Genomic DNA, 43,986 nt, shown 5'->3' on the forward strand with positions numbered 1-43,986 from the left:
TCTTTCGTTTTGTAATGAAGCCGTTTGAGAGGTATCATCATCAAAATACTGTACTAGTCCAACAGCCACTAATCCTCCGAGTAATGCTGCCAGTATTATCCCTATAAAAAACTGTGTCTTGTTCATGGTGGGGCTTATCAATAGTAAAAATAATTCATCATAACGATTTGTAAATTATAACGCGATCTCACAAGATGTGTTATCAGCAAAACGAAAATAATACATTCGTTATGAATACACCGTTAATATGTCAATATAAAAAAGCCATGCTACAATTGCTGAAAACTGAAAATAATTTTCACACCTTTCGTAAGAATTTATTAAGGAATAAAATAAAAAAATCTTCCATAGAGTTGCATAATAATTTAGCCCATGCTAATATTGCAATCCCATTGAGGAACACACTCCTCCTTAGCTCAGTTGGTTAGAGCGGCTGACTGTTAATCAGTAGGTCCTTGGTTCGAGCCCAAGAGGAGGAGCCTGAATATCAGCCACTTAGAAGATAAACTTCTAAGTGGCTTTTTTTTGATACATATCACCTCGTATATATCTCTTGATGCTCAATTCGGATCAAACAATAAATCTGGGGACAGTAGTACTAAGCATAAATATTGGGAGGGCTATATGGAAAAAGTTGACCTTTCATGTACCCCTTACATTGCCCGCCGGATGGAAGCATAATAACCAAAATACCATTTTCTTAGTCACACTTTTTGCTTCTGACCATCGCATGCTATACGGTCGGTTGTGAAATACAAGAGGATAATTGATTAATATTCATTGGACTTAAATGGAAATTATATACAAATTTTATCTTAGATTAATTAATTTACAGTATACCAGTTAATCATGGATAACCTCACAAAACCTCAATCTTTTGAAGATCCGGCACCTCATATACCTTTTCAGCCTTTTAAAAAAGGAGAAACATCACGTAGTTTACAGACCTTACTTAGAAATGAAAATCGTGCTTTTATTCGCCTGATATCCATGGTAGACAACAAGGCAAATATCATGATTCATCTGAACTCACTGCTGCTTAGCGGATTAGCCATTTTTGCTAAGTTTTTTTCTCCTTTTACCTTATTTGAGAAAATAGCATTATTAATTCTTTTAGTATGCTGTATTATCTCCTTAGTACTCGCTGCCCTTGCAGCCAGGCCAGTTCGTACGTTGACTATTCATACATCCGATAAATCCGAAGAGTACCTTTTCGGAAATGCTTTAGTACAATTACCTTCTAAAAATGAATTCCTTGAGAATTTTGATAAAGTAATTAGAGATCAAGGATTGATTTATAAGAACATGGCCCTTGAATTTTACACCCTAAGCAAGATACTTGCATTTAAAAATAAACGGCTAAGGGGCTCTTACAATGTCCTTCTTATTGGTATCTTGATAACAGGTGTTTTGATTATTTTTTATAACCTGTTAGTACTTTACTAAGCATTAAAAGCTCCTGCAATTATTGGTAAAATACTTTACCGCATTATCTCTTTTGATCTGCTCATAAAATTCATTTAAAAAATCAATAATATCCCTTTTGTCTCTTTCTTCCAGATAGTCAAAATTTTCAACTAACTGAAGCACTGCTTCTTCCTTTTCCAGAAATAGCTGTATTGCCTTCTCAAAGTCTGATGGCTCATGGCAGAACCCCAGAAACATACGTTCCCTTACACCATTCAATCCCAACTTCTCATAAGGTACTGCATAGGAGGCATTGACCAAACCTGAGTAATCAAAATCATAAGGAATAGTATAAGGATAGATATCCTGAATATCTTTTTTCTTGATCAACTTCACATTATGTCTGCCTGGAACAGACCAGTCAGTATTACCAATCATGTAGTGGAACATTGCTACCAGTAGCATCTGCTGAGGATTAGTAGAGGTCTGACCCAATTTGTCCTGTTTAATTTCCAAAGCATTATTTCGCTGGGCAACATCTTCTATTTCTTCAATTAAAAAAGCATATGCTGTTCTATCATTATGTCTTTCTCTACCGGTATCCAGATAGCGTACATGGATCAGCCTGACCTGAAAACTTAGCTCGGTAAACAGACTGAAGAGTTTATAGGTCAAATACTCACGCAAAAGGTAGTTTTGATATAGATCACTTTGCCGGCAGTCTACCACCATTTTCATCTTTTCCAGTTGTTGTAAATGTTCTACTTCAAACTCAACTTTCTTTAAATTCAGTTTGATGGGAGGAAAACTACAGTAAGAACGGCGAAATTCACCCCGGGGCTTGATACGAATTTCTCTCCTGACCACCACACTGTCATTGAGATTGACATGCAGCATGGCAGGCTGATTTTTGGGTTTGTATTTTTTCTTATTGAAATTTTTGAAGTCACTTTCCAGGGTAATTTCCAGAGGTGTATCATCGGAAAAAAGATCAAACTGCAAAGGTAAAATAAATTCTTTTTCAGCAGCAGTAAGTGCTTCTCCACTCTCTGTAAAGAATACTCCTTCTTCCGATTCCTGCGCCAGACTAAACCCGGACAGAAGAATAAAAACCATGAATAATCCAAAGAATTTAGATTGATAAGTTGTCATTCATTTAATAGTATTTTCATTTTATCTGTAATGAACAGTTCAATGATTACTGAAGCGAGTAACCCGTCCAAATAAGAAGCTATTTATCCTTTAAAGCTGATGACTTTTTAAGAATGTAATAGGCGATGGCCAATGCAAGCGTAACTGCCGATAAACTAAAAAGCAGCATAGGGTCAGCATGCTTATAATCAACTGTAATGAACTTCCTTCCCAATGCAATTAAGCTTATCAGCAAAATCAACATTACCCTATCAATTTCTTTATCATTCCGCGGCAACAATGTGTCTACTAATTCAATACCTATAAGAATGCTGAAGAATATGACCAGCATATTAGAGCTTTCTTCCCTTGAAAAAAGTAGCCTTTCTCCCTCCTCTAATGTGCTTATCATAGCATATAGACTTAAGCATAGTTCAAATATCTCCACTGCGATATAGAGAAAGATTACTCCTATAAGAAAAAATTGTATATAGGTTGTTACTTTATGAATCATTATCAATCTGGGTATTCAAATAATAGAATTTGCTACTTCATGTAACTAGATAAGTAGTTGATAAGGTAATATGACGAGCATACCTAGCTTCTCTCCAGTTCTTTCAGAAATGGAATGTTATTCTGGATTTCAAAGCGCATGGCGCTGTCCAGATATTTTTCCAGTTGCATAAACTCTGAAGCCCTTAAGGGAGTCACTACTTTACTTAGCTTTTTGTAGTATTTCTTTTGTAGCTTCTCCAGTTGCATATTGTTCTTGAAAACCATATTGGTAAGCTGGCTGGCTTTATCATTCGTCATATTACTATAGTTTGCAGCATACTCCATGATGATATCTATTCTTTCCTTACCCAGGGTTTTTCTCTCTTCTGCGTAGGCTTCGTACACCGGCCAGAAAACAGCCCCCTCTTCTTCACTTAATTCTAAATATTCTTTGATAATTTCCTGCTTTTCCATCCCCCAGATATCCTGATAAAGCTCCGTTTCATTTTCATAAGACTGGGCAAAAGCATGTTGGAATATTCCTGCTGTTATGACAAAAGTTAAAATCCATGTGAGTTTATTGAAACAAGTATTCATAGTGTTTAAGGTTTAAAGGTTAAGTTTTGGTTTATTTTATGTAAGATTATATTCATTTTGAAAAGCATTAAGAAAGGAAGGATAACAACATCACTATTGCTCCCCTCCTTTCGCTCGCTCTACTACATTGCTAATTGCCAAGCATTTCAAGCCCTTTGGTAATCATATCTTTATTACTGGCCAGTGCCCCCGTGAGCATGGAAGGATCAATACCTTTGACCAGGGAACTAAGCAGACTACCTACATCAGAAAGACTGCCTACACTGGCAAGCTTACCTAAAAGATCTTTTTTGAGACCTTTACTCAATGCGCTTCCTTTTAGTCCCTTCAAAAGCCCCCCTACCTGCTCTGTTACAGCCGACATATTAGAAGGATCCAGCGAAGCTGCTTTTTCCTTCCAGTCATCCTTATTCTTGTTAAATTTACCTGAAAAAGCTTCAGGCTTAATGCCCTCGCTAATCTGAGTAAGCATACTACCCAAATCCTGGGCCTGTACTTCAGATACTGAAGTGGCCAGAAAAAGCACGATAACGAAACCCATTAATTTTCTCATAATTGATACTATTTAGGTTAGAAAAAATGAAGCATTTGTTTTACTGAATTAGCCCTTCGCTCTTGAGTCTGGCAACGGTGATGTCGGCAAACTCCTGAGCAAACTGATCCAGATTGTTGGGATTGTAGGTTTTTGACTGAGCCGACCATAGCAACTCTTCAGTCTCTGCGTCGTACAGATTGCTTTCCAGAAAGTAGGTCTTGTCCTGCGTGTAATAGCCCGGATCGTAAACCATCGGATAGTGATAGTTGTAATAGCTGTAAAAGCCTCCATAAAAGCCATAACTCATCGCCGGTGCATAAGTAGTTGTGCCCGGCACGTAGCGGGTTTCGGTCTGCTGATCTAACAGCGTAATGGTAAGAATAGCATCGTTACCATTATCACGGATTATGCTTAGCATGGCTTCTTTGTTTTTACTGATATCGTCAGTAAAATTTGGTGCGAACAGATCGCCGCTGGTGGTTACATCCAGACCTTCATTTCTAAGTTCTGCGGTAAGCTCTCTTTCCACAGTGGTTTTTGCGGCCATATTCCGGGTAAGCGCAGCTACCAGTATATCAGATTTGGTGGCATCCGTATCCTGGCCCTTCCAGTCCGGGTTCTTCCAGGAAGCAAGTATCTGGGTGGAAGGGGTGCAGGCCTGACCGAATGCAAGCGCCAGGATTACTATTAAACTTATGTTCGTTAGTAGGGATATTTTTTTCATAGATTTTTAGAATATTAGTTTTGAATAAATGGTAAGCTGAAACCGGAATTTGAAAGGACCCCGGCCAGGCATAATCCCAGTATGATGAGTCCTATGACCAGCAGTGTTCTGATACGTTTTCACCTCCTCTTCCACCTTTGATGAAGTATCAGCCAGGAGCCCAGCCATCCGGTAGAGCTTACACTTGCCTGGTTGATGGGTAGATTTTCAGTGTTGATGTTAAAATTTGCCAGTAAATCCTGCACTGGCTTAAGAGCACCTATGATATCCGGAGAGAAGATCAGGGCACAGATTCCGATACCCACGGATACCAGCGCAGCTGCTTTACTGCCTGATGTATCTCTTCGTCCGAGTAAGCCGCCTGTTTTCATGAGGTTGTACTTTTAGTTGTTTTTCATGTATTAGAACTTCCTGAAATTGAAGGTATAGCCCAGCAGAAAACCGATGCTACTGTAGTTTGCCTTAGTAATGGTCGTGATGCCCTGTATCAGATTAACTTCCGCAGGAGTTCCGATAGCTCCTCTTTCTTCATGCGCATTGTTGTTCCCCGTACTCAGGAGTAGCCCGATGCTCATACTGCTTCTTTCTCTTTTGATGGTGGTCCCTCCTACCAGATGATAAATATCCCAGCTGCTGATGGTTGTCTTATAGCCTCTTTGATCTGAGAGCGTATTATCCAGATAAGACATATCGTTTCTGAAACTCATGCTGAAGCTCAGCTGCTCGTTCCACTGGTATTCGTAGGCAAGTACCGCGTTGAGCACCGGCCGGGCTCCGCCTAATACCACCAGCAGATCCTCGCTGCCCAGACTGCTGCCAAAAGTACCATACCTCACAAAGTCTGCCGGTGTTGATCTGATGATGTCGTATGTATCCACAGCACCGAAGTATTGAACAGAAAAGGCCAGCATAGCCCGCTGAAAATTATACTCAGCCCCTGCTGCTACTGAAAAAGGCGACCTAAAACTCGTTTTTAATTCCTCCTGCCTATCGCTGGCAAAGCCATTGACTCTGGTATCTCCTCCCAGTTTCATGTTTTGGGCAGTAATGTCTGCTGCCAGAGTACCTGAGCCAAATAGCCCGAGAGAAGGTGTAGTAAGCGTAAGTCCCAGTTTCCAGGCTGTATTCTGGTAAGCAATGCCCAGCTTAGCAGCATAGCGCACGTCAAAATATTTGAGGTACTGGAAGATGGTGGTATTGACCAATGTTTGTGCCGGATCATTGAGAATCATGTGGGCCAGTAACTGACGGTTATAGGTCTGGTTACGAAGGGTAAACATATGGGTCAGGCCCACCGACCAGTTTTCATTCAGCTTTCTGCCTACACCTAAATTCAGGCTCACTTCAGAGAGTCTGCTGCTTTTCTCAGATTCTCCTACAAAAGCTTCCGCTCCCGGGCTTTCTTCATCATCAACAATGGCATAATCATCATCCAGCCGGGCATTTCCTTTGAACTGAAAATCTACCGGAGCCACTACGCCATACCCTACTTTCCACTTTTCACTCTTTATTTTAAACATTCCACCTATAAGAATAGGAACTGAACCAAACTGACTGCTGCGGAAATCGGCCTGCTGACCGAGGGCGTTTTCAATGGTGATGTTTTCTATACGATACAGATTGGCATTGACCGAAATACTGGGGTTCTCAATAAATCCTAAAGCTCCGGGATTGTAAAAAACCGTAGAATTGTCAGGAGCGCCTGCTACTACTGCCCCACCTAGCAATGCGGAACGCGTACCATACTGCTGTGTCCCGTAATGCGTATCCTGCGCCATTGTTGCATTGAGCGTGATGAGCAAAAAGAATAGTATAGTGTAGCAGTATTTCATACCTTTTATTCGTGATGAATTTTCGTACCTTTTTCTTTATCATTTAAGAAGTTCTTCAAAGGAAGTCCACGCCCGAAGCGGTTGAGCGCGTACATAGCCTCCTGCATAGGAATGGGATAATATTCACACTCTTCTTGCCGGACGTAGCGGATTTCTCCGGCATCCATTTTAGGAGCATCCGGCAAAAACAGACTCAGGAAACCCGGTACATTCTTGTCGGTGATAAAAGCAAGGCGGTAGAACTGATTATCTTTCAATAACACAGCTTCCCATTGCTGCTCTAATTTCTTAGGCTGATCACCGATGATGCGATACTTAAGCATCTGAAAAGAAGGAAAAAACAAAAAGAGCTTTTCTTCAACTGTGATACTCCACTGTTTGATAAAGCCTTTTTCAATCAAAAAACCACTGAGATAGCAGAGCAACAGCAAGATGAATATGCAGAAAATACTGACCGTAGCCGCGCCAAATACCGAGTGCAGTCCCAGACTGTCTACCATTTTGCTACCCAAAGGAAGCAGGAGATGGATGGCTTTGGTAGCTAATACTATAAAAACCAGGAGAGGCAGGATGAAAAATACCCCTCCTAGTATAAAGGCTCTCGGTGGTTGTTTGATCAGTGACATAGGCAGTAATGTTTATGATTCAAGCCGGTTCTTTATCCTTCATTGCAGATAGCTTGGATTCTATCCAGGTGCCACCTCTGCGAAGTTTGAAACTCACAATGAGTAATGACAAACCTGCCACTAGTGCAAAAAATCCTATCAGCCAGATGAGAGAGCCATAGCCCAATGCCGGATGGGCAAAAATGATAAGACCAAAAGCCACCGATAAAATACCACCTAAAATCAGCCAGCCTTCACCTTCTATCTCTTTGCGGAGTTGTATGGCCATCGCGATGCGACTGATCCCACTGAGGATAAACCAGAAGGCAATGGTAAATGAGATGATCATCAGCGTAATACCGGGAGTGATGAAAAGAAGTAAGCCAAGTATCAGACTGATAGCACCTTCTGCAAGAATAAGCCATTTATCTTCTCTCTCCTGCCAACTCCTGATCGCGGCAATGATGGTAAAAATGCCATCGGCAATGATGAGGGCAGCAAACCAGATCGCCAGACTGGCCGCGGTAAGTGTAGGATTGATAAAAGCAAATATGCCAAAAAGCAAAAGAAGGACTCCTTTGATCGCTAGCATCCACCAGTTTTTTGTTAAGGTCTCTAACATGGTTTTAATCGTTTAAGGTTTACATTTTCTATGCTACACATACTTTTTATGAAGCTCTATACATTATAATTCCCACCCGAAGGAAGTCTGTATTACATAATCCGTAGTACTGGCATTATCTGCCGGCTGATTATCATAATTGAGTGTAAAGCCCAGCTTAATATAAAAGTCTAGCGGCAGATCGTATTTCAAGTCAAAAGTATAGTCTACACGCCAGCGCTTGGACTCAGTCAGGCTTGGATAGACCACTACATTAGTAAGCAGATTGAGATCTCCAACATCATACATATTCAATTCTGTACCTACGAACCCCTCACCGCTCCGCCTTGAGGATGTTTCATTGGAAAAGTTTTCATTGTTGAAAGAAACCCCTGCCTGCACACCCCAATACGTCTGGTTAGTATGAATCAAGTATCTTCCAAGACCTAACTTGCTCGTGGTACGTAAGGCAAGACTCTGCTCTGTATTTGACAACCAAGATATTTGTGCTAACAAGAAATAATCATTAGGAAGGAAAAAACGGTAAGTTAGGCCGGCATCTATACGATGAATATCTTCTACATCATCCTGTGAAGAGTAAACATTATTATAGTTAGCATCTGCCGACCATCTTTCTGCCAGATATCCGATATTACTTCTCACATTAAACTGCCTGAGGCTATTGGCCCTGGTAAGGCTGTAACCAAGATCAACAGAAGCATACAAGCGGCTCCAAAAGCCCGAATCTACCGATTTAAGGTAGACAATATTTTCTCTGGTAGTACTGTCAAAAATATCTCCTACAATGATATTAACGTTGACACTATCTGTACTGGAAAGACTGCCGTTGAACCGTTTTCCATCACTCAGTGTGATTAAAAAATAGGATTCGGTATATATCCTTTTTATTTTCTCCCACTCTATCTTAAAATCACTATCACTGTAGTCAGTTTCAATGGTAAGGACACCACGATCCATAGCTTTAACTTCCCCGATGATAACATCACCATTGTTGAGCAAAAGCGAATCCCGCTGTGCATAGGCAGCAAATACTATGAAGCAAAACATGATTGAAAAGAGTATTTTCCTGATCAAAACGTAGGGTATTAGTGTCTAATGAATTATGATTCTTCTTCCTCCGCATCCACCACTTCATACATATTCTTACCATCTACCTGTACAGGCTGGTAGTAAGTTTCTCCATATTTGACATAAGTAACATCACCGATTTTCACTTCTTCCCCTCCTTCTGGCAAATGCTCAACCAGGGTACCGGAAGTTGGAGGAACAACGGTATAACCTCCATCTGACTTCTCATAATAGGTTCCACCATAGTAGTAGTTGTTGGTTGTTTCATTGACTACTACCTTTTCCGAATCATCGGGCAAAACTTTGATAGTAGCCCCTACCGGAGCCTGCACCACAGTATAGCCTCCATCGCTTTCTATATAGTACACTCCCTGATCATAATGATACTGTTGATTCTCCACGCTGATTACAATGGCAGTAGCTGCCAAAGTAGCTACAAAAAAACCCCAGGGATGCCATACAGGTCCCCAGTAAAAAGGACGGTAAGGATGGTAATAATAGGGACGATAGGCATAAAACCTGAACCCTCCCCATACATAGGGAGGCCGCACATAGGGCCTGGGGTTACGTATTACTACGGTATTCCTGTTATTATGAACATGAACATTCCGGTTGACATTTACATTTACATTCGTCCGGCTATTGTCAATATTGACCCGGTTACCGCTGATATTGGTATTTCTGTCTCTGGAAACATTGGTATTCCTGATATTGGTATTTCCCGAATTTCTGTTAGAAACACTGCGGTTTGGCATTTGCCTGCTTCCACCATTGATAGACTGCCGATTGACATTTCCCTGCCTTGAACTTGAAGGAGAAGGTCTGCTGGCTGCTGGTTTTCGGGTGGCCGGTCTTGCTGCTGCTGCTCTGTTGCCACGGGAAGCGGAGCGGTTCAGCCTCTGTGCTTCGGCATCAATTGGATTGAGCAAAAAGAGAGATACTAAAGTGAGCATATATACTGCCAGGGTTATAGGAGATAGCTTTTTCATGTCCATTTAGTTTGAGTTGAGGAAAGCTTTTGCATTTTTGGGAACCAGCGTAATCTCTGAGGCATCAGGAGGTGGCATGAATTCAAAGAGCGCATCTGGCAAATCCGGGTTGAGCTGCCAGTCGGAGAAAGTCACTTCGTACTGCGGATTATCTTCCTGAGCCAGATAGACGATCACCATTTTCTGAGGAAGGGTAAGCGCGTCATTAGAAATCCACAGTTGAACATTCATCTCATCGCCTGCTGCTACGATACGGAAGCAGTCTTTACCATTCAACTTACTACTACCCATAAAGAGCAACTTATCACTCTGAAAAAGCAGGTCGTCGGTAAAGTAGGGGTTGAAAAAATCAGCAGCAGGAAATTCAATTCCATAATCCTCATGGATGGTGTAAATGGTTTCCAGAATACTGCTATCCGGTGCATCAATCTGGGCGAAATTGTTTTCACTATAGGAATAATAAGTCAGAGAATCGCCGTTGTACCAGTAGCCTCTGTGTCCTCTGTCACCATTGGAATTGACCAGCATTTTGTCGGGGCCTTGCATGTATACTTCTTCTTCGGTAAAGTGCTTCACCAGTCCTAAACCCTTGGTAGGGATAAAAAAGGTGCTGTCCTGCATATCGTACGAAGTCTGCAAGGTGTAACTACAGGAACTCAGTTCTCCGATTACTTCACTCATACGATCCAGGATAAGCACGGCTATAGGATCATACATTTCATCATCCTGCCCTAAAGTAGTGCAGGGTAGTATCAAAAAGATGAGGTAAATGATATAATTTTTCATAGTTAGGTGTATTTTCTTTTCCAAAAAGATATCCCTATTCCAATCTGGGATTTCCAATCTGGGATTTCTAATCTGGGACATCATTGCATATGCTTAGAATCCCTGAAACCTGTAGTTGAGATTGAGCAGAAACTGACTGCGTTTACCAAAAACGCCCAGTTCTGATCTTAGCATCCATTTTTTGTTGAACTGATATTGTGCTCCCAGTATGATATTAAAAGGAGCAGCCACTCTTTTATCCAGTTTATAATCAATGACCGCCTCCCCGGGGTCGCGGCTTTCAGCCATATCTTCCAGCCTATTGATGATCTGATTCACCACTACACGTTGTGCCGGAGGTAAAGTCTCAGCCCATTCGTTGAGACGATCTATCGTATTACCGCTACCGATATTGGGAAAAATACTTTGTAATGGTATACTGCCTTCCGTATCGTTCTGAATGACCTGATAAAAAACGCCCACCCAAACAGCCAGCATCTTATCCGGATGAGTGGGATCTCTCAGGTTATGTCCTATCCGGAAGCTACTGTTGAAGGCAGGGACAGGCTCTACGACGACCTCTACATCGGCAAAGTTGTAGTTGTTATCCCATACCAAAAAGAAAGGGCCTAAAGCTCCCGCCAGCGTGGCACCCAGCCCGAAAGAACTCACCGAAAAGTGCTGATCGGTTTCCAGGCTGAAAGGTTCCAGCAAGGTTACATCCGTTTCCGTAGTTCCTCCTCCCAGTATACCGTAGATATTCAGGAAAGGAAATATCCATACATCAGGCCTTATGGTATATGCATTCGTAGTGGCAATGGTAGGCCCAAATTCAATCACACTGCTCACATCTACCATCTCACTGCCATTGAAGCCTATCAGGGTGCGGTCTATCAGAATCTGCTGCTGTTGGGTAAAATAGATACCACTAATGCCCCAGGCATAAGGCAGATCGTAGCCCCGCTTATAAGCCTGTTTGCCCAGTAGCGGAAATGTATAAGGGTAATCCATCTGCTTCAGACTGTCGTAATAATCCTTATAGGCCGGATTGTCGGATGCTCCCATTCCCTGAGCACTGGCGGTTTGTGCAATAGCCAAGGCTAAAAGACACAGCAGAAGCCGGGGGAGAACTAAGTTGATGTTGCTAAAATATTTCATTTGCCGTCATTGATGCTTTTACTTAACTGTCTGATCATTCCTCTGAATTACTTTTCACCCCACCGATAGGGATGTTGGCAAAAATGTACACTGCCCTATTCCGTATGCCAGTTCCTCCTTCTTTTTGTATGTCTACCAAACCTCCGTAGTACCTAAGCCCGATATTGATCCCATCTCCCTGCATAAGCTTATATCCCGCACCAACTGACAGCCCAAAATCCAGCCTTTTGTACTGATCCCGAATTTCGTTGGTGTACGACAGGTCGTCATCATCAAGGGTACTAGCCGTAAATACGTCTTCTGCTTTGCGCAACAATCCTAGCTGCATGCCGCCTTCTAGAAAGATGAAGTTCTGGAAGCTGTGTCTTATCAGGATAGGCACATTAAAATAACTCAGCTTTCGTTCCACGGATGACTCTGCCAAAAGCTGATCCAACAGATCGTCTCCGGTAGCATAAGGAACTAGTCCCTCAGCACCCATAGAAGACTTTACCATGACACCTGTATATAGAGACCATGGTTTATGGAATATGATATCAAAGTAGAAACCCAGAAAAAAACTATTCCTCATATCTGCTCCAGGAATATTGCTGAGGCTGGAAAATGATGCTCCGCCATCCAGTCCAAACTTTAGTTTTTCTGAATTGAGCTTATCACCCAACAGCAATGAAATCAACACCTGCCCGTGTGAAAAGCTGATGCATGAAAAGCATACGATCATTGTGAATATGAACTTTCTCATAGGTTCATTAAATAGTAGATAGTCTTGATTTAGTTTTAGACTTCATTTCTGTAATTTTTATCATGGTATCTTTAATTGAATGTATTTATGCTGTTGGATTGATCCACGCCAACTGCCAATCCTGAGTAGTCTCAACCTCTCTGTTTTTGTATTTTTTCCTGGCCTTTTTCCACTCCTTGATATCCAGTACCGACCAGGCTTTGCCCTCTTTGTATTGACTTTCCAGTAGTATTACCTCTTGCTGCAATGCCGGAGAACCATATTTCTCAGCAAAGGCTTGAGCACTGGGTTCATCAAGTTCTAACTCATCTATCCAGCGGTACAGACTTTGTATGATCAGCCTAGACTTTTTCTGTCTTACTGCCCTTTTGAACTGATGAAAGTAATAGGCTTCCGATTTTAGGTATTGTCCTCTTCTTACTTTCGCCCAGTGAAACAATTTGCGTGTGATCAGAAAAAGCAGATAAAGTGCCAGTAGGCTTAATACTGCCAGCAGCAAAAACTTCCTGGGCGACATGCCCAGAATCGTTAGGGGTTCTTCTTCTGCCTCAGCCTCTTCTTGCAGAACCATTTCCTGCTCCAGCGAATCACGAATACTGGCCAGCACACCCAGATCAGGATTGGGCTGTACCTCAAGCCTAACTTCTTCCAATGTCCGTTTATACAATTTCTGGCGGTAGGGATTGTACCAGGTAAAGACCATTTCCGGTAAGATGACTTCGCCTTCTTTTTCAAAAAGATAGCGCATGGTTTCAGTACGAGTAGCACTGATGGCTGTCTTAGTCCTCTGGTTTTCAACCGTACTTCGTGTCGGATATTCACTTACTCCTGAGAGACTGTCCCAGGCAATGGGAGGAATCAACTCGGCCACTGTGCCATAGGCGGTACGGGAAATTCTTCTTTCCAGCACATCCCCCACTTTTACTTCTTGTCGGTTACCTCTCCATTGGTCAGTCACGCTTAAACCGGTAGCGACCAGCCACTGCGATTCGCTAAAGTTTGGCGGTACAGGCTTCACCTTGATCTGCTTCTCAGCAGTTTTCAAAGTTCTTCTCACCCCTTTAAAGTCTCCTTCGGGAGGTGTTTCTACTGCTATCTCCAGGGAAGGAAAAATCACACCCTCATCTTCAAAAGGGAATACATGGTAGATAAGCTCTACTCCGGCATAATTCTGTCCATCCTGCTGAAACGAACGGCTGACCGGACGGAAGTATACCGTGAAAGCTCCATTCACTTTGATATTGCCAGGGTCAATACCCGCGGTAAACCAGGTGGAAGTATAAACCGTAATACGGACTTCTACTGGCTGCCCTACATACGTGCTGCTGCGATCCAGACTCACCTGACTCCATACTCGCTGAGCTAGTAGCGCTTCACTGCTGATAAGCCACAATAGTAAAGTAACCAATAAAACCATGAACTTCTTTCTCCAGGGTCTGTGACCAACAGTCCTTTTGAGATACTGCTGGGTTCCGGTCTGTGAGACACAGACCGGGGGGGTTGGTAGAAAGTTACCACTTCTTTGCATCAGCCTTGGGTTTTATGTTTTCCTTTTTCACCTGATATTCAAATTTCCTTTTCAGAAATAGCGAAGGGTCATCATCTACTTTGCGCATGAGCACCTTGCTATTGTCCTGCTGGATTTGACCTCCAACATCTTCGGGCACTTCGTCCATCTCTTTAGCTTTGCGGATATCGGTGGCAACGGTTTCTTCCAGACGTTGCTTTTCCATGTCTTCTTGAGTAGCTTCCTGTCCGCCTCCGCCCAGGTCTTCCGGACTGTCGTTTTGTTGATTATTGGCTGCCCCCTCTTCTTCTGAATTTTGCGCTTCCTGGGCTTCTTCAGGACTGAGTTCTTCAGTACCACCCGTCAATTGCGCTAGTTGCTGCTGGCTTTGTTTGGCTTGTGCGTTGTCAGGGTCCAATTCTAAGGCTTCGCCAAAAGCCAGCATTGCCGCCGCAGTATCTCCATTTTGGAAGTAGGCCAGGCCCAGATTGTAAGCTCCGTTGGCAGTAGTATCTTCGCTAAATGCACGAACGGCATCCTCATATTCACCGGCTTTGTAATAGGCCACCCCTCTGCGCATAGGATCATCATAGCGCATAGCTGCTTCCTCATATTCTCCTTTCTCACTTAGCCTCTGCCCCTGATAATCGGCAGTATACCACAGGTCTTCAAAGCTGCTAACCTCAGCACAGGAAGAAAAAAGTAACGCACTCAATGTATACAGCACCCAACCTTTGCGGAACCACAACAGAATAAAGACCGCCATCGGAATGACCAGTAGTAACCCGGCATCCCGCCAGTCATCATCCTTTTCTTCCGGCTGTTCGGTAAACATCAGATTATCGCTGATGCTTTTGCTGATCATTTCCACATCGCTATCATCCAGGGTGAGACGATGGACTTTGATCGCTTCCAGGGAAGAAAATTGAGAAAGTACCGGAGTGTTAAGAGCTGAATACACAACATTGCCATCAGTATCACGGGCTCCCGGTACTTCACTACCCATCTCGGTATTCATAGCCAGGATTTGTACATTGTTCCCTGAGCTTTGTGTGTAGTTTTGAAGGAGTGAAAACTGTGCTTCCTTAAAATCATCTGAGAGTATCAGCACAGAACCCGGCGCATCGGTCACCGACATGATCGTATCGGCCAGCAGCAGGGCAGCCTCCAGATCAGAGCCGGGGAAGGGCATCACTGAAGGCGATAGTCCGTCAATATGGCTCAGGATAATGTCATAGTCATCGGTCAGGGGCACAATGGTGTGGGCAGTACCAGCAAATCCAATCAAAGCTACCCTAGCCTGTGGGTTGTGATTGAGCAGATCGTGGATTTTGAACTTAGCGCGTTCCAGGCGGCTAGGCTGTAAATCTTCTGCCAGCATACTTTGTGACAAATCCAGCAGGATCACCATCGGGGTTTCTAGCTCCTGTCCAGGCAGCTCTATTTTTTTCCAGGTAGGTCCAGCCAGGGCCAATACCCCCAGACTTAAAGCCACAAAGCCGCTGAGGTACATCCATAGCTTAATTTTTTCGCTACCCTTCTGTATGACATAGGGCCGCAGGTGTGGTGCGATAATCGCTTTCCACCGAATCTCCTGCCTGATGCTGAGCAAGCCGATAAATAGCACCACTGCCACTGGCAACATCAGCCAGAGAAATTTGGGCCTCAGAAAATGGAAAGCAACCCAGTCTATGGGAAATAAATCATCAAACATAGGCTTCCTCCTTTCTGGTACTTTTCTTAAAGGCATTGATGAGGCTGGCAAAAAAAGAGGTAAACAGCAATAGGGCTACTGCTGCTGCCAGTGGATACTGATACAGCAAAGTCACTGGACGGTTTTCCTCTTCTTCGTACTCTATGGGTTCCAGCTTATCTACTTCAGTATAAATTTCCTGTAGCCGGGCTTCGTCTATGGCACGGAAGTATTGTCCTCCGGTCATGTCGGCGATTTCTTCCAGCGTCTTTTCATCCAGATCAGAATTACCGCTATTGGGATCGCCAATGCCTATGGTATAGATGATGACCGTATCTTCTCTGGCCAGATCTGCGGCATCCAGCGGAAGAATGTCGGTACCCGCGTCTACGCCATCGGTAAGCAGGAGCATCACTTTGGTTTCTATGGTGTCTTTTTCAAACATGCCTACTCCTTTGGTAATGGCTTTGCCAATGTGGGTCATCTGCCCGGCCATGCCTACGTCCGCCTCTTCCAGCATCTGGCTTACGGTTTGCAGATCGGGTGTAAAGGGAGCCTGTATGTAAGCACTGGAACCAAAGAAGATCAGCCCCATCCGGTCACCTTCTCTTTTCCGGATAAATTCATGCATCACATCTTTGACAGCATCCCAGCGTCTCACTTTTTGATTGTCAATCTCCCAGTCTTTGGTGGCCATGCTGAATGAAATATCGGCAGCAATGAGGAAGTTACGTGAGGTTTTAACCTTTAGCTCCGGCTCACCTACCAGTTGGGGAGATGAAAGGGCAGCCAGTACCAACACCCAGCACAGTGTCATAGCCAGCCAGTTAAGCAAGCCTCTCCGCTTCACCAGGGCTGACTTGCGGGGCTTTTGTCCGGTATAGTCTAAGGCCTTCTCATAGGTGGGCAGCCGGACGGAGGCACTTTTCATGCGCAGAGGCGGCAGCAGGAAGTACAACAGCAGCGGCAGGGGCAGCAGAAAAAATACCCAGGGGTAGGCGAGTTCAAAATTAGCGGGTATTTCCATGTGTTTTGATCCATTTTCTGGCGTTGAACAATAGCTCGTTTTGCTGACTCTCTGAAAGTCTTTTTCCTTTGTAAAGCACATCCTCAAACTGCTTTTCGTAGGCCAGCATCTTCACATCTTTGCCGGTCTTTTCTAAAAACTGCAACCATTCTTTGCCATAGAGTCTGCCTACCTTTTCTCTGCCAAAAGTTTTCAGGGCTACCTGCTTGAGCAGTACAAAAATTTGGGTAAAAGCTGTGCCGTTGTTTTGCATATCTTCAAGTGCGTGCAGGGCTTCACGGCGATAGTGGTTTTTGATATAGTTTCTGATCAGGAAAAAAGCCATTAGCAGTATTGCCAGTACAATGATACCGGCCAGTATGCTCCATCCTATAGGCTCAAAGCTGAAGGCTACCGGAGGTGGCTCATAGAGTGCTCCCAGTTCTACCGATGTACGTTCAGTGATGAGCGTATCCTGCGAGATGTTGCTAGAAAGACTATCCTGGTACGCTTTCATCTTTTATTGCCTTTAAAGATTTCTTTCAACTGCTCATCTACCGGTTGTAGAGTATCTACCATAAACAGGGGTATCCGGTACTTTTTCATCTGGCTTTTAAACGCCTGATAGTCCTCATCAAAGCCGCTGGCAAACTGCTCTCTTAAGTTTTGCCGCTTGCCATTAATGCTCACCTGGGTCTGCTCATCACCCGCTACGAATTGGGTAGCAGGAATATCACGTTCTAACGGATCACTCACTTTGGCCAGAATCACGTCATTATGCTGAGCGATCTGACTGATAAACTTACTCACTTTGGGGGAGTAGCGATGGAAGTCGCTGATGATTACTACTAAAAAATCATGGGTGACGATGTTTCTGGCTTTAAGGCCAACTTCCCTGAGGGCATCTTCAAACTTCACCGGACTGGAGTGGGCCAGTTCATGATTGCGAGTGACTACTTTTTCCAGAAAACGCAAAATGTTTCTGCGGTCACGCTTGGGAAAAACGATATCAATACCATGGTCGGCAAACACAATTCCCCCTACTCTATCTCCCTGCTTAAGTACCCGGAAAGCAGCAAGCGCTGCCAACTCAGCAGCGACAACTGACTTGGTACGCTTCTGTGAACCAAAAAACATGGACTTCGTCTGGTCTACGATGATCAGCGCTGGTTTTTCCTTTTCCTCGCTGAAAACCCGAGTATGGGTTTCTTTGGTACGGGCGGTGACTTTCCAGTCAATATTGCGGATATCATCTCCTTTTACATAATGCCGCACTTCTTCAAAGTCCAGTCCACGGCCACGGAGTTTGGAGGCATGCCTGCCACTCAGCACACTTTTTACCTTCTGCTTACGCGCCAGAAAGCTGAAGTTTCGGGCAAAGTGCTCCATGGCCATCAACGCTTTGAGTGAGGTAAAAACTTCGGGTGGATAATGTTCCGCTTTTTTCATGACTTTGCTTTTGGCTTAACCTACTACAGCTACCTGTTTGAGAATTTCATCCAGCACATGATCAGGAGTAATGCCATCGGCATTGGCCTCATAGCTCAATATCATCCGGTGACGCAGACAGTCATGCACTACCGCTCTCACATTATCCGGTGACACAAAATCGTTACTGTGCATCCAGGCGTGGGTACGGCTGGCCCGGTCCAGGGCGATACTGCCCCGGGGACTGGCTCCGTAGTCTATCCAGCTATCCAGTTGTTCAGTGTAGCGCTCAGGATAACGAGTTGCCGCAATGATGTCCACGATGTATTTCTCCATGCTTTCTGAAATTTTGACTCTGGCGATTTCCTTGCGGGCTTCAAAGACTAATTCGGGTGACATGCGTTGCTCTTCTTTCTTCTGCCCATGCTGAACCTGTTCTTCCCTATTCAATCTCAGGATGGCCAATTCAGAAGCATCATCAGGATAGCTGATGACCACGTGCATCAGAAAACGATCCATCTGGGCTTCAGGCAATGGGTAGGTTCCTTCCTGCTCTACCGGGTTCTGAGTAGCCATCACCATAAAGAGCGGGTCCATTTTGTAGGTTTTACCTGCAACGGATACCTGTCTTTCTTCCATCGCTTCCAGCAATGCAGATTGCACCTTGGCCGGAGCACGGTTGATTTCATCGGCCAGAATCAGGTTGCTGAAAATAGGTCCCTGCTGGAATATAAATTTCTCTTTCAGCTCAGGCTGGTAGATTTCCGTACCCGTAATATCAGAAGGCAGCAGATCTGGTGTGAACTGTATACGACTCAGGCCACAGTCCAGCTCCTTAGCCAGGGTTTTGATGGCCCTTGTTTTGGCAAGGCCTGGTAAACCCTCCAGTAGCATATTTCCATCCGACAGGAGTACCAGGATGATGCGCTCTATCAATTGATCCTGCCCGATGATGGAGGCAGACATCCGGCTTTTGAGTTCCTGTATGGCCTGCTGCGACGTTAAGATATCTTGTGGCATGACTTTAAGTTTAGGTATATGTAGTTATCTGTTTTATTGGGGGCTTTTACCTCCGCACCAGTTTGCTCTATAATCCACTCCTGAATTGTATCCAACACAAAGCCCATATTCTGTTTCACATCCAAGTCATCAAATCTCAAAAAGTGTACACCAAAGGATTCCAGTCTTTCTTGTCTCATTTTATCTTTTGCTGGCGCTTCATCATGAAAATGACTATCTCCATCTATTTCAATCGCCAGCATCAAATCCTTGCAGTAAAAGTCCACAATAAAATGATCAATGGGTCTTTGCCTGTCAAAATCATACCCCAACATCTGTTTGCCTTTGAGTTCCTGCCAGAGAAATACTTCTAAAAGCGTCATATTCTTTCTAAGTTTTCTGGACAGCTCTTTCAGCTTTGGGTTATAGGGTATTATTTTTCTTCTCATTTCTTTAATATAGCATTTTTTACCCACCCCCTAACCATCAATTCCATTGCGGCTCCAAGGAGGAGAGTTTTTGCCTCGCGTTATTCCCCTCCTTGGAGGGGTTAGGGGTGGGTCTTCTTTCAGATCTACCCCCACCTCACAAAGAGGCATATCATTAATTAATGAAACCTCATCATACAAACTGTTTCTATCAATTATCCTCGTTTTCAGTTCCATCGCTTTTTGTTTAAGGTAAACACCATAATTTCCTTGTGCTTTCCTGAAGAGGTGGGGACCACTGCCGAGGCCCCACCTTTAAAAATTGATTGCTCAATTCGTAGTGTAAAAGATCAATTCCCCGGTCGGGAGGTCATGGTTTCCACTACTTCATCAATGGATAAAGAAGACCCTCTTACAGCCGGATAATCTTTAAAAGAAGCCAGGAAATTGGCCGCCACCTGCTGAGCTGGCACGAACATCCACATATTATCGGCATACCATCTGGTATATAGCGCGGAATTCCAAGATACCTCGTAAGGATCAGCTCTCAGGTTGATCACTATAGGCCAACTGGGAGATTTACGGTAAGCTTCTGCTATTGAGCCTTCCATGATGGTAAAGTGTAGTTTAAAATCCTGATACCTTATGGCATTCATATTTCCACCCGCATCAAAGTAGAAAATCTCTTTTCTGGGTGATTCATCTACTTCTCCTTTAAAGAAAGGCATCAAATTATAACCATCCAAATGCTGATTAAAGGTTTTTCCATTAGCCTGGTAGCCATTCAGCAGCTTTTCTTTGATGTTAGGCTCTCCGGCAGCCGCTACCAGCGTTGGCATCATATCTTCATGAGAAAAGATTTCATTATAAACAGTACCTGGCTCTATCACACCCGGCCAACGAATAGCGCAGGGTACACGGAAACCACCTTCCCAGGTTGTACCTTTTTCCCCGGCAAAAGGAGTAGTACCGCCATCAGGCCAGGTGAATTTCTCCGCGCCATTATCGGTAGAGTACATCACGATGGTATTATCAGTGATGCCCAGTTCATCCAGTTTATCCAGCACACGTCCTACCGCCTTGTCATGCTCTGCCATACCATCGGCATAAAGGCCAATCCCTGTTACACCCTGGCTTTCTTCTTTCAGGTGGGTCCATACGTGCATACGGGTAGCATTTAGCCATACAAAGAAAGGCTTACCGTCGGCATGCGCCTTTTCAATGAAATCTAGGGCCGCAGCTTCAAACTCCTCATCCACGGTCTCCATACGCTTTTTGGTTAATGGTCCGGTATCCTGAATGGGGCCGTCAGCAGTAGTTCTCAATACTCCCCTGGGACCAAATTTTTCTCTGAAATCAGGGTCTTGAGGATAATAATAACTTTCCGGTTCTTCTTCCGCATTTAGGTGATATAAATTACCGAAGAATTCATCAAAGCCATGAGCAGTAGGCAGGTGTTCATCCCTATCTCCCAGGTGATTCTTACCAAACTGGCCTGATACATAACCCTGTGGTTTAAGTAGATCGGCTATGGTAGGCATTTTATCCTGTATACCCTGCTCAGAACCTGGCATACCAATAGTTAATAGACCTGTACGGAAAGGATGCTGTCCTAAAATGAAAGCCGCCCTTCCGGCAGTACAGGACTGCTGGGCATACCAGTCGGTAAATTTCGCTCCTTCTTTAGCAATGCGGTCAATGTTAGGCGTTTCATAGCCCATTAATCCATCATTATTAAAGCCAACATTGCTCCAGCCGACGTCATCTCCCCAGATGACCAGGATATTGGGTTTGTCTTGCGCTCGGATTCCCGAGATCATCAGGAAGCACCCTAATAGGGTAAACATTACTTTTTTCATAATACTGTTCATTTAAGTTGAAAAACGCTTGATCAGAGACCTCCTCCCTGCTGTCTCAGTTTTTCTTCTATACTGCTCAGGTTAAATGATCCTGGTTTCTGGCTGGGCGGATATTCCTGCATCGTTTGTAAAAACTGAGCTGCCAGTCCCTGTATGGGCACCAATACAAAGGCATGATCCAGAAACCAATCATCATATGTATTTGCGTTATGCTGTGCTTTCTCAAAAGGGTCGCGACGCAGATTGAACAGGAGCGGTGTACGTAACTCAACAAATGGCTCTCTCCAAACCCCAAATGCTTCACCCCGGTTTTCCAGAAATACTACCTTCCAATCGTTATATCGGGCCGCCACGACCTGCCCATCATCATTTACATACCAGAACTCCTTACGAGGAGACTCATCAGTCTTACCTTCCAGGTAATCAAGCATATTATAACCATCAATATGGTTACGGTATTCACGGCCATTGAGCGTAACACCATTGGCTAGTTTCTCTTTAATATCTGTTGCTCCGGCCATAGCAGCAAAAGTGGGCAACCAGTCTTCATGTGCTACAATTCCATTCAAGGTCACATCTTCAGGGAAATGGCCGGGCCAACGTACAAAAGCAGGTACCCGGTATGCGCCTTCCCAGTTTGAATTTTTCTCACTACGGAAGGGAGTGGTACCGGCATCCGGCCAGGTATTATAGTGGGGACCATTATCGGTAGAGTACATAACCATGGTGTTATCGGCAATGCCCAATTCATCAAGCAAATCAAGAAGCTCACCTACGTGCATGTCATGTTCCACCATGCCATCGTGGTACTCATCGCCGCTTGGCCCGGAGAGGCCTTTATGTTCTTCTTTTACATGGGTACGAAAGTGCATACGTGTACCATTCCACCAAACAAAAAAGGGTGTGCCAGCATCATTTTGCTTTTTTATAAAAGCTTTGGCAGCAGCTACAGTCTCATCATCAATGGTCTCCATGCGCTTTTTGGTAAGCGGTCCGGTATCTTCAATTCTTCCGTCGGCATAGGTGTGAAGTACTCCTCTTGGGCCGTATTGCTCTTCAAATGTTTTTCCGTTGGGAAGCACCATACCAGTAGGATAATCTCTGTTTTCTGGTTCTTCTTCAGCATTTAAATGGTATAGGTTGCCTAAAAATTCATCAAAGCCATGATTGGTAGGAAGATGTTCGTCCCGGTCTCCCTGGTGATTTTTGCCAAACTGCCCGGTGGCATAGCCCTGGCTTTTAAGCACGGTTGCCATCGTCACATCTACCTCCTGCCAGCCTTGTTCGGCACCTGGCAGCCCAACCTTGGTCATTCCTGATCGTACCGGAACACTTCCACCGATAAATGCAGCTCTTCCGGCAGTACAACTCTGTTGAGCATAGTAATCGGTAAAAGAAATGCCCTCACTGGCTATGCGGTCTATATTAGGCGTCTGATATCCCATCATACCACGGTTGGTGTGACTGATATTCCATGTACCTATATCATCTCCCCAAATCACCAGAATATTGGGTTTGTCTTGTGCCTGGATTCCTGAGATCATCAGGAAACATCCAATAATTGTGAACATAAATTTTTTCATGATACTGTTTATTTAAGTTTGAGTTGTGTTATAAATTATATTTGAGTTTAGGTTTATTAGTATTTATGCAGGAAATAGGAGGATGAGTACCGCACGCCAGCCCCAGTCTGCTTTGGCTCCATCCGGTGCGGCCAGATTAATCCGCGGCCCTGCTACCAGCTGCACCTTTTGACTTCCTAAGGATGTGACTCCACTGATCGTCGGATTAAGCCAAACCGTGGCGCTTTCAGTCATCCAGTTTTGGGTCCACTCCATATTACCTCCTACACCAGCCCCACTCTTCCAGTTGTATACCACAAAAGGCTGCAAAAACATCTGGCTTACATCGGGCCGTTCTTCATCTCCTGCCACCGACCAAATCTGGTTCACCAATCCACCGATGGTCCAGCCGTTGACTTGTTTGAGTGCCACTGCCGTTGGGCCTACGCCAAATTTTTTGGTCGTCAGAAAATCATCGGTACCGATGGGTAATAAGAATGCCGGTCCCGCCCCCCAGGTTACGTTTGATGAATTCACCGGAGAGAAAAAGCCAGACAGCACAGCATCTCCCAGACCAGTTTGATGTTCGCCCGTTCCCGTAATATTATACTGACTGATGACCGGTAAAATCACCCGTGTAATTAGATTGATATTTTCTCCCAAAGAAAAAGGCGCTACGGGCTGAATATTCAGCGTATTTCGTGTGCCATTCAGCTCTCCGATACCGTAGTCAGTATTATTCTGAAGGGGAACAGAAATCAGCGATGCGATGGGGTTGGCCAGCTTTTTCGCCAGCTCAGCAGCATCTGCCTCCTCCTGGGAGAAAAGTGGATTCAGTCCAACAAACATTATAAGTAATAGTAATGCTAGTTTTTTCATCAATAGGTCTTTATTGCATTTCAAATGGATAAATCACTTCCCAGTCTTCTTGCATATCTACCAGCGTCCAGCCTTTTTCTTGGGCTTCGTCCAGGCCTACATCAAATTTACCTATGTGCGAATCACGGTCGTAGGACCACTCTCGGGCTGAGTCTGTGTGATGTACATAGAGTTGGAAGCTTTTCAGGTCATTGGCATCTGCCCACCTTAGCATTTGCAAATCACCATCAGAATTACCGGCAGCAAAGACCGGTTTGCGGCCAATGAATTTGTGTATCCCTTCCGGTTTTCCTTCTTTATCGTCTATAAAATCCAGTTCCGCTATTTTCCTAACTTCCGGATTGCCATCATTGTAGTCGTATTTCACTTTAATAGAGCTACCCACGATCTGGTCTTTGGGAATACCATACACCTCCTCGGCCCAGGGGCGCATGAAGTCTATGCCTCCCCCCGAAACGATAAAGGTTTTGAAGTCATTTTTCTGAAGGTACTGTACCAATTCCAACATGGGTTGAAAAATCAAATCGGTGTAAGCCCTGTTTTTCTCGGGATGTCTGGCAGTTGACATCCAATCCTTTACGATGCTATCAAATTCATCAGAGGTATTACCCGCATGGGTTGCCATGACCACTTCCAGCAAACCCTTTTCGCCCTGCTGCATCAGTGCTTCCATATCGTTTTCCAGTACTGCTTTGTAAGGCTGCTGGTTTTTCCATTCCGGATGCTCGGCAGCCATCGCTTTGATCCTATCCATCGCAAAAAAGAGCTGAAAATAAGCAGGCTGTTCGCTCCAGAGCGTACCATCATTGTCAAAAGTAGCGATGCGGTCTTTCACTGCTATGAAGTTGGTGCTGCCGGAGTCCGTTACATCTTCCACATAGCTGATAATGGCACCTTTGGTTTCTCCATCGTTCCAGGAGGGCAGTGGATCTGTTTGCGCATCAGCCTGGCTTTCCTGAGTAGTGGTTTCAGTGTCCCATTCTGTATTGGGCGAACATGAGCAGACAAAGAAAACAGATACTAAACAAAGGCCTATAGTTTTGACTGTATAATACATTGTGTTCATTTCTATTATTTGAATAATTTTTATTCTATCAATTCCTATTATTCCAGGCGGATCCAAATACGATGTACCAGCCGAAATTGTCATTTGACCAGGCCACATCTATTCCCGTTCTTAAGCCAAACTTACGGGCGATCAGGTAGCGAAAACCTGTTCCGTAATTATGCACCAACAGGGCATCATCAAAAGAAATATCATCGGTTGGAGCTTTGGCCAGACCTCCAAAGGCGACCATGCTCCATCGGAGGGTAAAGTCGTAGCGCTGCTCGGTTTCCAGTACATACGTCTGGTCCCCCTGGTAGCGTGCCAGCGGCACTCCCCGTAGCGAAATGGCAGGCTCAATGTAAAAAGGTGCGTCACCGGTTTGAATCTTAGTCTCCAGCCGAAAGCCGCTTATCCAGTTTGGCGAAAACTGAAAAAACTTAAAGGCCGCGATACTCAGGTTCTGATAATCATAATCACTACCGGTCCAGGAAGCATTCACCCGAAAATCGGTAGTGATATACCAACCGGTATTTGGCGTGAAAACATTATCCCGTTTGTCAAACTCTAAGTCTATACCTATGCTGCTCAGGTTGCTTTCCAGATCTTTTTCTTCTACAAAATCCGGCAGGTTTTCAAAGCCAAAGTCAGGCGTTACATCATTGAACAGGTACAAATATTCCAATCCGATGAACACATCACTGTTGCTAATTTCTCTGAGTACTGAGCCAAAGATCGCAGTCGTTTTGAAATTGAAGCCAAACTCCCGTTCTCCTACTACTCTAATGTTTCTGTAAAAACTGAGGTTTGCATCCCCATAAACCGCTCCCAGGCGGTATTTCAAGTGGTATCTGGGTAAGGAGGCTATGCGCATGCCGCCAAAGCCCCAGGTCTTATTGGCCGTATAGCCTACAAATCCTGCTGTGATGGTAGGCGGAATGTATTGTCCCTCTACCTGCACTTTGTTGGGCTGAATAAAAACCGGCGCAAAGAGCAAACCAATATTACCCAGTGCCGGCTCGGTAATGAGCTGAGGAACGGGAATAAAGCCATGAGCATCTACTAAAAAGTTACTCACATCAAGCTTACCATCTACAGAGTCTTTCAATATGCTCATATCCATTTTTTTATTTCGGTCAGGAGACTTGTTTTGTGCGAAAACATTCAGAGAAGTCATTATTAGAATCAGAATAAATAAGTAAGACTTCATCTTAGTGTTTTTGTGTTTTCGCTTCTTTGGTCATATGCACATTTTCACTTATCCAAATCACTATTCTTCCAATGCTTTCCCAAAGATTTTGCTGACACCTACGCCCAGGGTCCATGAATTGTAGGCATCTACTTTGATATCCTGCATAAGGCTGACGCCCAGTTCCCATTCCCCGGGAAGTTCCCATCCGTATTCCAGTCCGGCACGAATAAGGAAAAGTGTCTCTTCTCTGGCAAACTCACCCCCGGCTCCCAGCAATATCGTAAAATGCTCTCCCGGCTTAAAGATACCTACCAATGTAGAGGCCAGCGGGGAAGACCGTTCCAATGTTCCCACTGTTTCTCCTTCACCCATCTGTTCTACCTCAAAATTTTCTACAATCAAATCAGAATGTAAACCCACTGCCCATTGAGGATGAAACCAATAGTCGTAATCAAGGCCCCAGGAGCCCAGCACCAGCCATTCTTTTTTACCGTCCTTTATGCCTTCCAGTACATTGGCATGTCCCAAAACCAGCGTGAGCCGGTGATAGTTTGCTGTCTCTTTTTCTTCTTCAAATTCCTGTGCATTTGCACAATGAAGACTACCTATGAATAGCAAAAGGCAAAGTAAGTACATCTCCCTCCTCCTTCCGCCTGGAGAGGAAAAGGTTATGTCCTCTCTCGGGGGGGACAGGAGGGAAATAAAACGCTCATTAATATTTCTTAATCTGTTTCGCATATGGGGCATTACTTCATACCAAAGACAGTGACATCAGCTTTTCCATTTAATATCCCTTTAGTATCATACCAGAACTCAATTTTACGGATACTTCTTTTGCCTATGCCTCTCAGGTCAATCACCCGGCTTTCGCCTCCCTGAGGGATATTCTGCCTCACATCTATTTTGTCGGGAGCACCATTATCATAAGTCACTTCCAGACGATGAAGGTTAAGAGGAGCATCTGTTACTTTGAACTTAATCCTTCTGAAATTATCAAATGGCCCTTTAACGATGATGACATCGTGATCTGCACGGAAGTTTGCCTGCACACTTCCAATCATCCGCCAGCTACCGGCAGCCCCTGCACGTGGCTGGCTTCTTAGCTGGGCAAAACCTGCACTGCTGAAAATGGCCAGGATGAGTAGGATTAAAGTAAATTGTTTTCTCATATCAAGTCTACATATGATTACTGCCAGATGCCTTTGGCCTTTTGAAAGTTATTAGGCTAAATTCGTTTAATTATTGTGGTGCTTTTTGTCTTTCCAAATGATAGCTTGCACTTCCATGGTATCAATTTCAGCATAGGTCACCTCATTGCCCATAGCATCCTGCACATCCATCAGGTACATGATATTGGAAGCCTCGTCATAGAGAAAAACCTGTCCGTGCTTTACCATGTGCTTGAGCTCTTTGCGCAATTTTTTCACTTCTTTACCGCTCATACCTGCCCTAACGTCATAGGTATCTTTGTGCTTTTTGTGGGTAAAGATGATCTGCTCAATCTCACCATCACCTGAGCTTATGACCTGTAAGGTATCGCCCTTGGCTTTTCCTTTTTTAGAATAGCTTGTTACGGTTTGGGTTTCGCTAAGAGGAATGACCATCTCCGTCACACTTACAGTTTCTAAAGGCTCGTATTCAATTTCCAGAAACTCTTCTTCTACCATATCAACTGTATATATTTGGTAAGCCTCATCCATACCCTCAGTTTCTTCCGCTTCATTTTGTTCGGTTGAGGGAGCGGTTTCTGCTTTGGAAGTTAAAGGCACATGATTGATCTGGTGCTCATGAATGACCCATGGCTCATCCTCCAGATTTGGCCCTTCTTCTTCAACAGCAGTGATGCTCTCTTCAGCCAATTCGCTTTTTTCTGCCTGACTGCAGGCTGCTACACAGCATGCCAAAATGGACATGCTGAGGAAGTACACAAGCGTTTGGGAGTAATTAAAGATGGATATTTTCATAGCTTAGCTTTTTAATTGACCGGAGCAATCGGGAATTTCTTCATCAGTTTTTTGATCTTCTTAGGAATTGACTTCTCTCTCTTTTCAGGGTTCTCTTTTACTACTGAGGTGATGATCCCCTGCCAAATCAATTTCTTTTCTTCTGTATCGTACATATCCACTACAAAAGTACCTTCCTGATAATCATTCTCGCTATAAGAGGTGGTTGAGGTTGACATGCCAGGCCCCATACCCCAACCCCATCCATAAGGACCAGCATAGCCTAATCCATTATTGTAAGTAGTATAGGCAGTAGTGTTGGCCTTATTATTAATAACCACAAACAGTGTTATTGTGGCATCGCCGTTACTTTCTACCCGTTCCATCCCTCTGGCATCAAGCTCTGATTTCATAGCGTCCAGAATACGCTTTTTGTCAAAATCATTTAATATCTGATCACTGTTTTGCTCCCAACCAGCAAAAACGTAGGTGTTGTATTGGGAAAAATCAGTATCCTTGTCATAGTCACTTTTTATCTGCCCAAAGGCTACCTGAATGCTTAGGACGGCCAGGAGAAAGAATATGAAAGTTTTATTGGTAAGTCTCATAGTCATTAAGGTTTTCGTTTTATTTCATACTGGTAGAAGCATTAGGGTTTCCGGGATATTTGGCAAATATATCGGCAACGGCTTGCCTCACTCTGTCCTCCCAATCATCCGCTGGTTTGTTTTTCAAAGCTTTCTGAGCGGTGCTATGCCATACTACCTGGTTCTTGTCCGCGTCTATCATATTGACGATCAGTGAACCTTCATCATAGTAGCCTACTAAAATACTGTCGGAAGCTGACCAGGAGTAGTTTCTTTGTCCCATGTAATAGGCCCCGTCCTGAAGTGTTCTTTCCCGCATTTGTGCTTTTTGCTCAATACCTACCGTAGTGTGGATCAGCACATCAGGATTACTCTCGTCCTGGCTAAAGTTCATTGACTCCAACTCACTGATAATGGCGTTTTTGACAAGCTGCTGATTGGCATCACTGTACTCAAAACGGTCGCTTCCCTCATGCTGTACGGGCAGCATCCTAAAAGTGGAGTACTCACTAAAGTTAATATCATCCTCATACTGAGAAGATATATTTACTCCTGATGAGCATGCCGCCAGAATGAGCATGCCCATCAGTAGGAGATAAGATGTAGCTTTCGTCTTCATTTGCTTTCAGATTGTTATTTGTAAATACTATTCCTTTCATAATTTCAATGAAATTGTCTCACTGGCAATACGATTTATGTAAGCTGTAGGCGACAACTATGTTTCTCGCAACATATCCCAAGTCTGGCTGTACATATTTAGTGATTATTAAGATTACGCTAATACTCAATGGCACCTAATACTAACCCTAGATTTAAAGTTAAATAAGACTGCGTATCCAAATCAGCAGACTCAAAGTTGTTATTGTACCGCAGCGATACGTAGCCACCTACCGTTTCTGAAAATGGGATCTCCACGCCTACTTCCGGAGCCAGCGTAAACTGCCAGCTTTCACTCTCCAAATCAAATATGCCTATTTGCGTTTCACGACGATTGTAGGTGGTCCCAATGCCCAACCCAATAAAGGGTGATACCGGCCCACTGCTTGCCATATGGTAATCTACTGTAAAGAGCAGCGGAGAACTATTGACATATTTATACAGCTTGCCGGAAATTGCCAGCACTTCTCCCTCTGAGGTATACGTACCGTAATCCTCGCTTTCATAAAAGGTATACCAGCCCGCGCTAAAGCCTAGACTAAGATTGGGGTTAACACGGTAGTTATAATCAAAAGTAGTTCCCATGAAGCTGGTACTGCTTATATAGTCACCGGTATTTCCGGTAGGAAAACTAACAGAATATTGTACGGCTACTGAGCCCTGTGCATAAACACTGCTGGCCCATGATACTATAATGAATGTGGTAAGTACGAGAATCCGTGTCATGATATATATGCTTAATAATTTTGATCTAGTTTACAGTAAGGTAGGGAGACTGGTCAAAAGCCTGCTCAATATTGTTGGTGATGCGTGAGCTGATTGAGGTAGTGCTTCCTTCCAGTAATCCATTGAATATTCCTGTCCAGACCACAGGGATATTGTCGGCTGCGGTAATGCCGTCGGGATAGGTCATGAGGATAAAAACTGAACCCGTAGAATATGCATCAATATCAACCACCGGGTAAGGATAATACCAGCCCCACCAGGGATAAGGATACCACCAGTTCCAATATCCACCTCCCCAATACCAATAGTCATAATAGATATTAGTGACCTGCATGGCGGAAGGTAATATGATCATATCAGGATCGTCCTCTCTGTCTACCTCTGTCCAGCCGTAGCGTTCCATGTTTTCGCGTATGCTCTGAGCAATAGTAGAGGCATATACCTGTCTGACAAATTCTACAGGTTCACCTTCTTCCAGGTTTCCGGTGATCTTGACTACCGAATCCGGAATGGCAAAAGTTCCTACTGAGGTAAAGTCAAACTCAGGATCATGGAGCGTGGCTACCGTGTCCAGGTCTTCTATATACTCTGGTCCATCGGGATAACAGCCTGCAAAAAATAAGAGCACACCTATGCAAAATGATGCTGCATATCTAAGGTTCATAGTGATTAAGGTTAGCGGATAGTGTTAAAAATGTGTTATTTCAATTGCTTAAGCTCAGACTATAAATGAAAGCTTAAGAACATTGATAATGTCGTATCACTACATAGTTATGAATAAGTATTTGATGAAGTAAGTTAAACACCGTGATTCACAGTTAATCATGGGGGTAAAATGTGCGCTTTACACTATGATTGATTCATCAAAACAATGATACCAGCATAGAATCATTGATCTTATCAGAATTACTTAAAAGTATGGTAAACTTAAATGTACCAGTTAAAATTTTTTCTTACGCTATTTTATTATACGAAGAGCACTCGTGATTTTAACTAAAATTTGATTTTTAAAACCTGATGTATTGTGGCCTGAAATGGTGATCAGGGGGTATTTATACCAGATCTGATTTATTCAATTAGCTTCACCAAGTAAGGAGGTTTTACCGTGAAATACCGTTAATTACTCATTAAAAAGCGCTTTTTTTCTTTTCTTTAGGCTATCAGACAAAAGTGACCTTTCATACCATTACATTTAACTACATAATGCCTTAGCGTAAAGCGTATAATTTTTGCGAATTTTAGATTAACATCTAATCATGCTTTACGCTACATGAAATGTGTCTTTAATAACTATACCTGCTTTAAAAATTCTTAGCTATATGGAAGACGCGGTTATATTTATCGTTAATAAATTTCCTACCTACCGTAGCGAGATCATGAAAGCCTATATGAATGACGATGAGTTCAAGTCTTTGTGTGAAGATTACTTTTCAGCAGCAAAAACTTTTGAAAGCTTTCAACGAAAAATCATGAAAGATTATAAAGGTGAGCTTGAATACCGTGCGTTGTTTCTGGATTTAGAACAAGAAATGCTTGAATTCCTGGATCATAAAAAAGAAGCAGGAGAACCTTGATATACCTTCTCACACCCTTTAAGTTATTTTTATTACTTGATATGCTTATCATCCATGATAAATAAGTAGTTGGGTCGTTTATAACCAAATGTTATCAACTCAATCAAACATCAATACCTACATTCCTTTTAAGTTTTAACTTTATACCAGCACTTACTTAAATTGATGAAGATGGACTAAATGTATATTAAGAGACTTGCAATAGTGTTGTGGGTATGCCTGGCAGGGCAAAGCCACTGTTTGTATGCGCAAAAAGCTAATTTGCAAATGTGGGGCGACCATGAATTTCATTTTCCCTTTGCCAACACTTATTCCTTTCAGACAGAGACAAGTTATCGTACGCTGCTGTCTGATGAGCAAAAATGGAGGAGCTTACAGTTTCATCCGCAACTCTCAGCCAACATTTTAACATTCGCGGATTTACTGCTGTCTGTTCCTGTAATTTATACTGCCCAGACCGATACGGTCAATACTTCTGAAATCAGAGTAATGGTGGGTACACGTTTGTTTTTGAACTCTGTCAAAAGGGTGCACACGCAGGTCATGGTAAGATTTGAAAGACGCCATCAGAAGCATATCGGGGAAGGTGATTGGAGTACTGGCAACCGTTTAAGAGTGCGTGGTGATTTGATCATACCCATTAATCAGAATTCATACTATGAGGATAAGCAGTGGTATTCCTTAATGAAGATTGAAGCTTTTTTTGTGGAAGATGATGTTGATGAACGTTTTGCTAACCGTTTACGATTGAGCCTGGGAGCCGGCTACCGGCTCAACTATAACCTTCGCTTTGAAGCTGAGTATAATGCACAATCTTCCAGAAACCAAATTAGCGAAGAGTTCTCCTCCAATGACCATATCATCCGGTTTCGCATTATGCATTACATCAACAAAGCCAGAATCAGTGAGTGAAAAGAAAAATAACTGACTCTCTATCATATCATACTTTTAGTTTACTTAGTCCTTCAAGTAATCCTTCAATTAAACTTTCAGAATAGAAATATTTCTTAAGTCCTACCCTATCAGACAAATGAACATTTGGAAAATCTTTTTTTAATTGATTGACCACATCTTGGCCCTCTTTCATACAGTTTTTTTGTGCATAAGCAGCAGCTTTTAGGATAGCTGTAGAAATACCTTCAAGATTAATTTGCTCCAGTAAGACTATAGCTTCATCGTATTTGTTCTGGTGATACAAATAATATGCATAGTACATTTTCTGCCATCTAAGGATATTATTGGGGTTTAGTTGATAATTTTCATGCAGTAAGGCAGCCCCCTTCTCAAATTCACCTAAACTGAATAATATGGCTCCCATTGAGTTTTGATAATCAAAATTTCTGGGATTAACCCTAAGCCCCTGATCAAGTATGTCAATGCATCTACTTTTTTCATGTTCAAGAAAATAAACAGCAGCCATACCTATATATGCCTGCTGACAAAGTGGGTCTAGCTTTAAGGCTGACTTGCAATGTGTATACCCCTGCTGGATAATTTCATCTCTATCTTTATCCTTAGGAAACAGCAGAAGCTCTCCAATAAGTATTTTGCATAGAAAAGCATGCCCCAGGGCATTCTCTGGCTCTTCGTCAATCAGTTGGTGATAAAACTCTTTGGCTTTCGTGGTAAAACATTCATTATAGTTTGCATCAAATTCTGAATACCAATAGAATGGCAAAATCAGATTTGACAGGTCATTCTTGTTGGTTATTCTTTTAAGCTGATCGCGAAGAATTACTCCTCTTATGCCCATTAAATAGGCAATCAGATATTTAAGTATTGAATTCTCGTATTCCCAAAGGCTTTGGTCAGCATCATTCTTCTCAAAAGTATGTCCCCACAATTGCTCACCTTTATTATTATTTAACTGTATCCAAACTCTTACTTTATTTTCATGGGTATGTACACTACCCGTCAATATATACTCTGCTCCTAACAAATTACTTACTTCCCGTATATCCTTAGTTTTACTAACAGTGGCATTTCCAGAGTAGTAAGAAATAACGTTCAGGTAGTTGAATAAGGTGAGCTCAGTACATAGATATTCTCCCATACTACGGGTAAAGCTTTCGCCCTCATCCTCCTGACCGATATATTTGAATGGCAATACTGCTAGAGAAATTTTGGGGTTGACGAATTTTTCATAAGTGACAAAAGTAAGTTTTTCATCATGAAGACGAACCGACTTTTTTGATGTAATATGAGTCAAATCATCATGCTCAGTATTATTTTCTCCCAAATCTTCCGGTTTCATTTGAAAAGATGGAATGTAGCCCCCCTTAGGGATAGAAATAAGAAGCTTATCCTTTCTTCCATCTTCATAATAATATTCCTTCAGCGCCCGTCTTAACCTCCCGGCATGTATCCGTACAATAGAATCAATCTGAGGGTTAAAGTCCGAATCTCTCTTAAGCACATTAATGCCAATAGTATATTCTTTCAGTTCTTCACTTCTTCCATCCAGCGTTTCTTGCACCACAAATTTTAAAAAATCGGAAAGCACAGTTGAGTTACCAATTTGGGGTGAAGAAAGAATTTGATTCAATTCCGCTTCAACTTCTTGTTTCGGTGGTTCCATTAAAGCAAACATTTTACTATTTGGTATGTAATAAAAACATCTATCTGGCAACTAAATTTATCTGTTATTACCCGCTAAAAAAAGGGTTATAGTATTCATTTTTGTTCTATTAGACATAATGAAACAAGCTTAATATTATATTACTCTTATTCTATCATGTAAGATTTGCTTAAATAAATAAACTTACTTCTGATCAAACGTACGCTATAACTTTCTCTGCTCTATTGACTATGGAGATGCACTCTATTTGCGATATAAAGTAAAAAGTAGGCTGCTGACAATATCAGCAGCTTACCTAGATTCCAGGTTATACTAAGTCTTAAGTTTTTTTATTGATCCGCTGTATTTTGAAGACCTAACGGTTCATCTATATTATAGCCCGAAATGGAATACTAATCCCCCAGTAAAACTAAACTGGAAGATGCTGCTGTATGAATCCAGGCTTACGCCACTGCCTCCTGTTCCTATGAACAATGAGGAACCAAAACCCTGAATAGGTACATTCATAGCAGCCTGAAGGCGTAGTCCCACTTTTTCAGAGAACATAAATTTGGAGCCTGCCTTTACCCCAAAAGCAAAGCGCCAGCCTTCTTCGTATCGCCTTCCCTGAGGAATCAGGCCTGCAGCACCTACATTGAGACCTGCAAAAGGAATCACCTGCTCCGATACGGGAAACTGCTTCAACCCTCCTACCATGGTATATACCACTGCTACTGGTACGCCATAATCTTCCAGGTAGATTGAACGGGCATCGGCTTCGGTACTTTGTCGGCTATACATAAATTCAATGCCATAGTTGTTATTGATATTGTAAGTAAGTATGCCACCATAGGTAGACCCTCCGTATACGCGCATGCTCCCTCCATATACATCAAAAGTGGAGCGTAAAGTATAACCATAGAAAGGTGTCAATTCTACACTTTGACCTTTGGTCTCCTGAAATGAACATAGAAAGCTCACTACTGTGAATAGTATCAGGCTTATGCTTTTTTGTGATATCATGATCTTTGTGGTTAGCTAAAGTAGTATGTTTTATCAAAATTAAAGTTACTGTACAAGTCGCTTCCCTTGTGTCCACACATTCAAACTTATGATTCTGACTGTTTTTCAGACTAAATCTTGTCTCCTATCTCCTGTAGATAGTGACCCTTTCCAAAAGTGGACAATTACATCCAATATCAAATTATTGAACCTTCTTTTCATTTTGAATTCAAGCAAGTATCGCAATGATGGTAGCAATCTGGATCGGAAGCGTAAATCCATATATAAAATAATACCAATCACTTCCCCACGGTATAAATGTAGCAGCGAAACCGGAGGCAATGCATACCGCCAAATCCCTTGCAAAACCCGCAACATAATCCTCAAAAACCATCATGCTATATTCAGCGCTGATAATGGCGGTAGTAGTAATCAAAAAGAAAAATATACTTCCGGATATACTGCATTTTATTTTGTTATAGTATACAGCAGCATCTGTATTTTCTTCTGTATTATTAAGTACCTTATTCTCGTAATAATCTGTATCCTGCTTTCTTATACTAATATGACTACTGTCAGCATAAGTGTTTAGCTTTTCATCAAGTTCTAATACCAGTTTCTTGATTTCAAGTACCATTTTAGTTTCCTTAAGCATTTGATGAAGAGAAGGCTTTTTACTCTTTTTAATGAATAGTAAGGGAACAAAAAAAACTGCTGTCAAAGCTACCAAGCAATAGACTTTTAGCGTATCTCCTGGAATCTTAGAAATAAGATGTACCGCTGCTTCCATATCAGATTGTATCGGGTAGCAAAAACTATAAATGTTTGTGAAATGAATTTATGAATTGGTTTCCAGGAATAGCATGTTTTCCATTTGAAATCAGTTTCATTTTTCTAAATGAAACAAATTAATTATTCTGGATTGATGCATTATATGCAATGAAACATTCTTAGATGCGTGTATTCAGTTCTTTTGAGTTATAACTATACTGCGTACAATAACTTTATGCCATATTGTTGAAACAGGAAAAGAATACCCACTAAAGACTGATAGGCTATTTGTATATCAATCAGATTGTGAGACCGTCATCATGAGGTGAGTTCCATATAGGAAAAGCGACGAACATCGCAAAAATTGTGGTAGTAAAGTTAAGCTGAAAAGCACGTAGTTTTGGAAGAATAAATAAGGTTTGAAAACACTAATCTCACTCTGGTATAGGTACTAAGCTTTGAACAAGCCAATATCATTATTGGATTGCATTTCTAGTTTACCATTGTTTTCCAACCTTTTAACAAATTCAGTTGGTGTCAGGCCAGTAAATTTCTTTACAGAATGAAAAAAAGTAGTGCGGGAGTTGAAACCCACTTCAGAAGCAATTCCTTCTATAGTCAGATTTTTGTGATTTACCTCACGGTAATGCTGCATCAAATATTCCAGCCTAAAACGATTGATCATCTCATTATACTTCATTCCTATGCCCTGATTGATGATCATTGAGAGTTGCCTTCTATCAATCTCCGTATCTTTTGCCAGATCCTCTAAACTATAACTAATCTTAAGAAAACATTTTGACTCATGAACAAACTGTTTTACTTTTTCTACATAGCTTTCAAGTTGAGTTTCATCAAAAGGCGTATATTTTTTGGTAGCGCTCATTATTTTAACCTCTCCATACAAAATATGCGGACTATGAAAAAGCATGAAAGTGAATGCCATACATATAAAGCCCGAAACTATGGCGAAGGTAGTGTAGGCAAAATGATACTCGGATTTAGTTATAACAGACCATAAAAACATCAATGCGATTACACTGACACTTGTAACAAGGGAAAGCAGCCATTTAAATTCTGCACCACTAAAGTTTTTGCGTTGAGCTGTTTGGTTTATTTTATAGCGAGCATATATTTTTTTTACAGAAAAACCTACGTAAACCAAAATATACAGGCAGACAAACCAGGTTAAACCCTCAAAAATTAATGTTCCTTCATTCCAGTTTAAATAAGCATTACTATTATTAATATAGTTCTGAATTATTTCTTTTTTCTCAGCAGTAGGTTTGATATGAAAAGGAATAAGGTCAGCTAAAACCAATACAGATGGTAAAAAGTGCAAATAATCGTAAAAGCTGTTTCTCTTTTCATTATTCGGGTAAGCACGAATATATAGATAGGTTGCCGGCCCAAAGAGAAAGCCCGAAGGTATCCCCGTCCTGAAAATATGGGGAAAGTGAATGATGAGCCCACTCTCGTTCAAAAAAGTGATTAACAATGTCCATGTCAATGAAAATACAAGTAAAAAGAGCATTACATTAAGTGCGTTTGCTCTTCTTATTACCTTGAGCAGTAAAAGATAAGCGGCTAAGAAACCAATTGTGGTACCTATGAGACCTGCAGTAAAGATTATATCCATGCGTAGTGCATCAAAGTATTAAACATGAAAATCTTAAATTAAATAAGCAGGAAAATGTTTAAGAAACAACTCTATACACTAAACATCCAATAAAAAACTGTAAATTCACAAATTAATATTGAGCATTAGTACTTACAAAAGTCTTTACCGAGCCCTTTATGCTTATTTTTAACAAAAAAATAAACATAAGTTAATACGAAATTCACACTGATGAGTAAAAATATCTATGTACTTACTTTTAGTGTACATAAGCCATTAATTATATCATTCAAGGATAAAGTGTAATTTTTATAAAAAATTGTTTGAGTTTTAAATTTAAAAAACTAAACAATGACAGTAAATACGATATGATCTACCCCTCCAATATCAGGCATAGGAAACTTTGCTGTATTCAGTACAAATAGATTGTTGCGGAAGAAAAGACTTGTGATAATAACTTTACTTAATATAGCAAATAAGAATTTAGTAATCAATTCCATTCTCTTAGTAAATACCTTTACCTCAGAGGAGCCGCTTTCTTATCTTTTTGGAAAGCCGTATTGTAATTACTCTGACTGACCTTTAGCAAAAGTCAACACCCAAAAAATTTGCCAGAGTAATTTTAAGGGAGATAAGGTTATCTTAAGATTGCAGGACCATTAAGTATGTCGTCTTCTACGCACCATTTTTAGCCTCTTGTCTGGCTAATTCAAGTTTTTGCATCGTAGTCTTTCTATCATGTAAATGAGGGGAAGGAATAGCAGAGACTTCAACCCCTAAATATTCTCATACAGGTTTCCATCCGTCTGCTACATGACAACCATCAATTCACCAACGTTAAAAGGTAGTTACGTCATTATGGAGAAGCAAGCGCGACTCTTATACCCTCTTTTTGAAGAAACAAAGCTTTTATCGTTTAAAATCAAGCACTTTCAGTAATTTGCAGGTGCTTTTTTTATACCATTTATCAAATAAGTGATTTCGCCTTATCTTTAATGCTTATCATATAAGAGAACAAGTCAATCATGATTTTGCAGGTGAATACCTTCAAATAAGTATTAGAATTCATTAGCCTGTTTTGATGAATCGCTTTACCTTTGCCGACCATTGTAAAACTTAAATCGGAGTATGGCATGAAAACTTGGTTTGTTTGTAAAGTAAAGTATCAAAAGCAAGACGAAAAAGGGAAAGTAAAAAATGTAGCTGAGCAATATCTGGTGGACGCAGTCTCGTTTACTGAAGCGGAAACACGTATTTATGAGAAGATGGGCGAATTAATAGAAGGCGATTTTTATGTCTCAAACATCAGCAAAAGTAACTATACCGATGTTTTCCACTATGAAGATGCTGAAACCTGGCATAAATGTAAGATGACTTATACGCTGGAAGTTGAAGGCAGTGGAAAAGAGAAAAAGGTAACCAATTATATACTGCTTACTGCTCCTGATGTTAAGACCGCTTATGATAGGGTATACGAAAGTCTGAAGGGTATGCTGGTAGACTTTAAAGTACCTGAAATTGGAGAAAGCCCTATACTGGAAGTATTTCCTTACGAAAGCAATGTAGAAGAGAAATGGCAAGAGGCTCCTGACAATTTTGAACCCATTACTACTGAAGAAGGAGACCAGCAGGTGTAGTATAGCCTACTGATAACCACTACTAAGCATAATCTTTCGCATAAAGCGTTTATTGGCACTTCTTATTTCTATAAAATATAGTCCATCAGGAAGATGTTGCTGGCTTAGTTGATGCAAATTTACTTCCAATGGTGTTCGCGTATACATCAGTTTATCCTTGCATAATGCTTTGCCTTGTCTATCGTACAGGTGAAGCATTATTTCTTTGTTATACCAAAGGGCATTGGATAACCAAAAAACACCATTTGCCGGGTTTGGATACAAACGGAGGTGAGTATCTTCCGGATCATTTTTTGCAGAAGTCACATTGATCACTGTCAGTAATTTGCTGATTGTATTGGTGCAGCCATCGTTACTATGGGCAACAAGCGTAATCTGGTAAACCCCCATAGAATCATAGACCTGACTTACTTTTGCTCCCCTGGTTACTAACTGACCATCACCGAGATCCCAACTCCAGCTAATATTGGAAGATTCTTCATTTAGTGCTACCCCTTCAAATACTACTTCCCTATTTTCTGAAAGGTATATGGTATCCGGCGAAATATCGAAGTCTGCAAACTGATTGATACTCACTTCTATAGGGCTGGCTTCACTTTCTTTCAGACTATCTAAATTGGTAATGTAGTAAACTTTATCAGTATTTAACCCGCCAACCCTCAGGCTTTTACCTTTGTGAATAGGTTCACCTAATGTGGCATCTTCATAAAAATAGAATACATCTCCATTTGAAGGACTTATTGTCACTGTTTCTCCGCTACAAACACGTTGTGTAGAGAACTGGGGTTTTGGACTTTTCTTAAGTATTACAGACTTGCTAGTGGTATACTCACAGACAACCTCATTTTCAAAAGTATAGGTGAGTTCTACATTGAAATCCTGCTGGTTCGCATGTTCATAGGAATAGTCATAGATCAGTGTATCTGAAGTTCCCACAGCTTCGCCATTTATTATCCATGTAAGCTTACTTATTACAGTGGAAGGGGGTGTAGTGTGCCAGAACTTGAGTAAATATTTACTGGTATTGGATAGGGAGATGCTGTGTTTAATATCTACTTTAGGCTGAAGCACCTTAATGTTAACCGGCACAACAGAACTGGGATAATTTGGAGCATCATTGATGATATAATAAACGGTATCCTTGTACAAAGCTGAAGTTGTAAAATTATTCCCGCTATAAAGCAAATTACTGAGAGATTTATCACTATATACTTTTAGCTGATCGGTATTGCTGGCATAAATATTAGCTGATGAGCCATAGCAAATTAACTGATCCTCAATTATAGGCTTTGGTACGCGCTTCACTACGGTAAGTGTTTTCAATGCTACACTTTCACAGCCAGCACTGCTCAACACACTTAAACTGACATTGTATACCCCTTCTTCCTGGTATTGCACTGAGGGGTTTTGTTTGGTGCTTTCAAAACCATTCCCAAAATTCCATTGCCAAGCTACTGCCTCTGTACTGGTATCTTCCCACCTTATGGTGGCTATGCTTTCACTATTTAAGAAAAGGGTGTCCTGCGCATAAGTGCCTAAGTTCACTGACTTTACATGAAATGAAGCCTGAGGCTGCAATATTTTGACTTGTATCTGCTCAATTGAGTTTTCATAACCATCTTCCACTTTAGCCACAAAAAAGGAGGTATCCCCAGCCAGAGTAGAAGTCGTAAAGCTACTGTCTTCAGCTAACAATATTGTACCTAAGGCATCCTGATAAAACCGATAAAGCCCCCTTTCAGTTGGTTCAATTACCACAGTACTATCAACACATGCATACATGGTCTCCCTTACCAAAGGATTATTTTTATACTTAATATACTGCTCTTGCGCAGCTTCCGTAAGCTCCTGTAAACTTTCAAGACTTGATGCAGACAGCAAAGCAAAAGCTACGAACTGATGTTGACTTGGCACCAGGGTGTCCAAGGTTGCGCCGAGCAGATGCGCTACATCATTACCACTTCCACTGGTTCCTGCTTCTGTTTTACTTACCCCCTGTGACAGCCAGGAGTACCGTACCGAGTCAGAAAATACAGTTTCAAGGTCTGCGGTATTCCCATTCGCATTTTGCTTATCTATTGCACGATAAAGCGGTGCTTGTGCCGTTAGCAGTGCTATTCCACTGTAGGTATTGTTATTATGCACATACCCCAGAAGGTGAGATACATCCCAGTTAGCTTTGTTCTCCAGGGCATTTCCTATATCCCAATCAGCAAACATCGCGCTCTTAACATTGAACAGGGAATCTGTACCTAGATTAATAATTCGGTACTCTGAGATCAGATAATTTTGCCCGATGCCGGAAGTATTCGTCAGCCATTGCTGCTCTACTCTAAGATTCATTGGATGCTCTGCGCCTGCATCATTAAATACCGATTGAAGCAAAATATCGGACTGAGAAGACTGTCCGAAACGCACATTTTCCACTGTTTCAAAGTCCTGACTGTATGCTGAACCCGAAAAGTCCTGGACAGTATTGTCAGATACACTGTCAGAAGAAGCTCCTAGAATTAATCCAATGTGCTGTGCCAGCGTATCTCCCTGAAACACAAATCCTCTGTCCGCTATATTTTTACCAATATCACCATTGCTACCAATAGACAAGCGGATTTTTCCATTATCTAATAAAGGCTCACCTGATGAAGATACGATATAGAAATACTGATAATCTGTATACCCTTCATCTTCAAAGGCCAGGCGAAAATAGATTTGCTCATTGTTAGGTAAGTCTTCATGAAGATAAAGACTGAAGGCACCTGCTGGGCTCTGAATGCTTTCCAGAGTATCCAGCGCTCCAATTGTAAACACAGAATCCAGCATGCTTACGTAGCTGGAAGGAGAAGTAAGGGTTACCTTAGCAGCAGTGGAGGTCGGGCTAAGATAGTTTGTAAAAACAGCTTCTAAGTTTAACGTATCTCCATAAAAGGCAAATGCTCCAACATGGTTTTCGTAACTAAAAGCTGACATCCGTAAGGCAGGACTTTCAAAGTCAGTCAATGCTTTTCCCATATTCAGACGCCCTCTACCCATCTTTTCCAAATGCTGATTGTTGTTTCCTACGCTATAAATATTATCTGAGCTTAGCCGTAATTTTTCCATGATTTGCAAAGCATTCAACTCCGGATAATGTGCCTTAAGTAAAGCAGCAGTACCTGCCACCTGGGGCGTAGCCATGGATGATCCTCCTGAAAAAGCATAGGTATCACCGTCACGGGTGGTGTAAATGTTAGTTCCCGGAGCAGTTAGATCTACGAAGTAGCTGGTGGTAGTCACTGACCGTCTTTGATCGTTAGCATCAGTCTGGGCTACGGAAAGCACGTGGTTAAAGGATGCAGGATAAAAATCTTCCAGTTTACCACTGTTGCCGGCAGCAGCTACTACTACTGCATCTTTCTCCAGTACTGCATAATCTATCATATCCTGGCCAAAATTTGAAAAAGCATTGGCTCCTCCCCAAGATAAATTTATAACATCACATCCCATATCAGCAGCATAAGCAATAGCTTCATAACCCTGATAAAAGCTTCCATCAACGGATTTAAAAATCTTGACAGGCACATAAGATGAGCGAAAACCTGTACCGCTAATGCCAATTTTGTTATCAGTGGTACCTGAGGCTACGCCTGCTACCTGTATGCCGTGAATATTCTGATCAGCAGTTGGATCATTGTCATTATCCGCAAAGTCCCAGCCCAGAAAATTATCAATTAAGCCATCCCCGTCATCGTCAATACCATTGATAGGGTCAAGTTTATTTTTCCAGAGATTATCAGCCAGATCCTGATGGCCAAACTCAATGCCGGTGTCCAGTATGCCAATCAGTACAGAAGAATCTCCTTTCTCTATCGCCCAGGCTTCGTAGGCATTGATAAGCGAAAGGTATGCCTGAGAGCCACCCGACTTGGCCGCTTCGGGATCATTGGGAACATATTCGCCAGCTTGGTTTCCAAGGGGTTTGAGCAAATAATAAGGTTCTGCATATTCAACACTTTCCAACAGGAGTAAACGTTGAATTGCTTCATTCAAATTCTGGCTTTCCTCAAGCCTGATCTTGTAAATATTTTCAATATTAACCTTACTACTACTGTACCTCGCTCTACTGTTTGATTTGCTTGCAGAAAAATGGGCTGGAACTGCCTGTTCAATGTTTTTCAGAGGTAGCAGGGACCGGATTTCATTAAGAGGATTATCTGATGAAGTCTGACGTGCATTTTGAGGAGTAGATGATAAGCTGGCTTCTCTGAACTTTACGATAAGGGTATGAGGAGCATAATCCTGGGATGTAATGCCATCAGGCCAGGAGAACTCACGGATATGCTGTGCAAAGCTCATGCTATGCATCAACAGCAGACCACATACCCCTATGCTCAATCTAATCAAAAAGCTCATAGCCCTATTTTTATTCACTTAGTAAGAAGACTCCCTTTTTCCTGAAAACGTTGTAAACACTTATTAACTTTCAGGGCTAAATTAGGAGTATGTTGTTAACTAAGTCTTACTAAATCTAACAAAATACTACATGAGTTGAAATATGTAGCGGGCTATAAGCAGATGAATTTTTATTTAATCACTGAAGTTACGCAACTAAGCTGATACCTAATCCTTGCTTTATATCATTCAAATAGGCAAAGGCAGTTTTAATAGCT

At 42.1% G+C, this 43,986-nt stretch carries 43 protein-coding genes and 1 tRNA gene (1 of these 44 cut by a window edge); 5 read left to right on the forward strand and 39 right to left on the reverse strand.

Annotated features, from left to right (window positions below; all coding sequences use genetic code 11):
* A protein-coding gene (locus tag WJR50_RS16515) for a S1C family serine protease (protein WP_341294414.1) crosses the window boundary here: on the reverse strand, nt 1-126 show its 5' portion. 1,353 nt of this gene lie to the left of the window's left edge; 126 of the gene's 1,479 nt are visible here — the first part of the coding sequence; it begins with the start codon at nt 124-126; its stop codon lies off the left edge, out of view.
* Between the two features lie 279 nt (nt 127-405).
* On the opposite strand from WJR50_RS16515, the gene WJR50_RS16520 reads away from it, so the two are divergent.
* Nucleotides 406-479: transfer RNA gene (locus WJR50_RS16520), tRNA-Asn, on the forward strand.
* A 370-nt stretch (nt 480-849) separates the two neighbouring features.
* Entirely contained in the window at nt 850-1,446 is a 597-nt protein-coding gene (locus tag WJR50_RS16525) for a Pycsar system effector family protein (RefSeq protein ID WP_341294415.1), read from the forward strand.
* Nucleotides 1,447-1,449: 3 nt separating this feature from the next.
* On the opposite strand, the gene WJR50_RS16530 is transcribed toward WJR50_RS16525, so the two are convergent.
* From WJR50_RS16530 to WJR50_RS16690, 33 genes are all read right to left on the reverse strand, one after another.
* Nucleotides 1,450-2,559: a hypothetical protein gene (locus tag WJR50_RS16530; RefSeq protein ID WP_341294416.1), complete on the reverse strand. Its 1,110-nt coding sequence runs from the start codon at nt 2,557-2,559 to the stop codon at nt 1,450-1,452.
* A gap of 79 nt (nt 2,560-2,638) precedes the next feature.
* Nucleotides 2,639-3,052: a phosphate-starvation-inducible PsiE family protein gene (locus tag WJR50_RS16535; protein ID WP_341294417.1), complete on the reverse strand. Its 414-nt coding sequence runs from the start codon at nt 3,050-3,052 to the stop codon at nt 2,639-2,641.
* A gap of 83 nt (nt 3,053-3,135) precedes the next feature.
* Nucleotides 3,136-3,630, reverse strand: a complete 495-nt coding sequence (locus WJR50_RS16540) for a hypothetical protein (RefSeq protein ID WP_341294418.1) — start codon at nt 3,628-3,630, stop codon at nt 3,136-3,138.
* A gap of 130 nt (nt 3,631-3,760) precedes the next feature.
* Nucleotides 3,761-4,183: a hypothetical protein gene (locus tag WJR50_RS16545; protein WP_341294419.1), complete on the reverse strand. Its 423-nt coding sequence runs from the start codon at nt 4,181-4,183 to the stop codon at nt 3,761-3,763.
* A 40-nt stretch (nt 4,184-4,223) separates the two neighbouring features.
* Nucleotides 4,224-4,889 carry a hypothetical protein gene (locus WJR50_RS16550; RefSeq protein ID WP_341294420.1) on the reverse strand — a complete coding sequence of 222 codons (666 nt, stop codon included), beginning with the start codon at nt 4,887-4,889 and terminating at the stop codon, nt 4,224-4,226.
* 119 nt (nt 4,890-5,008) lie between these two features.
* On the reverse strand, nt 5,009-5,260 hold the full coding sequence (locus WJR50_RS16555; RefSeq protein WP_341294421.1) for a hypothetical protein: 252 nt from the start codon (nt 5,258-5,260) through the stop codon (nt 5,009-5,011).
* A gap of 30 nt (nt 5,261-5,290) precedes the next feature.
* Nucleotides 5,291-6,721: an OmpP1/FadL family transporter gene (locus WJR50_RS16560; protein WP_341294422.1), complete on the reverse strand. Its 1,431-nt coding sequence runs from the start codon at nt 6,719-6,721 to the stop codon at nt 5,291-5,293.
* A 5-nt stretch (nt 6,722-6,726) separates the two neighbouring features.
* Nucleotides 6,727-7,347 (reverse strand): DUF502 domain-containing protein, encoded by a 621-nt coding sequence (locus tag WJR50_RS16565; protein ID WP_341294423.1) that lies wholly within the window; start codon nt 7,345-7,347, stop codon nt 6,727-6,729.
* A gap of 19 nt (nt 7,348-7,366) precedes the next feature.
* The gene (locus WJR50_RS16570) at nt 7,367-7,948 is read right to left on the reverse strand and encodes an HdeD family acid-resistance protein (RefSeq protein ID WP_341294424.1); all 582 of its coding nucleotides are present in this window, start codon (nt 7,946-7,948) and stop codon (nt 7,367-7,369) included.
* A 63-nt stretch (nt 7,949-8,011) separates the two neighbouring features.
* The gene (locus WJR50_RS16575) at nt 8,012-8,995 is read right to left on the reverse strand and encodes a DUF481 domain-containing protein (protein ID WP_341294425.1); all 984 of its coding nucleotides are present in this window, start codon (nt 8,993-8,995) and stop codon (nt 8,012-8,014) included.
* Between the two features lie 53 nt (nt 8,996-9,048).
* The gene (locus tag WJR50_RS16580; protein ID WP_341294426.1) at nt 9,049-10,005 is read right to left on the reverse strand and encodes a DUF6515 family protein; all 957 of its coding nucleotides are present in this window, start codon (nt 10,003-10,005) and stop codon (nt 9,049-9,051) included.
* Nucleotides 10,006-10,011: 6 nt separating this feature from the next.
* Nucleotides 10,012-10,791, reverse strand: a complete 780-nt coding sequence (locus WJR50_RS16585; RefSeq protein WP_341294427.1) for a DUF2092 domain-containing protein — start codon at nt 10,789-10,791, stop codon at nt 10,012-10,014.
* Nucleotides 10,792-10,884: 93 nt separating this feature from the next.
* Nucleotides 10,885-11,928, reverse strand: coding sequence for a hypothetical protein (locus WJR50_RS16590; protein ID WP_341294428.1), 1,044 nt, complete (start codon nt 11,926-11,928; stop codon nt 10,885-10,887).
* 34 nt (nt 11,929-11,962) lie between these two features.
* Nucleotides 11,963-12,670 carry a porin family protein gene (locus tag WJR50_RS16595; protein WP_341294429.1) on the reverse strand — a complete coding sequence of 236 codons (708 nt, stop codon included), beginning with the start codon at nt 12,668-12,670 and terminating at the stop codon, nt 11,963-11,965.
* A gap of 85 nt (nt 12,671-12,755) precedes the next feature.
* A complete protein-coding gene (locus tag WJR50_RS16600; RefSeq protein ID WP_341294430.1) occupies nt 12,756-14,198 on the reverse strand; it encodes a hypothetical protein in 1,443 nt (480 codons plus the stop codon).
* The gene (locus tag WJR50_RS16605; RefSeq protein WP_341294431.1) at nt 14,182-15,927 is read right to left on the reverse strand and encodes a vWA domain-containing protein; all 1,746 of its coding nucleotides are present in this window, start codon (nt 15,925-15,927) and stop codon (nt 14,182-14,184) included. The genes WJR50_RS16600 and WJR50_RS16605 overlap by 17 nt, the downstream gene beginning before the upstream one ends.
* The gene (locus WJR50_RS16610) at nt 15,884-16,897 is read right to left on the reverse strand and encodes a VWA domain-containing protein (protein WP_341294432.1); all 1,014 of its coding nucleotides are present in this window, start codon (nt 16,895-16,897) and stop codon (nt 15,884-15,886) included. Before WJR50_RS16610 ends, WJR50_RS16605 begins: the two co-directional genes overlap by 44 nt.
* A complete protein-coding gene (locus WJR50_RS16615; protein ID WP_341294433.1) occupies nt 16,881-17,393 on the reverse strand; it encodes a DUF4381 domain-containing protein in 513 nt (170 codons plus the stop codon). The genes WJR50_RS16610 and WJR50_RS16615 overlap by 17 nt, the downstream gene beginning before the upstream one ends.
* On the reverse strand, nt 17,390-18,325 hold the full coding sequence (locus tag WJR50_RS16620; protein WP_341294434.1) for a DUF58 domain-containing protein: 936 nt from the start codon (nt 18,323-18,325) through the stop codon (nt 17,390-17,392). Before WJR50_RS16620 ends, WJR50_RS16615 begins: the two co-directional genes overlap by 4 nt.
* A 15-nt stretch (nt 18,326-18,340) precedes the next feature.
* Nucleotides 18,341-19,324 carry an AAA family ATPase gene (locus WJR50_RS16625; RefSeq protein ID WP_341294435.1) on the reverse strand — a complete coding sequence of 328 codons (984 nt, stop codon included), beginning with the start codon at nt 19,322-19,324 and terminating at the stop codon, nt 18,341-18,343.
* Entirely contained in the window at nt 19,306-19,752 is a 447-nt protein-coding gene (locus WJR50_RS16630; protein WP_341294436.1) for an endonuclease domain-containing protein, read from the reverse strand. The genes WJR50_RS16625 and WJR50_RS16630 overlap by 19 nt, the downstream gene beginning before the upstream one ends.
* A gap of 329 nt (nt 19,753-20,081) precedes the next feature.
* Nucleotides 20,082-21,590 (reverse strand): arylsulfatase, encoded by a 1,509-nt coding sequence (locus WJR50_RS16635; RefSeq protein ID WP_341294437.1) that lies wholly within the window; start codon nt 21,588-21,590, stop codon nt 20,082-20,084.
* Between the two features lie 32 nt (nt 21,591-21,622).
* On the reverse strand, nt 21,623-23,173 hold the full coding sequence (locus tag WJR50_RS16640) for an arylsulfatase (RefSeq protein WP_341294438.1): 1,551 nt from the start codon (nt 23,171-23,173) through the stop codon (nt 21,623-21,625).
* 63 nt (nt 23,174-23,236) lie between these two features.
* Nucleotides 23,237-24,031 (reverse strand): hypothetical protein, encoded by a 795-nt coding sequence (locus WJR50_RS16645; protein ID WP_341294439.1) that lies wholly within the window; start codon nt 24,029-24,031, stop codon nt 23,237-23,239.
* A gap of 10 nt (nt 24,032-24,041) precedes the next feature.
* Nucleotides 24,042-25,097, reverse strand: a complete 1,056-nt coding sequence (locus WJR50_RS16650; RefSeq protein ID WP_341294440.1) for an HAD family hydrolase — start codon at nt 25,095-25,097, stop codon at nt 24,042-24,044.
* A 28-nt stretch (nt 25,098-25,125) separates the two neighbouring features.
* A complete protein-coding gene (locus WJR50_RS16655; RefSeq protein WP_341294441.1) occupies nt 25,126-26,193 on the reverse strand; it encodes a BamA/TamA family outer membrane protein in 1,068 nt (355 codons plus the stop codon).
* 153 nt (nt 26,194-26,346) lie between these two features.
* On the reverse strand, nt 26,347-27,006 hold the full coding sequence (locus tag WJR50_RS16660) for a hypothetical protein (RefSeq protein ID WP_341294442.1): 660 nt from the start codon (nt 27,004-27,006) through the stop codon (nt 26,347-26,349).
* 8 nt (nt 27,007-27,014) lie between these two features.
* Nucleotides 27,015-27,437, reverse strand: a complete 423-nt coding sequence (locus tag WJR50_RS16665; RefSeq protein ID WP_341294443.1) for a DUF2541 family protein — start codon at nt 27,435-27,437, stop codon at nt 27,015-27,017.
* 66 nt (nt 27,438-27,503) lie between these two features.
* On the reverse strand, nt 27,504-28,232 hold the full coding sequence (locus tag WJR50_RS16670; RefSeq protein ID WP_341294444.1) for a hypothetical protein: 729 nt from the start codon (nt 28,230-28,232) through the stop codon (nt 27,504-27,506).
* 11 nt (nt 28,233-28,243) lie between these two features.
* Nucleotides 28,244-28,819, reverse strand: a complete 576-nt coding sequence (locus WJR50_RS16675; protein ID WP_341294445.1) for a DUF4136 domain-containing protein — start codon at nt 28,817-28,819, stop codon at nt 28,244-28,246.
* 19 nt (nt 28,820-28,838) lie between these two features.
* A complete protein-coding gene (locus WJR50_RS16680) occupies nt 28,839-29,417 on the reverse strand; it encodes a DUF4136 domain-containing protein (protein WP_341294446.1) in 579 nt (192 codons plus the stop codon).
* Between the two features lie 158 nt (nt 29,418-29,575).
* A complete protein-coding gene (locus tag WJR50_RS16685) occupies nt 29,576-30,181 on the reverse strand; it encodes an outer membrane beta-barrel protein (protein ID WP_341294447.1) in 606 nt (201 codons plus the stop codon).
* Between the two features lie 25 nt (nt 30,182-30,206).
* Nucleotides 30,207-30,845: a DUF4136 domain-containing protein gene (locus tag WJR50_RS16690; protein WP_341294448.1), complete on the reverse strand. Its 639-nt coding sequence runs from the start codon at nt 30,843-30,845 to the stop codon at nt 30,207-30,209.
* 655 nt (nt 30,846-31,500) lie between these two features.
* Here WJR50_RS16690 and WJR50_RS16695 point away from each other — a divergent pair.
* Both WJR50_RS16695 and WJR50_RS16700 read left to right on the forward strand, forming a co-directional pair.
* On the forward strand, nt 31,501-31,755 hold the full coding sequence (locus tag WJR50_RS16695; RefSeq protein ID WP_341294449.1) for a hypothetical protein: 255 nt from the start codon (nt 31,501-31,503) through the stop codon (nt 31,753-31,755).
* Between the two features lie 180 nt (nt 31,756-31,935).
* The gene (locus WJR50_RS16700) at nt 31,936-32,667 is read left to right on the forward strand and encodes a DUF2490 domain-containing protein (protein WP_341294450.1); all 732 of its coding nucleotides are present in this window, start codon (nt 31,936-31,938) and stop codon (nt 32,665-32,667) included.
* A 28-nt stretch (nt 32,668-32,695) separates the two neighbouring features.
* On the opposite strand, the gene WJR50_RS16705 is transcribed toward WJR50_RS16700, so the two are convergent.
* The 4 genes from WJR50_RS16705 to WJR50_RS16720 form a co-directional block, all read right to left on the reverse strand.
* Nucleotides 32,696-34,333 carry a hypothetical protein gene (locus WJR50_RS16705; protein WP_341294451.1) on the reverse strand — a complete coding sequence of 546 codons (1,638 nt, stop codon included), beginning with the start codon at nt 34,331-34,333 and terminating at the stop codon, nt 32,696-32,698.
* A 372-nt stretch (nt 34,334-34,705) separates the two neighbouring features.
* Nucleotides 34,706-35,335: an outer membrane beta-barrel protein gene (locus WJR50_RS16710; RefSeq protein WP_341294452.1), complete on the reverse strand. Its 630-nt coding sequence runs from the start codon at nt 35,333-35,335 to the stop codon at nt 34,706-34,708.
* A gap of 208 nt (nt 35,336-35,543) precedes the next feature.
* Nucleotides 35,544-35,969, reverse strand: a complete 426-nt coding sequence (locus WJR50_RS16715) for a hypothetical protein (RefSeq protein WP_341294453.1) — start codon at nt 35,967-35,969, stop codon at nt 35,544-35,546.
* 567 nt (nt 35,970-36,536) lie between these two features.
* Entirely contained in the window at nt 36,537-37,724 is a 1,188-nt protein-coding gene (locus WJR50_RS16720; protein ID WP_341294454.1) for a helix-turn-helix domain-containing protein, read from the reverse strand.
* 1,112 nt (nt 37,725-38,836) lie between these two features.
* Here WJR50_RS16720 and WJR50_RS16725 point away from each other — a divergent pair.
* Nucleotides 38,837-39,340, forward strand: a complete 504-nt coding sequence (locus WJR50_RS16725; protein WP_341294455.1) for a DUF4494 domain-containing protein — start codon at nt 38,837-38,839, stop codon at nt 39,338-39,340.
* A 6-nt stretch (nt 39,341-39,346) separates the two neighbouring features.
* Here the strand turns inward: WJR50_RS16725 and WJR50_RS16730 are convergent, their stop codons facing one another.
* Nucleotides 39,347-43,729: a S8 family serine peptidase gene (locus WJR50_RS16730; protein WP_341294456.1), complete on the reverse strand. Its 4,383-nt coding sequence runs from the start codon at nt 43,727-43,729 to the stop codon at nt 39,347-39,349.
* Nucleotides 43,730-43,986 lie beyond the last annotated feature (257 nt).

It is taken from the genome of Catalinimonas locisalis, from assembly GCF_038039535.1.
GTDB lineage: Bacteria > Bacteroidota > Bacteroidia > Cytophagales > Cyclobacteriaceae > Catalinimonas.

Coding starts and splice junctions, on each gene's coding strand:
- WJR50_RS16540 (WP_341294418.1), bottom strand. CDS start 3,630: ATGAATACTTGTTTCAATAAACTCACATGGATTTTAACTTTTGTCATA.
- WJR50_RS16620 (WP_341294434.1), bottom strand. CDS start 18,325: ATGAAAAAAGCGGAACATTATCCACCCGAAGTTTTTACCTCACTCAAA.
- WJR50_RS16730 (WP_341294456.1), bottom strand. CDS start 43,729: ATGAGCTTTTTGATTAGATTGAGCATAGGGGTATGTGGTCTGCTGTTG.
- WJR50_RS16610 (WP_341294432.1), bottom strand. CDS start 16,897: ATGGAAATACCCGCTAATTTTGAACTCGCCTACCCCTGGGTATTTTTT.
- WJR50_RS16715 (WP_341294453.1), bottom strand. CDS start 35,969: ATGCTTAAGGAAACTAAAATGGTACTTGAAATCAAGAAACTGGTATTA.
- WJR50_RS16650 (WP_341294440.1), bottom strand. CDS start 25,097: ATGAACACAATGTATTATACAGTCAAAACTATAGGCCTTTGTTTAGTA.
- WJR50_RS16725 (WP_341294455.1), top strand. CDS start 38,837: ATGAAAACTTGGTTTGTTTGTAAAGTAAAGTATCAAAAGCAAGACGAA.
- WJR50_RS16605 (WP_341294431.1), bottom strand. CDS start 15,927: ATGCCTTTAAGAAAAGTACCAGAAAGGAGGAAGCCTATGTTTGATGAT.
- WJR50_RS16545 (WP_341294419.1), bottom strand. CDS start 4,183: ATGAGAAAATTAATGGGTTTCGTTATCGTGCTTTTTCTGGCCACTTCA.
- WJR50_RS16625 (WP_341294435.1), bottom strand. CDS start 19,324: ATGCCACAAGATATCTTAACGTCGCAGCAGGCCATACAGGAACTCAAA.
- WJR50_RS16685 (WP_341294447.1), bottom strand. CDS start 30,181: ATGACACGGATTCTCGTACTTACCACATTCATTATAGTATCATGGGCC.
- WJR50_RS16640 (WP_341294438.1), bottom strand. CDS start 23,173: ATGAAAAAATTTATGTTCACAATTATTGGATGTTTCCTGATGATCTCA.
- WJR50_RS16585 (WP_341294427.1), bottom strand. CDS start 10,791: ATGAAAAATTATATCATTTACCTCATCTTTTTGATACTACCCTGCACT.
- WJR50_RS16555 (WP_341294421.1), bottom strand. CDS start 5,260: ATGAAAACAGGCGGCTTACTCGGACGAAGAGATACATCAGGCAGTAAA.
- WJR50_RS16695 (WP_341294449.1), top strand. CDS start 31,501: ATGGAAGACGCGGTTATATTTATCGTTAATAAATTTCCTACCTACCGT.
- WJR50_RS16615 (WP_341294433.1), bottom strand. CDS start 17,393: ATGAAAGCGTACCAGGATAGTCTTTCTAGCAACATCTCGCAGGATACG.
- WJR50_RS16570 (WP_341294424.1), bottom strand. CDS start 7,948: ATGTTAGAGACCTTAACAAAAAACTGGTGGATGCTAGCGATCAAAGGA.
- WJR50_RS16655 (WP_341294441.1), bottom strand. CDS start 26,193: ATGAGCATATTGAAAGACTCTGTAGATGGTAAGCTTGATGTGAGTAAC.
- WJR50_RS16665 (WP_341294443.1), bottom strand. CDS start 27,437: ATGAGAAAACAATTTACTTTAATCCTACTCATCCTGGCCATTTTCAGC.
- WJR50_RS16670 (WP_341294444.1), bottom strand. CDS start 28,232: ATGAAAATATCCATCTTTAATTACTCCCAAACGCTTGTGTACTTCCTC.
- WJR50_RS16700 (WP_341294450.1), top strand. CDS start 31,936: ATGTATATTAAGAGACTTGCAATAGTGTTGTGGGTATGCCTGGCAGGG.
- WJR50_RS16550 (WP_341294420.1), bottom strand. CDS start 4,889: ATGAAAAAAATATCCCTACTAACGAACATAAGTTTAATAGTAATCCTG.
- WJR50_RS16600 (WP_341294430.1), bottom strand. CDS start 14,198: ATGCAAAGAAGTGGTAACTTTCTACCAACCCCCCCGGTCTGTGTCTCA.
- WJR50_RS16710 (WP_341294452.1), bottom strand. CDS start 35,335: ATGATATCACAAAAAAGCATAAGCCTGATACTATTCACAGTAGTGAGC.
- WJR50_RS16590 (WP_341294428.1), bottom strand. CDS start 11,928: ATGAAATATTTTAGCAACATCAACTTAGTTCTCCCCCGGCTTCTGCTG.
- WJR50_RS16530 (WP_341294416.1), bottom strand. CDS start 2,559: ATGACAACTTATCAATCTAAATTCTTTGGATTATTCATGGTTTTTATT.
- WJR50_RS16630 (WP_341294436.1), bottom strand. CDS start 19,752: ATGAGAAGAAAAATAATACCCTATAACCCAAAGCTGAAAGAGCTGTCC.
- WJR50_RS16565 (WP_341294423.1), bottom strand. CDS start 7,347: ATGTCACTGATCAAACAACCACCGAGAGCCTTTATACTAGGAGGGGTA.
- WJR50_RS16690 (WP_341294448.1), bottom strand. CDS start 30,845: ATGAACCTTAGATATGCAGCATCATTTTGCATAGGTGTGCTCTTATTT.
- WJR50_RS16560 (WP_341294422.1), bottom strand. CDS start 6,721: ATGAAATACTGCTACACTATACTATTCTTTTTGCTCATCACGCTCAAT.
- WJR50_RS16720 (WP_341294454.1), bottom strand. CDS start 37,724: ATGGATATAATCTTTACTGCAGGTCTCATAGGTACCACAATTGGTTTC.
- WJR50_RS16575 (WP_341294425.1), bottom strand. CDS start 8,995: ATGTTTTGCTTCATAGTATTTGCTGCCTATGCACAGCGGGATTCGCTT.
- WJR50_RS16705 (WP_341294451.1), bottom strand. CDS start 34,333: ATGGAACCACCGAAACAAGAAGTTGAAGCGGAATTGAATCAAATTCTT.
- WJR50_RS16645 (WP_341294439.1), bottom strand. CDS start 24,031: ATGAAAAAACTAGCATTACTATTACTTATAATGTTTGTTGGACTGAAT.
- WJR50_RS16680 (WP_341294446.1), bottom strand. CDS start 29,417: ATGAAGACGAAAGCTACATCTTATCTCCTACTGATGGGCATGCTCATT.
- WJR50_RS16535 (WP_341294417.1), bottom strand. CDS start 3,052: ATGATTCATAAAGTAACAACCTATATACAATTTTTTCTTATAGGAGTA.
- WJR50_RS16675 (WP_341294445.1), bottom strand. CDS start 28,819: ATGAGACTTACCAATAAAACTTTCATATTCTTTCTCCTGGCCGTCCTA.
- WJR50_RS16595 (WP_341294429.1), bottom strand. CDS start 12,670: ATGAGAAAGTTCATATTCACAATGATCGTATGCTTTTCATGCATCAGC.
- WJR50_RS16635 (WP_341294437.1), bottom strand. CDS start 21,590: ATGAAAAAAGTAATGTTTACCCTATTAGGGTGCTTCCTGATGATCTCG.
- WJR50_RS16660 (WP_341294442.1), bottom strand. CDS start 27,006: ATGCGAAACAGATTAAGAAATATTAATGAGCGTTTTATTTCCCTCCTG.
- WJR50_RS16580 (WP_341294426.1), bottom strand. CDS start 10,005: ATGAAAAAGCTATCTCCTATAACCCTGGCAGTATATATGCTCACTTTA.
- WJR50_RS16525 (WP_341294415.1), top strand. CDS start 850: ATGGATAACCTCACAAAACCTCAATCTTTTGAAGATCCGGCACCTCAT.